A 54,429-nucleotide genomic window follows, 5' to 3' on the forward strand; every position below is an offset into this window, starting at 1 on the left:
TGATCAGCAGGTGCATCAGCTGTATCGCGTCTTTGAAACCAGCGATTGGGCTTATGCCGTGCTCGAAGGTAAGACACCCACGCCTGCCAATGCCGAAGTCGAACAACTGGCGCGTCGTGTCGGCAGTGCCCGCGCAAGCCTCAAACCTTATCTGCTGCGGCAATACGCCAATGCGGTACGCATGAAACAGGGCCAGGCGCCGCTGGTGGCGCCGCAGCCTGGCGACGACAGCGCCGCTCAGTAACCGCGACTTTCCTGCGGCAACTGGCCGTTCATCACCCGCACGGCGGCGGCGCGCTGATCATTGCGCAGCCGTCGGTTGGCGACAAAGCGCACCAGCCAGGGCAGCGGCCGAATTGCTTGACCGGTCGCCGACGCCAGCACATAAGCCTTAGCACATTGCTCGAATAACTCAGCATTGCATACCAGACGATTGGCGGTGGTGCCCAACAGCAAAGGCTGACCGGCAAGCCAATGGACGTTACCGCCGCTGTCGAGATGTTGAGTGTCGTGTTGGCTGACCGCTGCCATCTTGCCCAGATACCGGACTTGGGCGTCGAACACCCCAGGCATCTGACCGTCCAGGTCGAACAAATGCTGGCCATAGCGACCGCAGCCCGCGGCGATGGCACAGACGTCCAGGCGACTGCGAAACAAATGCTCGGCCAAGGCTGACTCGCCGTTGCCGGCGCCGGCCATCCATTGCGGTCGTCCGGCTCTGGCCTTGCCAAACCAAAAGCCGTCGACGCCAGGTACGCGCAAGGCCAGCCAGGCACTGGGTGTTTGCAGCAGCTGCTGGCTGTTGAGCCGGCTTAGACTCGATTGCCAGAGCTTACGCTGAGTCTCGATCAGCTCGCTCATACGCCACCTCCTGTTGCAGATCTCTAAGCAGAGCGGTCAGTTGGGCAGCCTCCGCCGGTTGTTCAGCTCTCAGGCGCTGCTCAATACGTTGCTGCAAATGCGCCGCTGCGAACTGTTCCAGTTGTTCCATCGCCGCTATGGCTGTATCGCTGTCGATACCGGCGCAGAGTACGCCCTGATGGCGCATCAGCCAGATGTGGCCGTGCTGATCAAGGGCACGTTCGAGTCGGTTAGCCAGCCAGCGTGTGCCAGGCGCGTAGTCAACCAGGACGATTTGTTGCCCAAGCATGGTTTGGTGCGCTGCCGGTACAGCGATGGTTTCGCCCAGCAGGGCGCAGGCGCTGGCCAGGGGTTGGTGGCTGTGAATGCTGCAGTTCAGGTCGGGTCGGCGGCGCAGCACCCGGGCGTGCAGTCTGGATTCGACCGATGGCGGTCGCGTCGCTTCAATCAGCGACAGATCGTTCAGTCGCAGTACGCAGATATCAGCTGCGGTCATGTTCAGACAGTCGGTTGCCGGGGGCGTAACCGCGACCACGTCCTTGTCCAGGCGCAACATCAGGCTGCCGCCAGCGGCAGCAAAATACCCTTGGTCGGACAGTTGCAGGCACAGCTCAACCATGGCCTGGCGCTGGTGTTCAAATAGCATCGTTAGCTTCCCTTGTTATTGCATCCTTGGTCTTACCCGCTACACCATAGTACCGATGTCAGAGTTCGCTATAACGATGCCATTCGTCATGCCAACCTCTGCTCCAGATTGTGAAGCGGTTCTAGCTGTTTAACTTTGTTGAGTGCCAGCAACTCGTCGATATGTCACTGCCCGCCACCACGGGGTGCCTTGAAGCGCTCAGGATTTGCCGCCATCCGCGTCTGAGAAATCATCTTATACCGTTATCTTGCGGAGCGGTTTTGCGTTCTGGTGGGCTAGTGGGTTGGGGGTGGGGTTAACAGGGGTGGGCCGTGCGTTAGATGGAGCGGGTAGTGGTGTTAGATGAATTGAGCAGGGGAAAAGACAAGGGAAAAGGTCCGTTGGTTTGGCGCGGTGGTGAATGGCGCTGGACCGGCTGGCCGGACGTACAACCGGTCCGTGACGGCTAGCTGGCGTCGGCCAGCCAGTTACGAATCACCAGTCGGCCACTGGAGTCATCCCGTTCGAAGTCGATGCGTCGCGGCAGGGCGTCGGCACCTTCGCCATAGTAGGACGGGAAGCTGACGGTCCAGCCGGATTGTTGCAGCCGGGTCAGGCGGCCCTGGTTATCGAGCGTCAGGGTGCCGATATCACGTGGCGAAGCCCGACCTCGTACCCAGTATTGCAGGTGATCCAGCGGCAGGTTCATATCGGCCAGCCGTTGACCCAGTTCGGTCAGGCTACGCGCGCGCCAGACATCATCGCCCTGGCGCAGCGTGACCCGTCCCGGCCGGCCGGCCACTTCAACCCGGCCCTGGCCCAGCGGACCGCTCAGTTCGATTTTAAAATCGGCTTGCGATTGCACCCAGTCGACATTGAAGCTGCTCGCTTCGCTGGCATTGCGTACCGCCATCTTGCCGCTGAACGCCCAGGTTTCGGTGAGGTCGGCGTAGTCGGGTTGCGGTTCGCGGTTGGCACAGCCGGCGAGGACCAGCAGCGCGGTTATCAGTATCAGCAGCTGTTTCACAGTTCCACTCCGAAGCGTTCAACCATGCCTTCGGCAGTCGGGCTGCTGGCGTTTAACTCGAAAGCATGACGCAACCAGCGCAACGCTTCGTCGCGTTCGCCCTGAACCCATAACACTTCGGCCAGGTGAGCGGCGACTTCATCGTTATCAAAGTCGGCCAGCGCTTTGCGCAACCAGTCTTCGGCAACCACCAGATTACCCAGTCGATATTCCACCCAGCCTTTGGAATCCATGATCGCCGGATCGTCCGGCTCCAGTGCCAGAGCGCGATCAATGTAGTCTTTTGCCTGCGCCAGATTGATGTCGCGATCGGCCCAGCTGTAGCCCAGGGCATTCAGCGCCGAGGCATTGTCCGGGTCCACTTCCAAAACGGTGCTGAGGTTGCTGTCGGCCAGTTCATAGTTGCCGGTGCCGGTAGCGATCAGCGCCTGGTCGTAGAGCAGGGCGGTATCACGCGGGTTCTGTTCCAGGCCATCATCCAATACCGCTATGGCGCGTTCCGGTTCACCCCGGCTGCGCAGCGCGCCGGCTTCCAGTCGCCAAAGCAGGGCATTCTGCTGTGGGAGATCGGTGCGTGCCTGAGCCAGCAAGTCGCGCAGTTCCGCCAGATTATCCTGTGCCCAGAGTTCGCTCAGTTCGGCCAGCGCCGAAATCCGGTAAGGCGCTTCCTGCACTGCCAAAAAGTGATTGGCGGCCAGCTCTGGACGGGCGTATTCGACGTTGATGCGACCCAGATAATAGTGCGCTTCATCGGCGTGAGCGCTTTGTGTCAGTCGTTTGAACAGCGCTTCGGCGGTGTCGTAATCGCCGGCTTCGAACGATTCACGAGCGAAGGTGCGCACGATCAACGGTTCGTTGGGGAAACGGTTGAACAGTGATTCCAACACCTCGGTTTTATCGGCCATGCCCTGGCTGAAGGCGAAACTGGCATAGGCGCTGGCGACCTGACTGTTGTCGGGAAAGCGCTCGGTCAGGTCGGCGATCAACTGGTGCGCCTGATCAATCTCATCGCGCTCCAGATGCAGACGGTAGGCCAGCAAGCCGGCGCCCGGGCTGTCGGACAGCTGACGCGAGCGCTGCACCTGAGCATAGGCGGCATCGAACTCGCCGGCATCGGCCAGCAGCCGGGCGCTGCCATAAGGCAGATTGGCCGATCGCGGATACTGTTGCTGCAAACGCTGGTAAATGTTCGCCAGTTCGATCTGACGTTGCGGCGATAGGTGACCCGTTCCGATCAGGGCAGTCTCCACCGGCGCCTGAGGGTCACGATCGAGCCAGGCGATAAGCGCCTGCTCACCGGTCGTAAAGTCGCCGTTGGCCAGGCTCGATACCGCCAGACCCTGCCAGGCTTCCGGCACGTCCGGTTCCAGCTCAACCCAGTGTTGGGCGTGTGTCTGCATGCGGCCGTAGTCGTTGATCAACTGGCTCAGCGCCGAGGCGCGGCGGGCCACCTGTGGATCGTCGATGCGGTTGTCGAGGCTGCTGTACAGTTCGGTCGCGGCCCCAAATTCACCTCTGTTGGTGGCAATTTCCGCGAGCAATAACTGATAGAAGCTCTGACCATCGAGCGGTGTGGTGGCGATGTCAGGCTCAGCGGTGACGGCTTCGGCGGAACTGCTCTGGGTTGCTGCCTGCGTTGGCTCCGGCGCAGCACTGGACGAGGTCATGGCGGTGGCGCAACCATTGAGCACCAGGCTGGCCAGGGCGAGAATGGGCAAAACGCGAGTAAAGCGGGAACGGTCTTCAGTGTTGGCTGACTTCATGCGATGACGGTTGTCCTGATCAGTAGAAACGGCATGACTGCGCGGCTCATTGTGCCAGATGGTGATAGCACTGTCCCATCTGCGCCCGGGTGCGAGTTTGCAGCGATGCCGTCGATAATAAGGCGACGCCGCTACCAGGCTGACTGTTGTGCTGAGTAAAGCCGTGTAAAGGCCTGCCTTCGGCCATTTCCGCTGTCGGGGCTGTCGCCTCGAACCGGGAAAATCGGTAGACTACGCGCCTTCCAGCGATAGCGAGTGGACCCCGCCTGAGATGTCATTAGTGGCCATCGGCATCAATCATCAGACCGCCCCGATTGATATTCGGGAGAAGGTCAGCTTTGCACCCGAAACCATGTCGGAGTCGCTGGCGGCGGTGTTGTCGTTACCGGGTATCGAAGAAACCGTCATTCTGTCGACCTGCAACCGCAGCGAAATTTATTGCGCCGCCGACGAGCGCAGCATCGAAGCGGTGGTGCAGTGGCTGGCGGATTACCACAACGTCGATATCAATCAGTTGCGCGATGCGCTCTATATTCATGTCGATCGGCCGGCCATTGAACACCTCGGCCGGGTCGCCGCCGGGCTCGATTCCATGGTGCTGGGCGAGCCGCAAATTCTCGGTCAGTTAAAATCCGCCTTTGCCGTGGCCCAGGAATACGATTCGGTCGGCCAGCAACTGAATCATCTGTTCCAGCACAGTTTCCGCGTCGCCAAATCAGTACGAACTCAAACCGCCATCGGCGAAAATGCCGTCAGTGTTGCCTTCGCGGCGGTCAGCCTCAGCACCCGTATTTTCGATACCCTGAGCAATTGCCGGGCGCTGCTCGTTGGCGCCGGTGAAACCATCGATCTGGTGGCGCGTCATCTGCGCGATAAAGGTGTGACCGACCTGGTAGTGGCCAACCGCACCCTGACCCGGGCGCAGCAATTGGCCGAACAGTTTGGTGCGCGTGCAGTCTTGCTGTCGGACATTCCCGATGAATTACCCAAGGCCGATATTGTTATCAGCTCTACCGCCAGTCAGTTGCCGATCATCGGTAAAGGCATGGTCGAGCGCGCTCTGAAAAAACGCCGCCACCGTCCGGTCTTTATGGTCGATATCGCCGTGCCGCGTGATATCGAAGCCGAAGTTGGTGAACTGGGCGATGTCTATCTGTACACCGTCGACGATCTTAAGTCGGTAATCGAAGCCAATGTGCGCAGCCGACGTGAAGCCGCCAAAGAAGCGTTGCAGATTATTGGCCGCTCGACCGATGCTTTTAATCAATCCTTGATGGAACGGCAGGCGGCGGATGTGATTCGTCAGTTGCGCACCAAGACCGAAGCCATGAAAAGCAGCGAACTGGAAAAGGCGCGCCGCGCTCTGGCCCAGGGTGGCGATCCGGAGCAGGTGCTGGAACAGCTGGCGCGCGGCCTGACCAATAAACTGCTGCATGCGCCCACCGTTGCCTTGCGCAAAGCACACGGCGACGGCGAAGCCGATGCCCGTGACTGGGCCTCGCGCCTGTTCGATCTGGAAGATTCCTAGGTAGCCCTGGGCAAATTGATCAGAGGCTCCCAAGCGGCTCAAACCGCACTCATTTTTTGTTCGGACCGTTGCTGGCAACGGTTCGCTGCGACCACAGTTGGAATGCGAACGCATGAAAGACTCCATCCGCCACAAGCTGGCCGATTTAACCGAACGTTATCAGGAACTGGCCCGCTTAATGGCCGAACCCGATGTCATTGGCGATCAGAATCGCTTCCGCGCTTACTCTCAGGAATACGCTGAACTGGAGGAAGTCGTCAGCTGTTTTGAGGATTACCAGGGCAGCGAAAGCGACCTCGAAGACGCTCGTTTGATGCTCAACGACAGCGATCCGGACATGCGCGAACTGGGCAAAGACGAAGTCCGTTCTGCCGAAGCCCGGTTGGCCGAACTCAGCGATCAACTCGAAGTGTTGTTATTGCCCAAAGACCCCAACGACGGCAAGAACGTCTTCCTGGAAATTCGCGCCGGTACCGGTGGTGATGAAGCGGCTTTATTCGCGGGCGATCTGTATCGCATGTACGCCCGTTATGCCGAACAGCTGGGTTGGCGTCTGGAAATTTTGTCCGCCAGCGAAGGTGAGCACGGCGGCTACAAAGAAGTGATCACTCGCATCAGCGGTGAGCGCGTTTATTCGCGGCTGAAATTCGAATCCGGTGCGCACCGGGTGCAGCGCGTTCCGGCCACCGAAAGTCAGGGCCGTATTCATACCTCGGCCTGCACCGTGGCGGTGATGCCCGAAGCGGACGAGCTGGCTGAAATCGAAATCGATAAAAATCAATTGCGCGTCGATACCTTCCGCGCTTCCGGCGCCGGTGGTCAGCACGTCAACAAAACCGATTCGGCGATTCGTATTACTCACCTGCCGACCGGCATCGTCGTGGAGTGTCAGGACGAGCGTTCGCAACACAAAAACCGCGCCCGGGCGATGTCGTTGCTGGCGGCGCGTTTGCAGGATGCGCAGCAAAGTGCTGCGGCGCAGCAACAAGCCGATACCCGGCGCTCTTTGGTTGGCAGTGGTGACCGCTCCGAGCGCATTCGCACCTACAACTTTCCGCAGGGGCGGGTCACCGATCACCGCATCAACCTGACGCTGTACAAGCTTGATGAAGTGATGGCCGGCGATCTCGATCCGGTCATCGTGCCCTTGGTGCAGGAAGATCAGGCACGGCTGCTCGCGGAGATGGCATCGTGAGCAACAGCGTCAAAGCGGTACGGCAGTCGGCGCTTGGGCGTGGACTCGATGCACTCGATGCCGATCTGTTGTTGGCGCGCGCTCTGGGTCAGACCCGCACCTGGTTGTTCACCTGGCCGGATAAAACCGTCGAGCCGGGTCCCTTGGCCACCTTTGAAGCGCTGCTAGAGCGGCGTCTCGCCGGTGAGCCGGTGGCGCATATTCTGGGTGAGAAAGAATTTTGGTCGCTGCCGCTGGCGGTCGATAACTCGACGCTGGTGCCGCGTCCGGATACCGAAACGCTGGTCGCTGCCGTGCTCGACCGCTTTGCTACCGCGCCGTTGAATCTCGCCGATTTGGGCACTGGCACCGGCGCCATCGCTTTAGCGCTGGCCAGTGAACGGCCGGCCTGGAATATCGTGGCGATTGATCGCATTCCCGAAGCGGTGGCGTTGGCACAACTCAATGCCGAACGCTTAGGTTTGCCGGTTAAGGTATTGGAAGGGAACTGGTGTGCGCCGCTGGCCGATGCCAGCCTGGATGTGCTGGTCAGTAACCCGCCTTATATCGACGCCAAAGACCCGCATCTGGCGCAGGGCGATGTGCGCTTCGAGCCGCGTTCTGCGCTGGTGGCGGATGAGCAGGGCTTGGCCGATATTAGGCGCATCATCGGAGCGGGGCGTCGGGTGTTAAAACCCGGTGGCTGGTTGTTTCTGGAACATGGCTGGCAGCAGGGTGAGGCGGTGCGTCAGTTGCTTAAGCAGGCCGGTTATCACCAGATTAAAACTTTGCATGATCTGGCTGACCGCGAACGGGTCAGCCTGGGGCATTGGTAATAGGGGCGTTGTTCAGAGGCTCCCTAATAAACCAGTCGAATAACCGTCTGTGCAACACAAGCCGGGCGGCGCATGTTTTCGATTTCGACGGTAATTTCTTCGGTCACTTCCAGACCACGACGCACGATCTTCACGTCAATAATTTTCTTGCTGCCACGAACCCGGCTGCCGGCTTTTAACGGGTACGGAAAGCGCACCTGATTCAGCCCCATATTGACCACCATCTTGGCGCCTTTGTAGGGCGGGTTTTGCGGGTCAACGGCGTTGGTCAAACGCGGAATCAGCGACAACGTCAGAAAGCCATGAGCGATGGCAGCCTTGAACGGTGACTCTTCAGCGGCGCGTTCCGGGTCGGTATGAATCCATTGGCGATCTTCAGTCACTTCGGCGAACTGATTGATGCGATGCTGCTCCACAGCCATCCAGTCGCCGACATAGACCACGGTGTCCAGTTGAGCGAGCAACTGTTGACGCATCAGTTCCGCTTCCGGGCTATCGCAACTGGGTTGGGCTTCATCGTCACTCAGCGCACGATGGTCGCTGTCGAGAATCCAGTTAACCCACTGATAATTGCGCGCGCTTTGCCACAGTTCGCTCCAGTATTCGCGCCATTGTGGCGCAATTAAATCGCGAAATTCCGCCTGATTGCGCGTCAGGCGTTCGGTCTTCTCTTTCAACATATCGATGACGTTCATCCGGCATCCCTCTTTCCCGGGTGATGGCTGATAACAGGCCTTACAGGGTGATGGCCAATTGGAACGGTACCGGCGACGTCCACCGTTCTGAGTCTATTAACTGCTTTTGATTCTATTAACTGACAAAGCACGAATAATGCCATATTTTTTGCGGCCATTCTTGGCCACAAGTCACAACTCCATTTAACCGCGACTGTTAATCCAGCTTGCCAGCTTGGCTTCGATCTGGCGCAGCAGAATCGCCATGGCTTCGTTGGACGCCCAGCCAACATGCGGCGTCACAATAACGCGCGGATGTTCCGCCAGACGCCAGATGGTGTCCGACGGCAGCGGTGGCTCGTTGGTGGCCACATCCAGGCCGGCACCGCCCAGCTGGCCGGTGCGCAAGGCATCCAAAACAGCGCTTTCGTCAATCAAACCACCGCGACCGGTGTTGATCAGTACACAGCCAGGTTTGAGCAGGGCCAGCGTTTCGGTGTTGATCAGTTTCGCCGTCGCGGCAGTGAGCGGGCAATGCAGGCTCAGCACATCGGCCTGCCCCAGGGCGGTTGCAAAGTCGGTATAGCCATCACGGACTGAGTCGGCACCGGCGCGTTCGGCGTAGCACAGTTGCATGCCCAGGGCTTCCGCCCGGCTGGCCAGCGCATCGCCCAGAGCGCCGCGACCGACGATAGTCAGCGTGCGACCGGCGAGGTTCTGAATCGGCGCAACACGGTTGCAGAAAAACGGGCTGTCCGACCAACCGCGCTGGTCGGCATCGGCCAGGTATTCCTTGAGGTTTCGAGCCAGCGCCAGCATCAGCATCAGGGCGTGTTCGCCGACGGCTTCACTGGCGTAACCGACGGCGTTGATCACGCTGATGCCGGCGTCGCTGCAATAGTCGAGGTCGACGTTATTAGTGCCGGTAGCAGTGACGGCAATGCATTCGAGCTTGGGCAATTGCGCCAGCAGTGGCGCGTCGAGCACGACCTTATTGACCACCGCCAGTTGGCAGTCGGCCAGGCGTTCGAGTCGTTGGTCGGGGTGGGTCAGCGGGTATTCGGTCCAATCGGTGATGGCGGCTGGCGGTTGCAATGCCAGCTCATCAGGGAAGGTACCGCGGTCGAGAAAGGCGCCTTTCATCTTGGCTTCCCGTGTCGCAGTCAAATATGAGCGTAAGAGTAACGGTTGATTGGATCGCAGGGAAGTTGGGGCGGGTAGTAAGCCCGCCCCTGATCCCTTATTCATTCCGCTGGATTTTGCGCCGCCTGCACCGCCGTCAGCGCGATGGTGTAAAGAATGTCTTCAACACCAGCACCACGCGATAAATCATTCACCGGTTTACGCAGACCCTGCAGCATCGGACCGATGCTGACCACGTTGGCGCTGCGCTGCACGGCTTTGTAGGTGGTGTTGCCGGTGTTCAGATCGGGGAACACAAAGACATTGGCACGGCCCGCGACCTTGCTGTTCGGTGCCTTGCCTTTGGCGACGCTCGGGGTGCTCGCAGCGTCGTATTGCAGCGGACCGTCGATCAACAAATCCGGACGTTTTTGCTGCGCGATTTTGGTCGCCTCACGCACCTTTTCGACATCGCTGCCGGCACCGGATTCACCGGTGGAATAACTGATCATGGCAATGCGCGGCTCGATGCCGAAAGCCAGCGCCGAGTCGCCCGACTGAATGGCGATGTCGGCCAACTCGCTGGCGTTCGGGTCGGGGTTGACCGCACAGTCGCCGTACACCACGGCCTGGTCGGGCAGCAGCATAAAGAATACCGACGACACCAAGGCCGCATCCGGTTTGGTTTTGATCAACTGCAAGGCCGGGCGAATGGTGTTGGCGGTGGTGTGTACCGCGCCGGAAACCAGACCATCCACTTCGTCCTGCGCCAGCATCATGGTGGCCAGTACCACGGTGTCTTCCAGTTGCGCTTCGGCCATGGGTTCGCTCAGACCTTTGTGTTTGCGCAACTCGACCATGGGCGCGATGTATCGTTCGCGCACCGCTTCGGGATCGATGATTTCCAGATCGTCCGGCAAGCTCAGGTTCTGGCTGGCGGCAACGCGCTCTATCTCATCCGGACGACCCAGTAACACACAACGCGCCATGCCTTTACGGTGACACAGCACCGCCGCCTGAATGGTGCGCGGTTCTTCGCCTTCGGGCAGTACGATGCGCTTATTGGCAGCACGCGCCTGCTGCACCAAACGATGTCGGAATGCCGGCGGCGACAGGCGTTTTTCTAAATCCAGACGTGCGCGCTCCAGCAGCCAATCGCTTTCCAGATCGCCGGCAACGGCGTTCATCACCGCCTCCATGCGTTCGATGTCATCGGTCGGCACTTCGGTGTTCAGCGCATTCAACTGCTGGGCGGTGGTAAAGGTATTGGTGGGCACCTGCATCACCGGTAAGCCGGTTTTGAAGGCGGCCTGACACAAATCCAATACCGCTGCATCCGGTTGAATGCCGCCGGTAAAGACCAGGCCCGCCAGCGGCACGCCATTGAGCGCCGCCATACAACTGGCCAGCAGAATGTCTTCGCGGTCGCCAGGCGTGACCACCAACGTGCCAGCGCGCAGGGTATGTAACATATTGCGCATGGTGCGCGCACAGACCGTAATGGTCTGGACGCGGCGCTCCGCCAACTGACCTTCATACAACAGCGTCGCCTGCAGATGACGTTGCACATCCAGCGCACGCGGCGCGACCAACAGCGGATCCCACGCGATGGTGCCCAGGCAACGGAATTGATCGTTGAACACATTCAGCGAACGGGCGGTCACCCGAACATCCGGGACGCTGGCCGGTTCAGGCGGGTCTTCGCCGGCCAACACCTGCTGGCTTTCCTCACTCGGCGCGCCAACCTTGTTAAGGATGCAGCCGAGCACGCGGTCGTTGCTGGTGCCGCCAAACAAACTGGCGGTCATGCGGATGCGTTCGGCCAGCGTGGACCAGTCGTCGTCGTTACGCGCGCCGACCAGAATGACATCGGCATCCAGCGCCCGCGCCAGATTGACATTGAGCTTGCCGATGTAACTTTCATCGGCGACCGGCACCAGACCTTCGACAATCACCACATCGGCATCGCCCGCCGATTGCTGATAAACATGGATGACTTCTTCCATCAGCGAGTCGGTGCGGTTTTCTGACAACTCTTGTTGCGCATAAGCCAGCGTCAGAGGCTGCGCCGGCTCCAGACCGAGCGTCGCCTTAACCAGATGCGTCGAGCGTTCCGGCCCGGCTTCGCGTCCCAGGGTCTGGGCGATGGGCTTACAAAAAGCGACCTTAACGCCGCGTTGTTCCAGCGCCCGAACCAGACCCAGACAAACCGAGGTCAAACCGGTGCCAGTACCGGTGGCGGTCACAAAAAAGCTGTGTTGCATAAGTCAGAGAACCTCAGTCAGGCGGCGGGTATCTTGGGCGATCATCCATTCTTCGCGCGTTGGGATCACCAAAGCGGTGGTGGAGTCGGGGCGGGTAATGCGGGCGTGCTCGCCCGGTTTCAGGTTGGCTGCTTCATCGCAGGCAAAACCGAGCAAGCTTAAATGCCCAAGCACCTGGCTGCGAATAACGGCGGCGTTTTCGCCGATGCCGCCGGTAAAGACCAGCGCATCCAGACGCGACAGACTCATCGCCAGGCCACCAATCTTGCGCGCCAGTCGGAAACAAAATACATCGATGGCCAGGCGCGCATCGCTGTTACCGGAATCGGCCGCTTCGATCAGGGTACGCATGTCGTTCGACAGACCCGACAGACCTAACAAACCGCTGTGCCGATTAAGCGCCTCGTTGATTTGCTCCAGCGACCAACCCAGTCGATCGGCCAGGTAGGCATGTAAACCCGGATCAACATCACCGGAACGCGTGCCCATTACCAGACCTTCCAATGGCGTCAGACCCATGGTGGTGTCGACCGCCCGACCATTGCGCACCGCCGTCGCGCTGCAACCGTTACCCAGGTGAGCGCTGATCACGCCATGATCGTTTGGGTCCAGCTGCAGTTGCTCGACCGCCTTGCCAGCCACATAACGATGGCTGGTGCCGTGAAAACCATAGCGACGCACACCCAGATCGGTGTACCAGTCTTTGGGTACCGCGTAGAGAAAAGCCGCCGGTGCCAGCGTCTGGTGAAAGGCGGTGTCGAACACCACCACCTGTGGCACCTCGGGGTAAAGCGATTGTAAAGCCTTGATGCCGAGCAGCGCCGGCGGGTTATGCAGCGGCGCCAGGCTGGCGCAGGCTTCAATTCCCTCGATAACGGCCGCATCGATCAGCACCGACTGGCTGAACGCCTCACCGCCATGAACCACGCGATGACCGATTGCTGCGGGCGCGCCGTAGTCGGCTTCAAGCCGTTTGCCGATGGCTGCAAGGGCCGCTTCATGACCTTCACCTTCGAGCGATTGGCGCTGCTTTCCAGATGCGTCCTGCCATGTTAAAACCGCCTCCGGTGTGCCCAATCGCTCGGCCAGACCGCTGAGTAATTCAGTGTCGTTTGCGGCATTCGAAGCGCCGCTGAATAACGAAAATTTCAACGAGGACGAACCGGAATTGATTACCAGGATGGGAGTCTTCAACGTCAAGCAGGTCACCACATAAAACAATAAGGGGAAGTTGTGCCCAAAGTGTATAAGAGCGCAGGTATGAAAGGTATGGCTCGGTTACTGAGCTGCGTCATGGTTTGGGGTTGTTCCCTGGCGGTGTCGGCCGCGCAACTGCCATCGGGTTATGGTTCCTGGGTCAGTGGTGGTTTCTTTATCGGTCACACCGAAGCTGGCAGTCGGGTGGTGTTTAATGGCGTGGACATCAGTGTTGATAGTGACGGTTATTATCTGCTGCCGTTCGAGCGCGACAGCGAAGGCGCGCAACAATTAAGCATTACCCTGGCCAGCGGTGACACTCAGCATTTCCAACCCGAAATCGCCGCACGCGATTTCAATATTCAGCGCGTTGATGGCCTCGATCCAAACCGGGTTGATCCGCCGCCTCAGGTGATCGATCGCATCATTGCCGAAGCCGAAAAAGCGGCCCTGGCCAGAGCGCAAATCGTTGAAGACGACGCCTGGCGCGAGCCCTTTATCTGGCCAGTCCGCGGTCGTATTTCCGGTGTCTATGGCAGCCAACGTATTTTAAACGGCGAACCGCGTCAGCCGCATTGGGGGATTGACCTGGCCCGGCCAACTGGCACGCCAGTGCGCGCACCGGCCGGTGGCGTTATTACCCTGGCCGAACCCGATCTGTATTTCAGTGGCGGCACGGTGATGTTGAATCATGGCGCCGGTTTATCGTCGACCTTCCTGCATCTGTCGCGGCTGGATGTCGAAGTCGGGCAGCGCTTGCAACAGGGCGATCAGATCGGCGCCATCGGTACCACCGGTCGCTCCACCGGGCCGCATCTGGATTGGCGCATCAATGCCGGCGAAGCACGCATCGACGCCGCCTATTGGGTGCCGCCACAGGATGAACTCTGTGAACCCGAAGGCGAGGGCGCAGAAGTCGTGTTGCTGTTGCACGGCCTCGGTCGTGGTGAAGGTTCGATGAATGCACTGGCCGGTGATCTGCGCGACGCCGGCTACGTAACTTGTAACCAGGCTTACCCCAGTCGTCAGCAGAGTTTGCCGCAACTGGCTGGCTATGCAGCCAATGCCTTGGACAGTCTGGAGCAGGGCGGTTATCAGCGCGTGCATCTGGTCACCCATTCGATGGGCGGCATTTTAGCGCGCTATGTTTTGCAGTTTCGTTCCTTGCCCGGTGACGGTCGTCTGGTGATGCTGAGCCCGCCCAATCATGGCAGCGAAATCGTCGATGCCTTTGGTGACCAGGGTTGGTTTCAGTGGTTGATGGGTCCGGCCGCCGGCGCGCTGGCAACCAATGATCAGTCGCTGGTGAATCGTCTGGCACCCATCGATGCGCGCACCGGCATCATTACCGGCACTCGTTCGAGCGATCCTTGGTTTAATTTTCTGTTCGAAGGCGAACACGATGGCAAAGTCTCGGTCGATAGCGCTCGGTTAAACGAAGCCGATGGTTTTCGTCTGGTTGATGCCGGCCATACCTTTATTATGCGTGACCGTGAAGTGCGCGCTCTGGTGATTGAATTTTTGCAGCAGGGCGTTTTTACCCACTAAGCCTGACCTTTACATTGGCCATCTTTAACGCAGAAATGCGACAGGCTTCATAGCGGTGTTCAAAACCCGGTAGGAAGCCCGCGCTAGAGCCGCCAGCCCCCTTGTTTTTCTTTACAAAACTCCGCAACATGGCGAGGTCCGTCCCTTAGGTAACCTCTAGGGAATGACCAACCTTTTGCGAGAGAGACTCATGAATAAAAAACTTACCATTGGCGCCATTGTGGTCGCCGTTGTGATTGTTCTGGCCGTTGTTTTCGTCCAGCAATCACGTCCGCAAGAAGTCAAAATTGGCTTTCTGGGCGGATTCACTGGTCCGATTGAAAGCCTGACACCGCCGATTTTTTCCGGCGCTGAACTGGCTGTGGCTCAAGTGAATGCCCAAGGCGGTATCCTCGATGGCGAAACACTGCTGATTCCGAGTGCCGACACTTCTTGTGCCGACTCTTCTGTTGCCACCAGCGGCGCTGACCGTCTGGTTAACACCGAAGGCGTTACTGCCATCGTTGGGGCTCTGTGCTCTGGCGCTACCATCGCTGCGGCCAACAACGTTGCTGTTCCGGCCAACGTGGTGATGATTTCTCCGGCTTCCACTTCGCCGGCGCTGACCGATCTGGACGACAACGATCTGGTTTTCCGTACGCCGCCGTCTGATGCCTATCAGGGTGAAGTACTGGCTCAGTTGCTGATCAGCAAAGGCATCGAAGACGCCGCTGTGACCTACGTTAACAACGATTACGGTAAAGGCCTGGCCGATGCCTTCGCAGCAGCCTTCGAAGCCAATGGCGGTGAAGTGACTGCCAACCTGGCGCACGAAGACGGCAAAGCGGACTACCGCGCTGAAATCGGTTCTCTGACCGGCAGCGGTTCTGAAAACCTGGTCGTACTGGCTTACGCCGACGGCTCTGGTCAGACCATTCTGCGTCAGGCATACGAAAGCGGTGCGTTCAGCACTTATATCGGTGCGGATGGCATGGTCGGTGACGCCCTGGTGTCTGCGGTCGGTGCTGACGTCCTGGCTGGCATGATCGCCACTCGTCCGGGTACTCCGGAACTGCCGGGTGCCGAACTGTTCGCTGCCCAGGCTGAAGAAGCTGGCTTCGATCCGAACTCTGTGTTCGCCGGTCAAGCTTACGACGCCGCCTTCATGCTGGCGCTGGCCATCGAGAAAAACGGCAACAGCCGTGACGGCCTGAGCGCTGCACTGCGCGACATCGCTTCCGCTCCGGGTGAAGTCATCCTGCCGGGCGAATGGGAAAAAGCCAAAGCCCTGCTGGCTGAAGGCGCCGACATCAACTACGAAGGTGCCACTGGCTCCCACGAGTTCGATGCCAACGGCGACGTTCCGGGTGTGATCGTAGAAATGACCGTCCGTGGTGGGCGTTTCGTCGAAGTAGGCCGCGCAGGTAACTGATCAGCGCGAACTGCTTAAAATAAGAAAGCCGGCCCAGTGCCGGCTTTTTTTATGATGTGTCTGCATGTCTTCAAACGCATTCCTCCCTTGGTAACGAGCGTCAGTCACTCATGCACGACTGAACACTCGGCCTTCATGCCCAATCTCAAAAAAACCTCGCGGATGCGCTATTACGATAGCGTCATGTCAAAAACATGACGTAATTCACAATATAAAACGCCAATAAAATGGCGTTATCTGAACGGTCATTCGACAATCCTCGCACACCAGAGCGGTTCGGCCGCTCCTTTAAAATCCATAAACCAGAGGATGGTCTTATGAACGTTTTGGCAGTCAGCCAGCTAGCCAGCCAGGTAAGCAGCGGCCGGTTTCGTCTTTTTTTACGTTGGTCGGCGTCTGTGGTGCTGGTGGCAGGCTTAGCCGCCTGTGATTCCGGTTCCAGCAGCGCGCCACCGAATCAAGGCCCAGGTCCTGTAGAGGAACCCGGCCCGGTCATCGACGACCTTCAGCTCAGCGTTTGGGTAGGCGAAGAAAAGCAGGCGGAGGACGGCACGCAACAAAGCAATAACCAACTCACGCTCACCGGCTCCATCGTCGGTGATAACACCAAACTCTATACCTACACCGATCCAGAATGCCTGAAGAGCCTGAATGCGCGTTGCTCTAAGTTGGAGCTCCCCAAAACCACGCCCTTCAGCGTCGGGAATGACGACAATATCAGCCTGACAGCGCCCAGCTACGCGCTGCTGCAAACCGATGGACGCGACTATGTGACCGAGCTGAATGCGCAGCGTTTTCCGGGCACCTCCAGGTACCAAGTGGTGTATTTCAGGGATCAGTTTTGGCTGGTGGGGGGTTATTTCTCTGACGGTGAGCACGACCTCTGGTCTTCCACCGATGGCCGGACTTGGGTGCCGCACCGTTCGGTCAATGCGGGTGATGATAAAGACACAGCGCTGTTTCTTGGGCGCGGAGGGCATCAAGTGGTGGTGTTCGATGCGCGGGATGGAGAGGGTGAGCAGTTGTGGTTGATCGGTGGTACTGACGATAGCGAGCGCAATGATGTCTGGTCTTCAACGGACGCTGTTCATTGGACCTTGCATCCGATCGAGAACAACCAGCGTTTTTCTGCCCGAGATAGTCACCAGATTGCGGTATTTGATTCTGACCGGGATGGTCAGCCCGAGTTGTGGTTGTTGGGTGGTTACCAGGGTGGGGATGAAGTCTGGACATCGACCAATGGCGTGGATTGGGGCCAGCAGAAAGAGTTATCAAACACTGTCGACCCAAACGATAAAACACTGTTTTCGAGGAGGGAGAGCCATCAGTTAGCGGTCTTCGATAGCGACGATAATGGCGAGCCGGAATTGTGGCTGATGGGTGGATCGGGCAAGAGTGACATCTGGTCGTCAGAAAACGGTGTCGCCTGGACTCACCACGAGGAGGATTTGCCCTCTGGTGTAAGCTACGGCCACCAAGTCGCCATTTTCGATGCTGGGGATGGTGAGGGCGTGCAACTCTGGCTGGTCGGGGGTGGTGATAATAGTAACACCACACTCAACGAAGTCTGGTCCTCGTCCGATGGCACTAACTGGACCCAACACAACAATCCCGCTGTTCCGTTTAACCCGGTCTTCTATCACCAACTGCTCGTCGCCGATACCAACCACGATGACCAAAACGAACTTTGGCTGGTAGGCGGTTCAGGCATCGGCAATCAAACCTGGTCCACCGAAAACGGCAACGACTGGGTTCGCCAACTTCCCTTCGCCGACTTTTCACCGCAGGCCGGGCATCAGGCGGTGGCATTTAATGGTGGCGAGGGTGAACGGTTGTGGATGGTGGGCCACTCGGCGGGTAAGAGCGAAGTCTGGTCGTCCATCGATGGCGTCGATTGGACGCTTCAAACCGCCGTTAACAGCATCCCCGGTGAAGCTTTGTTTGCACCCCGCGAAGGCCATCAGTTGGTGGTGTTTAGAGACCCGGATGATCAGCAGGAAAAACTCTGGTTGTTTGGTGGTATGGACGCGGATGAACACAAGCTCAATGACGTCTGGTCGTCACTCGATGGCATTCAATGGACCGAGCGAAACTGCACCGCTAACTGCTTCTCGGCGCGCTTTGGTCATCAGGTGGTCGTGTTTGACGAGCAGTTGTGGTTGGTGGGTGGCCAAGATGATGAAGGAAATTATCTGAATGATGTTTTGTCTTCGTCCAATGGCACAGATTGGACGCAGGCCGAAACTCCCGACCAGATGTTCAGCGGCCGTTTGTTTCATCAACTGGTGGTCTTTGACGGCGACGCTGACGTGGACGGCAAAGAGATGTGGTTGATTGGCGGGGATAGTGGCAGTGGCGGGCAAAAAGATGTCTGGTCTTCATCGGATGGCGAAGACTGGGAGTTGCGTCACTCACAGTGCCAGGATGCTGCTTGTTTTTCAGCGCGCTCAGGTCATCAGGTCGTGGCTTATGACGCGAAAGATGGTAACGGCGAACGGCTCTGGCTGATCGGTGGGAGTAGTCGGAAAAATGACGTCTGGTCGTCAACCGATGGCGTTAAATGGCAGGAGGAAACAAGTGCGGCAACTTTCTCCGGCCGTGCCGGACACCAAGTCGTGGTTTACCCCAGCGAGGACAGTGCCGACAGCCACTCGCAGTTATTGTTGATCGGCGGTGAAAGCAATGATGGAGAGGACAACCAAATCTGGCGATCCACCGACGGCAAAGATTGGCAATTGTCGCTGAAAAACGCGTTTCGGCCAAAGCCGTAACGACCGCTTTAAACTGAAACAAAAAGGATGCTTCGGCATCCTTTTTTATGGGTGTCGCTTTTGGTTGAACGTTGCTTTTGGTTGAACGTTACGGCGTCTTCAACAAAGCCGGACGCCAGGGCTTAATGGGTGTGGACGAACGCATAAAAAAGCCAGTTGCTGGGGCGCCACTGGCTTGATTAAAACCATCAACCTATTTTCGGACGGGTCACTGCGATTGAACCGCTGTTGGTTTAAACACCGTTGCTTTATCCGGCCAGTGCCACCGAGTCGGCACCGGCGGGCAGCCACAGCGGGCAGTCGTCTTGCGTCGCCGCACGCCAGATCGCCGCAGTCACATCCTCGATGCGGGTCACCTCGCCCGAAGCGGCGGCTGCATGCGCCGCAAACACGCCATCAGCAAAGGCCCGATAGGTTTCCGGAATGCTGCCGGCGGCTGCCATACGCGGCCGGGCATTGGCCGAGAACTGAGTCTCCGGTGCCTGGCCGGGCAACACCAGATGGGTGCGGATGCCGAAATCGGCGAGCTCCAGCGCCAGGCTTTCGGTAAAGGCATTAACGGCCGCTTTGCTGGCGGTATAGACCGACAGCAAGGGCAGGGCTTTCAGCGTGGTGCTGGACGACACATTGATGATGACGCCACTGCCACGGGTACGAAACTGCGGCAGCAAAGCGCGGATCATTTCCATCGTGCCAAAGGTGTTGGTGGCAAACAGCTCGCGCACCATCTCCGGCGAAGTGCCTTCCAGCGGGCCCATCCAGCCGATGCCGGCATTATTGACCAGCACATCCACCTCGCCAGCGGCCTTGGCGGCGCGGGCAATGGAATCGGCATCGGTAACGTCCAGCGGCAAAATGGTGAGCTGTTCGGACGTTGGCAGCGCGTCCTGACGGGGAACGCGCATGGTGGCGATCACCTTCCAGCCCTGTTGCAAAAAGAAGGTGGCGGTGTCGCGGCCAAAGCCGGAGGAGCAGCCGGTAATCATGACGGTTTTCATATGGTTGGTGTCCTGTGTGGTGAGTGACGCCCTTATTGTCGACCGACGCAACTAAACTATCTATAATCAAAAATACGGTTTGTGTTAGAGATAGTCTTTTTATGATCGACCCCTTTTTACAGGTGATCGAGCTGTTGCAACCCCGGGCGCCCTATTCCAAACAGGTCGATGCCGCCGGTGCCTGGCGGGTACGGCGCAGCGATGTTGGCCGGGCCTTTTATGGTTTGGTGTTGAGCGGTGGCAGTCGCCTGGAGCTGGACGGTCGCGCACCGCTCGACCTGCACGCCGGCGATTTTGTGCTGGTACCCGATGCGCTGTCTTTTGCCATGTCGAGCCAGAAACCCGCGGCACCGGCCGAGTTGGAAAGCCAGCCGGTATTGGTGGCAGGCGAGGCCGGCCACGTTCGTGTCGGGGAAGCCGACCAGCCCGTCGATACCCAGTTACTGATCGGTTACTGCCAGTTCGACGCCACTGACAGCGACATGCTGCTGCCGTTATTGCCAGACCGTGTGGTGGTGCGTGGCGACAGCCGGCTCGGCCATCTGGCACAACTGGTGCGCGATGAAGCACGCCATCAGCGCCCGGCGCGTGATCGGGTGCTGGAGCATCTGTTGCAGGTGTTGTTGATTGAAGCGCTGCGCGGCGCCCCGGAAACCGAAACCTCGTCCGGCCTGCTCAACGGCCTGGCGGATGAACGCCTGGCGCTGGCACTGCACAGCATGCACGACGCGCCCGAACGCAACTGGAGTGTCGCCGATCTCGCGGCCCAGGCAGCGCTGTCGCGTTCGGCGTTTTTTAATCGCTTTATCGAACGGGTCGGCATGCCACCGATGAGTTATTTAAAACGCTGGCGCATGTCGCTGGCCAAAGCTTATTTACGCGCCGGCCACGACAGCGTCGCCGATATCGCCGCCAAGGTCGGCTATGGATCGGGCAGTGCTTTCAGCGTGGCTTTCAGTCGCTATGTGGGGTGTTCGCCGGGGCATTATCAGGCGTCGTTGGCGAACCGCTTGAGCGCAATTTGAACTCGCAGCAGGCAATAAAAAAGCCACCCGAAGGTGGCTTTGTTAACGGCAATTTTTTACTCAGGTGTGGTGTTTCACCTGTTCGGGGATCAAACCTTTGGGTGCGTAACGCAACACCAGTGAAATGATCAGCCCGATCACAAAAACCCGCGCTTGCAGCGCACGGCTGTCGAGATCGCTCGGTGCCTGCCAGCCAAACCAGGCTTCGCCCAGGTTGCGGATCACGTCGAGTAACAGCAGCGCGACCGGTTCGGACATGGTCCAGACCACATAGACAAAAACTGCACCGAACAGCGTGCCCAGGTTGTTACCCGGACCGCCGAGAATCACCATCACCCAGATCAAAAAGGTGTGGTTCAACGGCAGGAAACCACTGGGGTCGAAAATGCCGTTGAAGGTGATCAGCGCAGCACCGCCAATGCCCATCAATACAGAACCAAAAATAAAGACTTCCAGGCGGCGACCGTTGACGTCTTTACCCATGGCGGCTGACGACAGTTCGTTGTCGCGAATCGAACGCATGGTCCGGCCCCAGGGCGCGTTGTAAGCACGATGCAGCAGGAAGAACAGCAGCGCGATGATGACCGCCGTCAGCGACAGATAAGCCGCTCGTGCGCCAACAAAACCAATCTCGGCCGGGCCGGGCACCGGCCAGGGAATCGGCGATACCGTTAAGGTACCGCGCGTCAGCCAGTCGGCGTTTTTCAAAAACGCCTTGATGATTTCAGCAATACCGAGGGTGGCAATGGCCAGATAGTCCGAACGCAAACCCAGGCAGATATGGCCGATAAAATAAGCCACGGCACCCGCCAGTGCGCCGCCGACCAACCAACCCAGCCAGACCGGTAAACCCAGACCGCCGATAAAGCCGGCTTCGGATTCAATGGCCGAGGCGACCGGATCGAGCGACACCTTGATCCACAGATAACCCAGCAGACCGACGATAATGCCAAGCCAGGTGCCGAGTTTCTTCGGTGCACCGAGACGCTTCAACTGGGTTAAACCGACGACCACAGCCACAACTAACAAGGCTTTTAAAGCGACACCGCCCAGTTGGCCGGGCAGGTCGGTGCCCCAGAAATCTTCGTTGATCGGGAAGCCGAGCAGCACCGACATAAAACCGCCGAGCGCAACAAAACCCATGATGCCGGCGTTAAACAAGCCCGCATAGCCCCACTGAATGGTCAGGCCCAGAGCGAGAATGGCGTAGCAGGCGGCTTCGGCGAGCAGACGAATGCTGAACGGCGCGCCCATAAAGGCGAACACCAGCACCAGAATCAGCGCCAGGCCGCCAAACAGATAAAGATTTTTTTCGGATTGATTCATTACAGGACCTTCCCTTTCAGGATGCCGGTCGGGCGCCAAACCAGAATCGCGACCAGAATGAAGAACGGAATGGTGATTTTGTATTCAGTCGGCACGAACGACAGGTCGGCCGGCAGATCCCAACCGAAGGCTGTTTCCAACGGGCGCAGCAGGATGGCCCAGTTGAATACCGCCAGCGTTTCGGCAAAACCGACCACAAAACCGCCGACCAAAGCACCGTAAGGATGACCCACACCACCGACGATGGCGGCGGCGAAAATGGGCAGCAAAATCATAAAGGAGAGGTCGGGTTTCAGCGTGACGTCGAGCGACAATAAAGTGCCGGCGGCACAGGCCAGGGCACCGGCAATCACCCAGGTCACACCCACAACCGTGTTGGTGTTGATGCCGGAAACGCGAGCCAGATCCGGGTTGTCGGACATGGCGCGCATCGCCTTACCCAGACGCGTACGGTTCAAAAAGAAATGCAGCGCGACGACGGCGAAAATCGTAAACAGAAACAGCAGAATTTGCGGTTCGGTGACGACGATTTGTTCCGAGGCTTCGGTCAAACCAAAACTGAAAATGCTTTTGCGATCGTCGATGTACAGGCTTTGGGTGCCGGTACCGGCGAAGAAACGAATCAGGCCTTGCAGCATCAGGGTGACACCGACCGACGCCATTACCATCACCACTGGCTTCACATTGTTTTCACGCAGCGGTTTGTAGAAGGCTTTATCGAGGCCGATGGCGATGACTGCCGTGGCCGCCATGGCGACTGGCATCATCACAAAGGCGGTGGGCAAACCGATGGCCGGACCGACTGCCGGGAATAACGCCGTCAGCACCAGAACCAGAAAGGTGCCCATGGTCATCATGTCGGCGTGGGCAAAGTGCGCGAAACGCAGAATGCCGAAAATCAGCGTCACACCGATAGCACCTATGGCGTAGATGGAACCGATCACGGCTCCGGAAATCAGCACGAAATTGATAAAGAAAATCAGCTCGTTCAAAACGGACTCCTTGTAACCTCAACCACCCAGGAAGCTTTTCGCCACTTCCGGGTCGGCGAGCAAATTGGCGCCGGTGTCTGTGTAACGGTTCTGGCCGGCGGCCAACACGAACCCCTTGTGCGCAATGCGCAGTGCCTGCTTGGCGTTTTGCTCCACCATCAATACACCCACACCGCTTTCGTTCACGGCGATCACGCGCTCGAAAATTTCATTCATATAGAGCGGCGACAGACCGGCGGTCGGCTCGTCCAGCAACAGCAGGCTGGGTTCGACCATCAGCGCCCGGCCCATGGCGACCATCTGACGCTGACCGCCAGAGAGTTCACCAGCCGGTTGGCGGCGTTTGTCTTTTAAGTCCGGGAAGAAGGAGTAGACGCGCTCGAGCATATAGCCGTAGTCGTCTTTGCGCGTGAAGGCGCCCATTTCCAGGTTTTCTTCGACGCTCAGGCTGACGAACACATTGTGTTCCTGCGGTACAAACGCCATGCCTTTGCGCACCAGCGCATCGGGCGCGTTGTTGGTGATGTCTTCACCGCGCAAGGTGATGTTGCCGTCGTTGATGTTGAGCAAACCGAAAATGGCTTTCAGCGTGGTCGATTTACCGGCGCCGTTGGGGCCAACAATCACACCGATTTCGTCCTGCTCAATGCTCATGTTGACGCCATTGAGAATGTTCATGCCGCCGTAACCGGCGAAAATGTTATGGGTTTCAAGCAGGGCCATTGGATGCTCCGGTGGTCGGCTCGGTTGGGTCGCTGCCGAAGTAGGCTTCGATGACGGCGGAGTTGTTTTGAATCTCTTCGATGGTGCCCTCGACCATGACACTGCCTTGGGCCAGCACGATGACCGGATCACAGAGCTCGGCGATCATATCCATGTCGTGCTCGATGACCAAAAAGGTGTAACCCAACTCCTCGTTCAGGCGCTGAATGTTACGCACCAGATCTTTGAGCAGGGTGCGGTTAACACCGGCGGCGATTTCATCGAGCAGCACCACCTTGGCGTCAACCATCATGGTGCGACCCAGTTCCAGCAGTTTTTTCTGACCACCAGAGAGGTTACCGGCCAGTTCGTTGCGCACGTGGCTGAGGCCGATAAAGTCGATCACATCGATGGCTTTTTGGCGCACCTGCGCTTCACGGGCGGCGACGAGGCCAGGACGAAACCAGGTGTTGAAGATATTTTCACCCGGCTGTTCCGGCGGCACTATCATCAGGTTTTCCAAAGCGCTCAGATGACTGAATTCCTGGGCAATCTGGAAAGTCCGCAACAGGCCTTTGTCGAACAATTGCTGGGACGGCAGGTTGGTGATGTCTTCGCCGTCCAGGGTGATGCGACCGCTGTCGACCGGAAAGGTACCGGCGATCAGGTTGAACAGTGTCGATTTGCCGGCGCCATTGGGGCCGATCAAGCCGGTGATGGAACCTTGCTCGACACTGATCGAACAGTCGTTGATGACTTGCAGCGCGCCGAAGGCTTTCGAAACGCCGCTGACGTCAATGATGGAACTCATTAACCCTCCCACATTTATTGGGTTGGCCGCCGCTCTTCGGCGACTGGCCGCTATGATAGACGTGCATTGATATCCAGGCCGGTGCAGCAAGGTCGCTTCGCCGAGGCAAAAGCAGACGGCCGTGCACGGCACACTGGAATGGCACGCTCGAGATTTTGCAAAGTTAGAGCGTCAGTGAGGACGCCGGGCGCTTCGGTGGTACCTTACGCCTCTTTTTCAGGTGTTTTTCGCAGCCGGGATCAGCGATTGACGACGGCCGATCAAAATCCGGGCGATTCTACACGTTTCGGGCGGGGAAATGAACGCGCCGGGCCGCTATCTCGGGCCCGGCACAAAAAGTTTCACTTGGTCTCGGTGCCTTTGGCCGGCCGCCAGCACAACGCCAGCATCAGTACTGGCAACAGCAACCAGGCCTGACCGCCAAAACGTTGATAGGGCGTGATGCCCTGGCGCAGTTCGACCTCACCTTTAACAGCGGCAATCTCAAACTGAGCGCTGCGCTGCAACACCTGGCCGCGAGCGTTGATCAATGCGGAAATGCCATTCTGGGTGGCGCGTACTATGTCGCGGCCGTTCTCAATGGCGCGCATCCGGGTGATCTGCAGATGCTGATGCGGCGCCAGCGAATCACCGAACCAGGCGTCGTTGCTGACCATGATCAGCAGGTCCGATTCACGCGCCAGCGTTCGCACCAGACCCGGGTAGGCGGCTTCGTAGCAGATCACCGGCGCCAGTTGGCGGATTTCTCCAGCATAGCGCCACGGCATCGTGCCTTGGGGGCTTTGCGCCGGCGACATGGTCGACATCGGAATGCTGAAGAAGTTGATCAGACCGCGCAGCTGCGCCTCGAACGGCAGATACTCGCCAAAGGGCACCAGATGCTGTTTGCGGTATTCGCCGGACGCGGTACCGAAGCCGAGCAGGCTGTTAAAGTAACGGCCGTCCTCGCTGTTGATGATGCCGGTGACAATGCCCTGGTTGCGGTCCAGCCCCAACTGATCCAGTTGATTCAGGTAGGTCGAGAGTCGCTCCGGACGTGCGGTCAGCGCCGCTTCCGGCCACAGCATCAGATCGACATCGGCGTGCAGGCCAGCCTGACGACCGTAGAAGTCGAGCGTTGGGCGCAGCATGTCCGAACGCCATTTATCGGTCTGGGCGATGTTGGACTGCACTGCCACGGCGCGGATGCGAGCGGTCGATTCGGTCCAGGAGTCGGCCGGTAAGAGCGCCCCAGCACCAAAACCGACCAGGGTCAGCACCACCGCGCTGATCACGCCCCAGCGGGCGGCACGGCCAACGACGACCAGGCGCGTCAGCTGAGCAGCGCCCAGTGCCAGCGCCAGACTCAAACCATAGACACTGACCAGCGACGCCAGTTGCCCAAACCAGGTACCGGTTTGTGAATAGCCGACCAGCAGCCAGGGCATGCCGGTAAACAACCAGGAGCGCAGCCACTCGAACAGCACCCAGAGCGCCGGTGCGCCCAGGCTTAATGCCCCCGGCCGACCGGCGAGGAAACGGTGATAGAGCCAGGCCTGTAAGCCGGACAGCAAGGCAAAGCCGAAACAGAACGCCGAGGTCATCAACACCGACAGCGCCACGCCGGTGTGGACGGTGCGCATCGAAGCATAGACCCAGGAAATGCCCAGGCCGAACAGGCCGGCGCCAAAACACAGACCCAGCCAGAATGCCTGGCGATTAGTGCGCGCCTGGTGCACCACCCAGAAAAACCCGGCCATGCTCAGCCAGGCCAGTGGCCACAGATAAAAGGGCGCTAACGCCAACGGCAATAACAGACCAAAGCACACAGCCAACAAGGGTAAAGCACGCGGACGGGTGGCGGTTTTTATCAGGCCAGTGAAGCGGGGGGCGGACGGCATGGCGGCTCCTCAACCGCGAAACGAGGCCCGCATCATGCCCTGAGCCGAGGGCGTTTTAAAGTCGCTGTTGTTGCTTTGCTGTTGTTGCTTGAAGGGTGTTGGACGGGCGCTGGCTTGTGGGTTAATCGATCGCTTGATGTTGGTCATTAATCTTACCCAGACCTCATGCTAGTCTGGCGGCTCGCTGCACTATTCAGGGATTTCGAATGAAGCCGTTTATGCTGATGTTGCTGGTCGTGGTGATGGCCATACCCGTCCAGGCAGAAAACGCACCGAGCGCCACCGAATTGCTGGAGCGGATGGACACCCTTTACCAGCAGGATTCCGCCCACGCCATCATGACCATGACCGTGGTGACGCCGGATTACCAACGCACCATGCAATTGGAAAGCTGGTCGCTGGGTTTGGACTATGCGCTGGTGAAGGTGCTTGAACCGGTGCGTGAACGCGGTGTGGCAACGCTGCAGCGCGATACCGAAATGTGGAATTTCCTGCCCAAGATCAACAAGGTGGTAAAAGTGCCGCCATCGATGATGATGGGCTCCTGGATGGGGTCGGATTTCACCAACGACGACCTGATGCGCGACACCTCCTGGTCTGAAGAATACGACGTCTCGCTCAGTGAAACCGCCGACACCTACGAACTGCAATTAACGCCTTTCGAGAACACCGTCACCGTCTGGGGTGGCATGACGTTAAGCATCGATAAAGCCAGCCTGCTGCCGCTGGAACAACGCTACTTCGATGAAGATGGCGAGCAGATGCGCGTGATGACCTTTTCCAATGTCACCGATTTTAACGGCACCGCCTTACCCGCAACGATGACGCTGACGCCACTGAACAAAGACGGCCAGTACACCGAGGTTGAGTATCAGCAGCTCGATTTTAACGTCGATCTCGACGACGGCTTCTTTACGCTGCAGAACCTGCGGCGACGCAACTAGGAGGCTGCTGTGCTGATGCTCAAACTGGCACTGCGCAATATTTTGCGTAGCCGCCGTCGCACCATTCTGACGTTGCTGAGCCTGGGCGGCGGCTATCTGCTCACCGCGCTGCAACTGTCGGTCACCGAAGGCAGTTACGATCAGATGCTCAGCACCTACACCCGGGACACCACCGGCCATGTGCAGATCACCGCCGAAGGCTATGTGGAGACGCCGCGCCTGTACGACAGCCTGAGTGTTTCCGAATCCGATCTGGATGCGCTGGAAACCCAGCCCGCTGTGGTGGCAGTCACGCCACGCATCGAAAGCAGTGCGCTGGCCTATGGCGAGACTAAAAGCTTCCCGGTGGAAGTGGTTGGTATCGATCCGCAGCGCGAAGCCGCGGTGTCTTTTCTGGCTGACAAGGTCAAAACCGGAACCTACCTGACCGCCCAGCCCGACGCCGAGGGTTATTTTTCCGCCATGATCGGCGCACAGGTAGCGCGGCAATTAGCGCTGGGTGTTGGCGATGAACTGGTGCTGGTGTCGCAGGGCGCCGATGGTTCTCTGGCCAATGATCTGTACCGCGTCAGCGCCATTATCGGCAGCATCGACAGCGCCGAATCGCGGCGGGTGATGCTGCCGCTGCGCGCCGCCCAGCAGTTCTATGCCATGCCCGGAAAAGCGCACCGTTTGATTGTGCTCGGTCATGACTACCGGCGCGCGCCACAACTGGCCAAACAACTCGACGCCTGGGCCGGGCAACATTGGCGCGAGGCTGTCGAAGCCAGCTCCTGGCAGGTGGTCGCAGCCGACTTCTACCGCACCATGGAAGCCGACAAGTCCGGGGGACAGGTGACCATGGTGATACTGATCTTCCTGGTCTGCGTCGGTGTGCTGAACACTATTTTGATGTCGGTGATGGAGCGCACCGGCGAATTCGGTGTGCTCAAGGCCATCGGCACGTCGCCGGGACGATTGTTCCGGCTGATCATGCTCGAAGCGGCATTGCTCTCCATCATCGCCTGCCTGTTGGCCTTGATTCTGTTGTTGCCGATCAACGCCTGGTTTAGCTGGGTCGGTCTGGACATCGAGCCGATCGAATTTTCCGGCGTGCTGTTCACCCGTTATGCCGGCCAGATGTCGTTGTATGTTTTTGTGCAACCGGCATTGCTGATCCTGGCTGCCACTCTGATCGTGGCGCTGTGGCCGGCCTGGCGCGCCGCACGACTGGTTCCGGTGGAGGCGATGCGACGCTTATGAGCTGGCAACTGGCACTGCGTAATCTGGCGCGCAACCGGCGGCGCACCCTGTTAACGGGGATGATCATCAGCCTCAGTCTGGCGGCGCTGGTGCTGACCGATGGCGTGATTTCCGCCATGGCCGATACCATGGTGCGCTCGGCGACGCGCCTCTACGGCGGCGATGCGCAAATTCATCAACGCGATTATCTGGCCGCGCGCGATGAGCAATTCAGCTTTGGCGAGGTGGCAGAGTTACTGAACCAACTCGACCAGAATGAACTGGTTGAAGCCGCCGCACCGCGCGCGCTGGCATTCGGCATGGTATCGAGCTCGGCCAGCAACCGGGCGGTGCAGGTGATGGGCATCGATCCGCAGCGCGAGGCGCGGGTGTCGAAGCTGGAAAGCGTGGTGGTCGACGGCGACTATCTCGATGCCGGCGGCAGCGAGACGCAGTTGCTGATCGGCTGGCGTCTGGCGCAATTGCTGGAAGCGGAACTGGGCGATCGCATCGTGCTGTCGCTGCACAACCAGGTCGATGAAACCGCCGAGCAACAGCTGTTTCGCGTCTCCGGCATCTTCCGTTTTAACGCTCGCGAACTCGACGAAAACGCTGCTTTTATTCTGCTGCCGCGCGCTCAGCAAATGCTCGGCATTGGCAATCAGGTCCACGAACTGGCGTTCAATCTGCGTCAGGCATCGCTCGCCGGCCAAGCGGATTTGCCGCTCTTCGCCGAACTCAGCAACGCCGATCGCGTCGCCGAAGGCTGGCCGCAATTGATGCCGCAACTCGATGGCATGTTGCAGATGACGCGTTACTCGACGGTCATCGTCGGCATCATTTTATTTGTGCTGGCCGCGCTGGGTGTGATCAACGGTCTGTTTATGTCGATCTACGAACGTACCTGGGAATTCGGCGTGCTGCTCGCCATCGGTACGCGCCGGTCCAGTCTCTTTGGTTTGATTCTGAGTGAAGGTCTGTTGCTCGGCATCGGCGCCATTGTCATTGGCCTGTTGGTGGGTGTGGTGGTCACGGTTTTGGTGGCGCAGATCGGCATCGATTACGGCGGTATGGAAGTGGCCGGCGTGGCGCTGAACGAAGTGATTCGGCCCCAGTTGCAGCTCAGCCAATTGATCATTTTGCCGGTCTGGGTACTGGCGTTAACGCTGCTCGCCTGCCTCTATCCGGCGGCGCACGCGGCACGCATTGTGCCGGCCCAGGCGCTGCACAAAAGTCTATAGCATCGGGAGCAAAACCGTATGACGACGGTGATTGAAACCAAAGCGCTGAGCCGGCATTACGGCAGCGGCGATACGCTGGTCAAGGCGCTCGATGCCGTTGATCTGCGCATCGAAGCGGGCGAGTTTACCGCCATTGTCGGGCCCTCCGGTTCCGGCAAATCGACGCTGCTGCAATTGATCGGCGGGCTCGATCATCCTAGCGCAGGTGAGGTGCATCTGGCCGGTCAGCCGATTTCCAGTTACAGCGGCCGTCAGTTATCGGATTTTCGCCGCGATCATATCGGTTTTATTTTCCAGGCTTACAACCTGATTCCGGTGTTGAGCGCCGCTGAAAACTGCGAATACATCATGCTGTTGCAGGGCATCAAAGCCGAGGAACGCCAGCAGCGGGTGGCGGCTATGCTGCAGCAGGTTGGCTTGGCCGGACGTGAAGACCGGCGGCCGTCGCAGCTGTCTGGTGGTCAGCAGCAAAGAGTGGCAGTAGCGCGCGCCATGGTCAGCCAGCCGGATATTATTCTCGCCGACGAACCCACCGCTAATCTCGATTCACAAACCGGTATGGACCTGCTCGATATGATGGTTGACCTGAACCAGCGCGATGGCATGACCTTCGTGTTTTCCACTCACGATCCGAAAATTATGCAACGGGCGCGGCGCTTAATTTATCTGCGCGATGGCGTGGTCGAACGGGAGGAGCGACGTGATTGATCGCCGCTTTGTCGTTGTTTTATTCAGTTGGTTGCCGTTATCGGTGTTCGCCGCCAAAGATGTCTGGCTGGATCTTGGCGCTGGTTTTGATCAGCAATGGCAGAACGGTTCCGGCGAAGACGCCAGCGTGCAATCGCTTGACGCGCGTTTTAATACCATCTGGTATCCGCAGGCGCCGCTCGAATTCGGTCTGCAATACGGCCTGGAACAACGCGCTTTTCTCGCCGGCAGTGCGACCGATACCGAACCGACCACGGCCGATTTTCGCGTCGCCGATCTTGATGCAGCCTTAGTCGAAGACGACGACGTCGCGCTCTATCAAAATCTGGATCGACTCTACGGCCAGTGGTTCAGCCCGGTCGGCGATATCACCCTCGGCCGTCAGGCCATTGGCTTTGGTCTGGCGAAACGCTTCTCGCCAGTCGATGTGGTGCAACCGGCCGGTTTACGCGCCACCGAGCGCCGCTACCGCCCCGGTGTCGATGCCGCGCGTTGGCTGATACCGGCCGGTGCGGTCAGTGAAATCGATCTGGGTTGGGTGTTTGGCAATGACGAACTGTTGTTCGCGCGCGGCTACAGCCAGGCCGGTTCGACCTCGCTGGAATTCACGGCGCTGACCCTGAACCAGGAGCAACAGCTGTATGGTTTCGGCGCTCAAGGCTCTTACAAATACTGGGGGCTATGGCAGGAAACGGCCTGGCTGACCGATGACGATGAAGAAGGTTTGCGCTTGACGCTGGGTTTTGATCAACAGCTTTGGCGCGATATTTATCTGCAATTCGAATATCACTTCAACGGCCTCGGTGCCGACGACAGCGATGACTACAGCGCGCTGGCCAATAGCGATTTTTACCGCAGCGGTCTGGTGCTGCCCTTGGCGCGGCATTACTCCAGCCTGCAGTTGGTTGGTTCGCTGGGTGCGCTCTATCAGTTCCAACTGGGCTCTGAAACCAATGGTAACGACGGCTCGCAATTATCGACGGCCAGTCTGGTGCGCAGCCTGGGTGATAACACCGAATTAACCATTGCGCTGACGCTGCCGGTCGAGCGCAAAGGAATCAATTCGAATAGCAGCACAGAATTCGGAGTGTATCCGACGGTGTTTTCAGTAAACTGGTCCACCGTTTTCTAGCCGTAATTCGAGTTTCACTATGTTTAAGGATTGGGAAGCCGCACCCGCCGGCACGACGCTGTCGCTGACTGAGGTGCTCGACCAACTGCGTTATAACGACGATGGCCTGGTCCCGGCCATTGCCCAGCAGCACGACAGTGGCGAGGTGCTGATGCTCGCCTGGATGAACCGCGCCAGCATTGAAGAGAGCTTGCAAACCGGCCAGGTCTGTTACTGGTCGCGTTCGCGTCAGACCTATTGGCGCAAGGGCGAATCCTCCGGTCACCGTCAACATCTGCGCGAATTGCGCATCGATTGCGATGGCGATGCGATTTTGCTGCTGGTCGATCAGCAAGGCCCGGCCTGCCATACCGATCGTCGCGATTGCTTCTATATTAGTGCCGACGCCCAGGGTGCCCGCATCCTGACTGACCCGGCTTCGGGTCGATAATCCCCGCAAAAATGCACGCCTGCCGGCGTTGCTGAGGAGTTCTGATGTCTGCCATTGATGCCGGTCGGCTGTTATTGCTGTCCACGCTTTGGGGCGTGTCGTTTTTGTTTATGCGCATCGCCGCGCCGGAATTCGGTGCGGTGTCGCTGATTTTTATCCGCATGAGTGTGGCGGCGCTGGTGTTATTGCCACTGTTTACGGTGCGTCGCTACCGTGAATTATTTATGCAGCATGTCGGTCGCCTGGCGGTGCTGTCGCTGACCAATCATGTGATTCCTTTCAGCTTGCTGGCCTGGGCCACGCTCAGTCTGGAAGCCGGTTTTACCTCCCTGATCAACGCCACCACGCCCTTGTTTACGGCGTTGCTGGGCGCGGCGCTGTTCGCCACACCGGTGCAGAAGCAGCAGTATCTGGGTCTGGCGATCGCCTTTGTGGGCGTTTATGTGTTGTCAGCCAATCGACTTGATTTTTCCACCGGGGGCGATGGCTGGTCGATTCTGGCGGCGCTGCTGGCGACCTTCAGCTACGGCATTGCCGGTAACTTCTCCAAGGCGCGCCTGTCGCATCTGCCGGCGCAAGTAGTGGCCAGCGGCTCGACGCTGATGTCGGCGCTGATTCTGCTGATTCCCGGTGTCTTGCTGTGGCCGGAAACCACGCCGTCGATGGTGGCCTGGGGCAATGTGCTGGCGCTGGCGGTATTCAGTACCGCTCTGGCGTTCTTCTTTTACTTCCAACTGCTGGCTAGTGCTGGTGCCACCGCGACCTCGACGGTCACCTTTCTGGTGCCGGTCAGTGCGCTGGCCTGGGGCTATCTGATTCTGGGTGAAGTGCTCAGCGTGCAGGTATTGGTGGGCATGGCCATCACCCTGGTGGGGACGGCCATTACCACTCGCCTGCTGCGCTTGCGGGCGCCGAAAGCGCCGGTCGTTTAACGACCGACGTACTCGGCGCGCGGCCGGATCAGGCGTGGTTCCTGGTTGAATTCCTGATAGTGCGATACCCAACCGAAGACGCGGCTGGCGGCAAAGAGGGAGGTGAAATACTGCTCCGGAATGCCCAGCGCCAGGTAGACCGCGCCTTTGTAGAATTCCAGATTGGCGTAGATCTCCTTGCCCTTGTCGGCAAACACCGCCTGGCAACTGTCTTCGACGGCGACCAGGGTTTCCATCAAGCCTTCCCATTCGGTGCCGGCGCAGAACTTGCGCGCCATCGGTTTTAAGATGGCCGCACGCGGGTCCAGCGCTTTGTATTCGCGGTGGCCCATGCCCATGATCTTGATTTTCTTATCCATGGCATCGCGTACCCAGGCGTCGGCTTTATCGGCCGAGCCGATCTCTTTGGCCATCATCACCGCCGCTTCGTCGGCGCCGCCATGCAGCGGGCCGGACAACGCGCCCAGACTGCCAGCCAGGCTTGCTGCCAGACGCGCCTGGGTGCTGGCAACAACGCGACCGGCAAAGGTACCAGCGTTGTAGCTGTGATCGAGCTGCAGAATCTGGGTGGTGTTCAGCGCCTGGAGTGCTTCGGCCGAGGGCGCGCTGCGGTTGATGCCATAGAGCAGCTTTTCCAGAAAGCCGAGATCCTTGGGCAGCGCAAAGACAGTGCCCTGGGTGCCCAGGTTATGCCAGACCCGGACCGCTGCGTTGAGTCGCGCGCCGAGCACCATGCCGGGTACGAAATCGGCATTAAGCCAGGCCGGGGCAGGGTGGTGCGGTTGGTCGCTGTGCAGTGGCATCAGCGCCTGCAATACCGTCATCGGGTGGGTATCGCGGGACAGCTGCTCCAGCACCCGCGTTTCAATGGCGCCCAGTTCGGCTTCGCCGGCGAGCCATAAATCCAGTTCGCGGCAGGCCTCGGCGCTGATCCATTCGCCGCTCATCAGCCACATCACCACGGCCGGAAAATCACGCTCGACCAGCTGTTCGATGGTTTCGCCGCGATAGGTCAGGCGGCCAATTTCGCCTTCCACATTCGACAGCACCGTTTGACCGACGATAACGCCTTCCAGACCTGCATTAATGTCGCTGCTCATGACAGCCTCCTCGATTTTGGGGTTCAGAATTGGGGTTTTCGGATGGCGCTATTAAAGGGCCACGTCCGTTGTTAATCTAATTAAACTTAATAAATTGATGATCAGTCAGGCTTATCATGAGATTGGAAAGCAGTGAGATGCGCATCTTCCACGCGGTCGCCCGTTTTGGCGGCTTTCGGGCCGCAGCCGCCGATGTCAGCCTGAGTCAGTCGGCGGTGAGCCAGGCGATCAAACAGCTGGAAACCAAGCTCGATCAGGCGCTGGTGGTGCGCGACCGGCCGATTCGTCTGACCCGCGCCGGTCGCCGTCTATACCGCTATGTCGACGATCAGCTGCAGCGCGAACACGCCTTGCTCGCGGAAATGGAGCGCCTGGCGCACGGCCGCGACCAGCAATTGAGCGTTGGCATCGACAGCACCACCAACCGTTTCGCCGGTGCCGATCTGATCGCGGTACTGGCCGGGCGTTGGCCGGAAGCGCGCTTGCGGCTGGTGGAGCAGCCGTCGCGCGCCATCGTCGCGGCGGTGCTCAGCGGTGAGGTGGAGTTGGGCCTGGGGCCGTTTCAGACGCGCATGGATCGCTTCGAATGCTGGCCGCTCTATGAAGAAGAACGGCTGCTGATGATCAGCCCCACGCATCCGTTGCACCGGCCGCGCATGTCGCTGGCCGATCTCGAACGCATTCCGCTGGTGGTGTCGTCGCTGGATGAGCCGGACCAACGGCCTTACCAGGATAAATTGCGCGATCGCTTCCGGATGATCTGGCAGATCAGCAGTCTCAACGTGCGGCTGGATTTGATCGATCGCGGTCTGGCGGTGGGGTATCTGAGTACCGAAATGGCGCGGCAGTTACCGCGTATCCGCCATTTCCGCGCGCTGCGGGAATTCGAGTTCGCCCGCATTGAACGTCAGGTCGGCCTGTTCCATCGCCGCGATCGCGACCCTTCGGCGCTGGCGCGCGACTTTATCGCCTTGTGCGAGCAGCGCTTGGCAGCCGTCGAGGATTATTCCAGGCGCAGCTGATCGAGATGGATGCGGCTCGGTTGTTCCAGATCGACAGCGAAGATTTCCACCCGGGCAATGTCGCTTAAATTGAGTAACTGTTCAGCGCTGGAATCCTGTGGCGGGTGCAATGGAATCTGCACCAGATTCCAGCCGAATTCGACGATAAAACTCTCATTGAAGCGTTGCCCAAAGGCGACATTGCTGTCGAGACTGTTGTGGTCGTCGATGCGCACCGTCAGCGTCAAGGGCGTGAGTTTGGGGTTGTAGACGGCCATCGACAGCCGGTCATAAGCTGACCAGTCGCGTGGTGGCGTAATCATGCGCGCACCCTGATAGTCGTCCGGTTCCAGCTCCACCGCCAGACTGCGATGGCCTTGCCAGGCGCGTTCCTCACTGAGGCTGACCGCGCCTTGCCACCAGTCGAGTTCGTAATCGGTTTCGAAACTGCCCAGACGCGGCAGTTGAGCGTCGAGCCGATAGATGGTCAGCGCCGCCAGCAGCACCAGACTGAGCTGATGCGCGAACAGTCCGGTGGCGATGACGCGGCCTGTCCACACCTGAGGCGTGCCTTTGTTGAGCCAGAAAATACCCAGCCAGGCACCAACCAGATTGCGCTCGATATCGCTCCAGTCCTGTTGATGACCGACGTCGTAGCGCAGGTATTCGAGCATGATACTGAGGATAAAAACGGCCAGGCTGATCGCCAGCCAGTGCGGCCAGGTGCGCATGTCCAGACGGGAGCGCAAAGCGGTGATGGCCAGCGCAAAATAGATGATATGGCCCAAATCCCAAAGCGCGCGGTCGAGCGCTGCGTCACGGCTGAGCGGGCCTTCCATAAACAGAAACGGCAGGCCGATCAGCAACAGGGCGGCCAGCCCCCACTTGTTGATCCAGGAGAAGACGGACATTGAGGCTTGGTTCAGGTCGTATACGAAGGCGCCACTATGCCTGTCGAGTCTTGTGTTGTACACCGACGGACTTGCCTCAAACCGGCGCCGGTTACAGTAAAAATACTGTATAAATAGACAGTATTTGATGGCAGTATTCGCACCAGACTTGCCAGCAAGAGCCCGACATCATGTCTGCTGATCATCGCATTAAAACCCGTGGCACCGGCGCCCAGCCGGCCAATCGTTATCAGCCGCAGCGCATCGAGGCGGCCAGCGATGACTGGCCGCTGGACCCGGATGATGACCTGACACCAGACAGCCTGGCCACCCAGGTCGACGATGAAAAGGTGCGTACCATCATCAGCACCAACCAATCGCCCGATGTGCCTTTCGAGCAGTCCATTAATCCCTATCGGGGTTGCGAGCATGGCTGCATCTACTGCTTCGCGCGGCCGACGCACGCCTACTGGGATTTCTCACCCGGACTCGATTTCGAAACCCGGCTGATCGCCAAAACCGGCGCTGCCGACCGCCTGCGCGAAGCGCTCGATAAACCCAATTACCGCTGCAAGCCGATTGCGCTGGGCATGAATACCGATGCCTATCAGCCGCTGGAAAAACAGCGCCGCATCACCCGCGAACTGTTGGAGGTGATGCGCGATTATCGCCATCCGGTGACCATCATTACCAAAGGCGGCCTGGTGCTGCGCGATCTGGATTTGCTGGCGGAACTGGCGGCCGATGGCTTGTGCAGCGTCAGTGTCAGCCTGACCACCCTGGATAACGATCTGAAGCGTCGTCTGGAACCACGCGCCGCCTCGCCGGCAACGCGCTTAAAAGTGGTGCGCGAACTGACCGCGGCCGGTGTGCCCACCGGCGTGCTGCTGGCGCCGATGATTCCCTTTATCAACGATGCCGAAATGGAAGCGCTGCTGGAGGCCGCAGCAGGCGCAGGCGCCAGACAAGCCGGCTGGATACTGCTGCGCTTACCTTTGGAAATCGCTGAATTATTCGAAGACTGGTTACAGCGCCACTACCCGGACCGGGCCGAACACGTGATGGCGCGCATCCGCGATATGCGCGGCGGCAAGGTATACGAGGGGGCTTTTGGCAAACGCATGCGCGGCCAGGGTGTCTACGCCGATTTGCTCAGCCAGCGCTTTAAACGCGCCTGTCGTCAGTTGGGTTTGAACCAGACCGAGCCGCCGGTACTGCGCACCGATTTATTCCGCCGCTGGGGTGGTGGGCAACTCGATCTGATTTGAACCGGCGGTTAGGCGCCGATGGCGAGAAAACCTTTCACCACCGCCGGAATATCACCTTCCTTCATGCCGGCGACATTCATCCGGCCACCGCCGACAAGGTAGATGCCGTGGTCGTTGCGCAAGGCATCGATCTGGTCGTTAGTCAGGCCGGTCACCGAAAACATGCCGCGGTGTTCGCTGAAGTAATCGAAGCGCTGGCTGTCGCTGTGCTCGCGAAAGCTCAGGGTGAGTTGCTCGCGCAGTCGTTTGATGCGCTGGTTCATGCTCGCCAGTTCGCTCAGCCATTCGGCTTTCAGGGCTTCGTCAGCGAGGATGTTGGCGACGATATCGGCACCGTGATCCGGCGGCATGGAGTAGGTGCCGCGCGCCAGTTCCAACGCCCGGCCACGAGCCTTGGCGGTGGCTTCCTGGCTGTCGGCGATGATGATGGCGGCGCCGGTGCGTTCACGGTAAAGGCCAAAATTCTTCGAGCAGGAAGTGGAAATCAATAACTGCGGTACCGCATCAGCGAGCAGACGCATGCCGGCGGCGTCTTCCATCAAACCATCGCCAAAGCCCTGATAGGCGATATCGACAAAAGGCAGAAAGCCATTGCGCACGGCCAGCTCGGCAATTTCGCGCCAGGCTTCCAGGCTGATGTCACCGCCGGTCGGGTTGTGGCAGCAGCCGTGCAACAGCAGCACGTCGTCCTGACCGAGTTCGGCGATTTGCGCCAGCATGGCGGTTTCATCGACGCGCTTGGTCTCGGTATTAAAGAACGGATATTCGCGCACGCTCAGACCAGCGGCTTCCATAATCGGCTGATGGTTGGCGTAGCTGGGGCGGCTGATCCAGACGGTGGTGTTGGGTTTAATACTGGCGATCAGGTCGGCCAGCATACGCAGCGCGCCACTGGCGCCGGGGGTCTGAATGGCACTGGCGCGATCGTAAGCCGCGGTGCCGGACAGCAGCAGATCGGTGATCGCCTGATTAAACGTCTCGTTACCGGCCAGGCCGATATAGGCCTTGGTCGGCTGGGTTTCGGCCTGCGTCAGCATGGCTTTGCGCACCGCGCTCATGATCGGCGTAACGCCTTCGCTGTTGCGATACACCCCGATGCCCAGGTCGATTTTGTCAGGGCGTGGGTCTTCTTTAAAGACGGCACTGAGCGACAGAATGGGATCGGCTTTGGGGGTGGCCAGCGAACTGAACATGAAGATCTCCGTGAATGACACCGTGAGCGGAGCCGCAAGGATACCCCCAGACGCAACGCGATTCGATGCCTGGCTGAAAAATCCCCGCCGTGGCCGTACAATGCCGCCCAAAGCAAGACAACTGGACATTATGAAATCGATAAACCGCGACACCCTTGAAGATTGGCTGGCCGAGCACGGCATCCGTTATTACCTCTGCCAGGACTGTGATGGTCTGCATCTGAGCGATACCGAAGAGAACCTCGGCGTACTGGAAAGCCGGCTGCTGCTGGAAAGCGGCCTGGTGATTGTTTCGACTGAGTTGTCGGTGCGCCCCTCAGCGGTGTTGCCGCTGCACGGTTCGATGCAGCTGATTAACTTCGACAATCCGCTGGTCAAGGTCGGCCTGAGTCTGTACGACGACGATGTACCGCGTCTGGTGATCAGCGGCGCTTTGCCCACCAAAGGTCTGCAAGCCGACTACTTTATTCACTATCTGGAGCAGGTGCTCAGCGCCTCTCAACTGGTGCTGGACCATGCCACCCAGATGGATGTGCTGCTGCTCGACGATATGGAACTGGACGCGCCCGATGGTGACGCCCTGCACTGAGCCACCAATCTGAGGTGACGTTAAACCATGACCGCCGCTGCTTTTGTGATCGACCAATGGGATTTCAGCACCACCCCGGCACAGCGCCCGTCCGACTTGCCGGCCAGTCTGAATAGCCTGAACGGTCGTTGGGTGCATTGTCAGCGCGATGCGCCTGAGCTGGTGCCCTGGCTTGAAAGCCTCGGCATTCACAACGGCGTGCAGCAGGCGTTATTGGCGGAAGATACCCGGCCGCGTTTTGAGATCGTCGGTGACGGTTTTTTGTTGAACCTGCGCGGCGTCAATCTCAACCCCGGCGCCGAGCCGGATGACATGCTGTCGCTGCGGTTTTTGTGGCACGGTGGCGGTCTGATTACGCTGCGCAAGCATTCGTTCAAAGCGGTGGCGTCGGTGCGCGAACGCTTGGCGGCGGGCGATGGCCCGGCCAATCTGGGCAATCTTTTGATGACGCTGGTGGCGGCTTTGAACAGCCGCATCGATGAAGTGCTCGATGCGCAGGAAGCCGAACTGGTGGTGCTCGAGGACGAAAGTTCCGGACCCAATCCGCAAGAACATCTGGCCAAGCTGACGCAACTGCATCGACGTTTATTGCGTCTGCATCGGTTTATTCGGCCACAAGTGGGCGCGCTCAATGAGTTTGTCAGCGAAGCCGAGACCTGGCTGGCGCATAAGGATCGACTGGGTCTGTCGAACCAACGCGATACCACTCAGCGTATTCTGGAAAATATCGAAATGCTGCTGCAGCAAGTGCAGTTAATTCGCGACGAACTGCAGCAGAATCTGGCCGAACGGATGAACCGCAATACTTATTGGTTGTCGGTTACCGCCGGGGTGTTTTTGCCGCTGAGTTTTCTCACCGGTCTGTTCGGCATCAACGTCGGCGGCATGCCCGGCGTGGAATCCAGTACGGCTTTTTGGTTTGTCTGCGGCGGACTCAGCACCATAGCGGTGGTTGAGTTTTTACTGCTGCGCCGCTTACGTTTCTGGTAGTTTTCTCAGTCCGCCTTGGGCGCTGAATTGTAGTGATGCACATCGCGCTGCGGGAACGGAATGGTCAGGCCGGCCGCCTCAATTTCGTCTTTCACGATGCGCTGCATATCCCACCACAACGGCCAGTAATCATCGACCGTCGCCCAGGCGCGAATCTGCAAATTCACCGACGAATCTCCCAGCGATTGCACCATAATCTGCGGTTGCGGGTCGGGCAGAAAACGCGGCTCAGCGTCGACGATTTTGCGCAACGCAGCGAAGCCGGCGTTGAGGTCGTCGTCGTACGCCACGCCGACAACAACATCCATACGACGGGTGCCATTGCGCGTCGAATTCTGAATGGTCGCGCCCCAGACATTGGAGTTCGGTGCCGACACATACTGGCCGTCGGGCGTGATCAAAATGGTGTTGAACAGGGTGATTTCTTCGACAGTGCCACTGGTGCTGTTGAAGCTGATGTAATCGCCGGTGCGAAACGGTCGCAGCATCAGCATCATAATGCCGGCGGCGATATTACTCAGCGTATCTTTCAGCGCCAGGCCAACAGCAAGACCGGCGGCGCCGAGCAACGCGACGATGGAGTTGGTGTTGACGCCAAAGATATCGAGCACAATAACAACGGCGATGACGTACACCGAATAACCCACCATGCCGGCAAAAATCGGCACCAGCATGGGGTCGAGCCGGGCAAAGCGTTTGGAGTTCTTAGTGACCTGAGATTTCAGCGTGCGCGACAAAATGCCGGCAACGATAAACACCAGCAATACCAGAATGATCTGATAGCCGACACGTATCATCAACGGTGCGTGATTGTTCCAAAAATCAATAATCCAATCGATCAAAACGATCTCCTTAACGACATGGATTTAAGCGGGTAAACGTTTCGACAACAACAGGCCCAAGCCTGCACTGCCTAATAACAGTGCGCACAGACGATTGAAAGCGCGCTGCCAGCTGGGCTTGCCCAAGCCTTGATCAAGCAGACGACCGGCGCTGGCATAGAGCGCAATCGCCAGCCATTCGAGCAACAGAAAACAACTGCCAAGCACAAAAAACTGCCAACCGATGGCCGCCGACGGATCGACAAACTGCGGCAGAAAAGCGGTGAAAATCAGAATGGCTTTGGGGTTGCCGGCGGCAAGCAGAAATTCCTGACGGGCCAGGTCGGTCAAGCTGAGTGCGGCCGTTGAATTCACCGCATCAAGGTTGTGGTCGCTGCGCCACATCTGCATGGCCAGCCAGAATAAATAGAGCGCACCGCCGACTTTAAGCAGCGTAAAAAAAACTTCCGAAGCATAGAGCACAGTGGCGAGGCCGGAGGCGGCCAGAGTGATCATTACCGCAAAGGCACTGAGCCGACCGAGACCCGCCAGACAGGCGTGGCTCCAGCCATAGCGTTTGGCGTTGCTCAGCGCCATCAGGTTATTGGGACCGGGCGTCATATTCAGCGCGAAACAGGCGGGTATAAACCAGGCGAGTGTCAGCCAGGACATGGCATCCTCTTGTTGCAGTCAGCGAAGGCTTTGAGCATAGCTGGCTTTGTCTCGGTGTTGAATGAACCAGCAGCTTACGTTGTTGTCCGGCAGATGGATGACTCAGGCGTGCTGCACGTCACCCTGAGTCAGGCCGTCGAGAATGCTGCAGTGTGAGGACGCATCGCCGGGGCATTGACTGACCCAGTCGGACAGCTGGGCTTTCATCTGCTGCAACTGTTCGATTTTGGCATCGACCTCCACCAGGTGCTGCTCAGCGATGGCACGCACCTGCGCACTGGCGCGGTTGGGATCGCGCTGCAATGCCAGCAGGTCGGCGCATTCATCGAGCGAAAAACCGAGCTGGCGGGCGCGCTGCAAAAACTGCAGTCGTTCGATGTCATCGTTGTGGTAATGGCGATAACCATTGGCGGCACGTTGCGAACTGATCAGGCCGCGGCTTTCGTAATAACGGATGGTGCGTGCCGGCAGGCCACTGGCCCTGGACGCTTGTTTGATCTGCATCACAGCCTCCTGTTGTCGTGGTGGGGCATTATCAACCTTCCCATAATGCTAAGGTCAAGCCTTGTTGTTCGATGGCTGATCCCAACTATAGTCAGTAACGACCCTCGATATAAGGAGACGCAGATGGCCGACCAAGAACTTCGCAGTCTGATGGAGCGCCTGCGCGCGACCATGGATGAATCCGAAGTCAGCGAGCAGCAACGCGCCATGCTGGAGAAACTGGAGTATCACCTGCACAACGAAGGCGAGCCGGACCCGGAAGAGCCCAGTCTGCGTGAATCGGTGGAACTGTTGATCGAGGATTTGAGCGCCGATCACCCGCGCAGCGCCTCGGTCGCGCGCAGTATTCTGGAAGCGCTGGCGTCGATGGGTATTTAGCGATTGCTCGCGTTGCGTCCAACAAAAAGGCCATCCTCGGATGGCCTTTTTACGTCAGTTATGACGCCGTAACTGACTCAGACCAAGCGTCAGCATAAAGGCCAGCACCGCAGCGACGACGATGGTCGGCCCGCTCGGTGCGTCGGCGAACCAGCTGGCAGTCAGGCCCAGCCAGACCGCAGTGAGACCGAGCACTGCCGCGCCAATGGCCATTTGCTCGGGGGTGCGCGCCAGCCAGCGAGCGGCGGCGGCGGGAATAATGAGCAGGGCGGTGATCAGCAGAATGCCGACGATCTTCATGGCGACTGCGATCACCAGCGCAATCAACACCAGATAAAGCACGCGCAACCAGTCGGTGGCGATGCCTTCGGCGCGCGCCAGATCTTCATTGACCGTCGCCGCCAGCAAGGGCCGCCAGGCCAGAGCAATGACCGGCAAGGCCAGCGTAACAATTACCCAGACCACCACCACATCGCCGCCGTTGACGGCGAGCAGATCGCCGAACAGCAGACCGCTCAAATCCATGCGCACCGTCGGCGAAAACGCCAGCACCAACATGCCGATGGCGAGCGAACCGTGCGACATAATGCCGAGCAACGTATCGGCCGGCAGTCGGCGTTGGCGCTGTAACACAAACAACAGCAAGGCGAGCGCCGTGGTAACCAGCGCAATACCGACAGTCAGATTCAAATTCAGCACCACCGCCAGAGTGACGCCGAGCAAACCCGAGTGCGCCATGGTGTCGCCGAAATAGGCCATGCGTCGCCACACCATCAGCGAACCCAGCGGCCCGGCGACCAGGGCAATGCCACTGCCGGCGAGCAATGCCGGCCACAACAGATCAATCATGGCTGTGACCTCCCTGGTGGGCGAGGTCGTGTTCGTGGTCGTGGTGGTGGCTGTAAAACGCCAGCGCATCGGCCTGATGCGGGCCGAATAAGGAGGTGAAGGTCGGTTCCTGAGTGATGCTTTCCGGTGTACCCGAACAACACAGATGACCGTTCAGGCAGAGCACTTCATCGGTGGCGGCCATCACCAGATGCAAATCGTGCGACACCATTAAAACCGCGTAGCCACGCTCATCGCGCAGCCGTTGGATCAGTTTATAGAGCGCTACTTCGCCGCTGAAATCGACGCCCTGTACCGGCTCATCCAGCACCAGCAGATCGGGTTGCTTAAGCAGCGCCCGCGCCAGCATAACGCGCTGGAATTCGCCACCACTGAGTTGCTGCACCGGCCGGTCGATCAGGTGCGCGACTTCCGTTAACGCCAGCGCTTCGCTCACCTGGTCGCGGCTGGCGCGGTGGGTCAGCGTCATCAACCGATGCACCGCCAGCGGCAGGCTGTCGTCGATGGGCACGCGCTGCGGCATATAGCCGATGCGTAGGTTGGCTTTGCTGTAGAATTCGCCGGCGCTGATTTTATGGACGCCGAGCAGGGCTTTGATCAGCGTCGATTTGCCGGCCCCGTTGGGGCCGATCAGGGTGACAATCTTGCCGGCGTCGATGCGGATATCGACGCCGCTGATGATGCTTTTGCCGCCGAGCTGGACGCCCAGTTGGCGGCCTTCAATCAGCCGAGAGCTTGGTTGTGACACAAAGCGTCCTTATTAAGGGCGGTACCTGTTGAACCGGTTCAGGGCCGTCGCAGTAGAAGTGTAAGTCGGTGCGATATGTTACTGTATATCATCCAGCCTGTTAACGTCCTCTTTGTCTTGGAGTTTGCATGACCCGTTTTTATCGGCATCTGTTGGTCGGTGCTGCTGTCTTCTTTTGGCCGCTGTCGGTACTGTCGGCTCCCCATGTTGTGGTCTCACTCGCCCCGCTGCACAGCCTGGTCAGCGCCGTGACTGCCGGCATCAGCGAGCCGGCTTTGCTCTATGACCGGCAGCAGTCGCCACATGGGTCCGGTTTGTCGCCGGATCAACTGCGTACCCTCACCGAGGCTGATTTATTGGTCTGGGTCGGCCCGGAGCTTGAAACCGGACTGGCGCGTTTGGTTGCGCGCTTGCCCGCTGAAGCCGTGAATTGGCACTGGCACGATTACGACACTGGCATGGTGCAATACACGCCGCGTGAAGCCTTGTTCGAAACCGCCGCGGGGGCTTTGCATGGCGATCACGACCATGGCGAACTGGACCCACATTTTTGGCTCGATCCGCGCAATGCCGAAGTATTCGTCATCGCCCTGGCTGACGAATTGGCCCAGCTCGATCCGGCCAATGCCGACACTTACCGCGCCAACGCCGAACGCGAGCAGCAGCGTCTGCAACAGCTCTATAGCGATCTGGATGCGCGCTTGGCACCGGTGCGCGAACGCCCCTTTATCGTCTTTCACGACGGCTTTCAGTATTTCCAACGCGCTTTCGATTTGAACGCCCTGGGTGCGCTGGTGGTGACACCGGAAATTCCACCCGGGCCGCGCACTGTGGCGCAACTGGCGCAGCGCGCCAAGGCAGCGGGCGGTGTTTGCCTGTTGCACGAACCCCAATTCAGTTCGCGCTGGATGCAGCCGTTGTTGCAGGCAGTGCCCAATGGCCAGCTGTCGCAGATTGACCCGCTCGGGTCGACGCTGGAACCCGGGCCTGATCTGTATGAACGTATCCTCACCGATCTGGCCGATAACCTGGCCAACTGCCTGGAGACTTTGCCATGAGCTTTGTTGCAATTCAGTCTGCGCCCCAGGGCGTGTTGTGGGACATGGACGGCGTGCTGATCGACTCCGAACGCCTGGTGCGCGATGCCTTTGTCGAAGTGAATACCAATGGCGGCCCGGTACCGGATGCGTCGCAACGCTATCTGGAAACCATCGGCCTGAACCGCACCGGCTTGATTGAATGGTTCAGCCAGTTTGTCGACAGCCAGGAACTGGCCGAGTACTGGATTGACCAGACCCATTATGGTTTTCTCGAACGCGCCAAGACCGAACTGGAACTGAAGCCGGGTGTAGCCGCGGCGCTCGACCACGTGCGCAAGCTGGGCTTGCCGCAGATGGTGGTAACCAGCACTCGCACCGAGGTCGCGCAAATGAAACTATCCAGCCTTGGTGTGCTGGATCGTTTTGATGGTGTGCTCGGTGGCGATCAGGTCAGCCAGGGCAAGCCTCATCCGGAACCCTATCTGCGTGGCAGCGAAATCCTGGGTCTGGAACCGGGCAGGGCGCTGGCCGTTGAAGATTCCGCCAACGGCGTGCGTTCGGCTCTGGCAGCGGGCTGTCATGTTTTGCACGTACCGGATCTGATCGAGACCGATCCCAGTTGGCACGGTCAGTTAAGTGTTTTGCCATCACTGGTCGAATTCCCGACCTGGTTTGATGCACTGGGAGCCAGCCAATGAAACTCGACCAAATCGAACCGCTGGCCGCTTTAGGCATTGAACGGGTTGCCAGCGACGCCGACCACAGCCGATTCCACATTCCCCTGAACGGCAACCGCAACGACAAAGACACGCTGTTCGCCGGCAGCCAATATTCAGCGCTGGTGCTCGCCGGCTGGTACCACAGCGGCGCCTGGGCCGAGCAGCATCAGTTGGGCGATACCGTCGCCATTCGCGATTGCCAGGTGCGCTATCCCAAACCCGCCACCAGCGACTTAACCGTGGTCGCCCGGTTCGAAGCCGAGCCCGACCTGCGACCGAGTGGCCATTGGCGCGCTCGCGTTCGGGTAGAGGCGCGCGATACGGCAGGTGAATTGGTAGCCGAGTTAATCGGCGATTATCGCATCCTGGTCAAATAAACCGATGCGCCAGGTACCCCTCGACCGACTGCTGATTCAGCCTCAGGTGCATCGCGATTGGTTCCGTCGCGCCGGTGGACTCTGCTTTGAACTGGATGCCGCCACCGCCCAAGCCTTTGCGCAGCTGTGGCAGGCCTATGAAAATGAGCATCGGCCAGCCCCGGCGGAGTTTTTAAACCGCCATCCGATTGCCGAGAACGACGCACTTTTTGCCTTGTTTGCTGCGGTTCAGATCCTGTTTCAGGACGAGCCGGCGCTGCAAGTCACCCCTGGCGAACTCAGCCTGACACTGGGCCGCGCAAGCGGCTGAGGTTTTGGTACAATCGCCGCGTACCTCGTTGGAACTGTTTCATGACTCAGCTGAGCGTTAACCTGAACAAGATTGCCCTGTTGCGGAATTCACGCGGCCGGGACTTCCCCAATGTCGTCGACTTCGCCGAGAAATTCATCGCGCTGGGCGTGCAGGGTATTACCATTCATCCGCGTCAGGATGAACGTCATATCAAGCGTCAGGATGCCTACGATCTGGCCGCCTGCCTGGCCAAATACCCGGATGTTGAATTCAACATCGAAGGCTATCCGAGCGAAGACTTTCTGCATCTGGTCGAAGCCACCAAACCGGATCAGTGCACCCTGGTGCCAGACGCACCCGGCCAACTGACCTCCGACCACGGCTGGGATTTCAGCACCCAGGGCGAATTCCTCGACCCTGTTCTGGCGCGCATCGAAGCTGCCGGTATTCGCACTGCCTGTTTTCTCGACCCGGACATCAAACAGGTGGAACTGGCGGCAGCCTCACGCACCCAGCGCATCGAACTCTATACCGAAGGCTACGCCAGCGCGCACGGCAGCGTTCTCCAGGCACAGGTGCACGAGATGTATCGCGCTGCGGCTGTTCGCGCGCACGAACTGGGCCTGGAACTCAACGCCGGTCACGACCTGGATTTAACCAACCTGAATGACTTTCTGACCATTCCGCATATTCTTGAAGTCTCCATCGGTCATGTGTTGACCGTGGAGTGCATCGAAAACGGCATGCCCTATGTTATTCGTCGCTACCTGGCCGCTTGCGCCAACAGCGCTTAAACAACCATTAAAAAAATAGAGGATGGGTTGTAATGCCCCACAGAAGTCTTGATCACTTGCTGCACAAAAACCGAGAGTGGGCCGAGCGGATCAAAGCAGAAGACCCGGACTTTTTTCGCCAGCTCGCAGAGCAACAAAAACCGGAATTTCTGTGGATTGGCTGCGCCGATAGCCGTGTACCCGCCAACGAAATCATGGGTCTGATGCCCGGTGAAGTGTTCGTGCATCGCAACGTTGCCAACCTGGTGATCCATACGGACCTGAATTGCTTGTCAGTCATTCAGTTCGCCGTCGAAGTGCTCAAGGTTAAGCACATCATCGTAACCGGCCATTATGGCTGTGGCGGCGTGGCGGCGGCACTGAAAAACCAGCGACTGGGTTTGATCGACAACTGGCTGCGTCACATCCAGGACATCATGAAACTCTACGGCAAATATTTCGACGCCATACCCGATGAAGCCACGCGCATTTCACGCCTGTGTGAAGTCAACGTTATGGCGCAGGTGCAGAGCCTGTCGGAAACCACCATCGTCCAGCAAGCCTGGGACGAAGGCCAGAAGCTGACTATCCACGGCTGGATCTATGGCCTGGAAGACGGCATTTTGAAAGACTTGGGTGTTTCGCACAGCGACAACGGCCCAATGCGCGAAAAAATTCACCGCTCTATTAAAGCCACCCTGACTGGAGGTTAATGAAATGTTGACCGGTTTCATTCCGACTTTGGATACGGTGGTTCAGTCCGACCGAACGGAAGCCATTTCCCAATATCAAAATACCCTGGGTGCAGAAATTAACTGGGTAGCCATGGGGGCCATCGGCGGCGGCATCGTGTTTTTGGTATTGGTGTTGGTCGGCCTTAATTCCGACCAAAAACGCGGTAATAAAAAGAAGAAAAATGTGAAGATGTACAAGATTCACAAGCACGACGATGAGTCGCGGACGGATAAGCTGAAAGACGACTGAGGTAGTTGCTTTTATCGGTGCCGAAGTAATCGGGTGTGATCCGTTTTCGGTACCGACAAATAAATCTGAAAAGCCCGCTGGCTGGTTATCGTTCTGCTTTGCTGCGCTTTTCCAGACGGTTGTGGAGGCGGACATATTCGACGTCATAGGTGGTGATCTCGAATGGATTGCCATCCGGGTCTTTAAAATAGATCGACCAGGAAAGATCGTGATCCACTTCCCTAAATGAAACATCCTGCTTACTGAGTGTGTTCACCCACTGAAAGTAATTCTCGCCATCGACCGCCAGGGCAATGGTAGTGCTAACGCGACCACCAGGTTCAAACAACGCCAGATGCGCACCGCCGTTGTGAATCGTTAACGGGCCGCCACCTTCCATCCAGACTTCAAGCTCCGAGACTCGCTCGAAGCCCAGCACACGGCTATACCAGCGTTCCAGCTCGAGGCGATCATCAGTGTGGAGATGGATGTGGTCGATTTTTTGAAAACTGGGCATGTGACTGACCTCAGGGGTTCGCGTGCGTCTTGGCTGAAGGCGTGTTTCTGCATCAATCAGCATAACGTACCATGGCAATTCGATCTTCTGGCATCGGCAACACCAGGCGTTGATCGCTCAGAATCTCTCGAATAGCCGGGCCACAAGACGCCTCCAATACTTCCTTGAAGCCATGACGTTCATAGTACGGCTTATTCCAGGGGATGCTTCTATAGGTCGTCAGCCAAAGCGGGCGTTCAGCGCTCCACTGCAACACTCGTTCGATCAAAATGCTCGCTATACCCTGGCGCATATGCTGCGGCAATACCGATAACTGATCCAGATAAGGCGCGTGATCGACCAGGCCACATACAGCAAATCCAATAGATGCACCTCGTGAATTCATCGCGACATGGACCAGCCTTTGTTCGATGGCTTGCGACCATCTGAGCGCTTCACCCTGGACAAAGGGATGATCATCATCCAGTTCAAAATAAAGACCCGCCTGCTCAAAGAGCGTGCCCGATTTGTTATCGATGTCTATCAGTGATTGCAGATCGCTGGGTTCAGCGATGCGCAGCTTGGGTTGCTTCATAAATTCCCAACATACATTTCCTGTGTTGAAGTTAACCGACACTCATCTTTGACGTTAGAAAATCAATAAAACTCCTGAGCTTCGAGGACATATGTTTCCGATTTGGATAAATCAGAAAAATATCCACAGTAACCGGAAGAAAATCTTCAAACAGCAGGACTAGCTCACCTTTATCCAGTTCGTCGGTTAATACCAACTTGGGCACTCTGGCAATGCCTTGACCTTGCTTGCACATCGCCAATTCCATTTCTGCACTGTTGGTGAGTAAGTGACTGTTTATCTTGACCGTGGTTTGGCGGCCGGCTTTATCGTGATACTGCCAGACGTTCTGGTTAACCGTAGAGCGAAAATTAATGGTGCGATGATGCGCCAGTTCGTCAGGCAATTGAGGCGTGCCCCACTGAGTTAAATACTCCGGTGAGGCAATGGTAACAATATCGACACTGGTTAATTTACGGCTGACCAAGCTTGAATCGGGCAGTTGAGCGGAGGCGCGCAGTGCCAGGTCGTAACCGTCGGCGACAACGTCCACCAACTGATCATTCAGTTCCAACTCAACAACGACCTGTGGGTATCGATCCATATATTCGCCCAGGATCGGCTTTATCGTTGCTAACGCAAAACTGACCGGGCAGCTGATCCTCAGGTTGCCTTTGGGCGTGTGCTGTTGCCCACTCAGTTGCTGCTCGACTTCCAGCGCCTCGGTGATGATGTTTTGGCATTGGCGATAGTAGATGTCGCCTGCGGCCGTCAGGCTGATTTTTCGAGTGGTACGGTTAAGTAACCGGACGCCTAACCGCTGTTCCAGCTTGTTGATCTCACCACTGATATAAGACTTGCTGTGGTTGAGCAGGTTGGCCGCTTCAGTAAAGCTGCCGCTATCAACCACCTGTTTGAAGGTCACCATCCCACTGAGTAATTGAGTATCCATGGATAAGCTCGATTGGTAGTCATATTAGAACAATCATTACACAGTCGGCTGGTTAATCACATGGAGAGAACAATATAGGCTCGTTACTCCTGAGAAAGCGGAGTCTAACGATGAAAAATGTGTTGATACTGAATTCGAGCCCTAACCCCAAAGAGAGCATTTCGACCCAGCTAACCTCGTTCTTTAAAGATGAGTTACAAGCCAGCGCTGCCTTTAAGGTGGTCACGCGAGAACTGGGCGTAACGCCACCCAGTCATTTGACGGCCTTAGCGCTATCTGGCTTTTTTAACGATCCCAGTGAGCACGATGCTGATCAGCAGCAAGCCTTGAGTGAAGGTTTAATGTTGATCGAGGAATTGAAAAATTCGGACATCGTTATTATCGGTGCTGCCATGCACAATCATACCGTGACGTCTGGTTTGAAGGCTTATATAGACCAGGTAACGCGACCGGGATTGACCTTTAAATATTTGCAAGATGGACCCCACGGGCTGGTAACGGGGAAGCAGGTCTATGTCGTTATTTCGGCGGGCGGCGATTACAGTTCTGCTGAAACCCAAAAAGGCGATTTTGTAACACCGCTACTGAAGGAGGTACTGGGTTTTATCGGCTTGAAGGATATTAAGTTCATTCCCGTTTTTGGTGTTTATGCGGGTGCTGAAACAGTTGAAAGGAATATCCGTCTTGCTAAGGAAATAATCAGCGCAGAGGCTCGGCATCTGAACTAGTATTTTTGCTAAGCCATAAGCGTAATCAACGATCAGCAGGATACCGACCCGCAAAAATGGGTATCCTGTTGATTAAGTAGGTATCCTGTTGATTAAGTGTCCAGTCAATTGCCGGCCAATAGATAAAGCCCAACTGACCCGTTGGGTTCTTGGCCTGGGTCGTTTCTACTTTCTGTTTTCCTTGCGGATCACCAACTTCAAGCCTGACCAAATATCGTCCACGGCGCAGACTTTAACGTCGACCAGACCCATGGGTAAGGCCACTTCGCGGACCACATCTTCGGTGATGTCGGTTGCCACCTTCGACGCCTTCTTCGGCCAGCAAACCCAGATCATGCCATCTTTTTTGATCATGGAGAGCTGCCGCCGCAATTCCCTTTCCAACTCGTTGCGCTGCTTGGTGAAGAACTGAATAAAATCCAGTTCAGGCGTTAACCGGCTAACGACCTTTAAATGAGTTGGTAACGGCTGAAGCAGGACATCGTAGTCGCTCGGCGGGTTTTTAAAATAGACTGAGTAGCCGTCTTTAATTCCCAGTTTCTTTGCCAGTGGTGTACCGGAATAGCCTGACATAGTGTTGTCCCTTTCGAAGTGAGCTTCAGCTTATTACTGGTAATGTGCCGAAGCTTTATAAACCTTTCCGTGGTGATTGAAATGAAAGATCTCTGCAACCAGGCCTTTGCGTCCTTGGTAGTAGATGATCAGGCTGCCAACTCCGCAAAACACATGGATGAGTTCAAAGTGCAATGCTGGCTTAATGGCGAGACCTTTAGCCCAGTATTCGCCGACCGCAGACTTGCCCGTTAGTTTTCCATCCTCGACGCCCATCCTTTCTGCGATCAGCGGCGAGTGCATTTCAAAGTCGTCGGTGTAGTGGGAGAGGATGGAATCCAGATCATGAGCGTTCCAGGCTTCAACCCAATGTTTGGCAAATTGTTCAGCAAACGCTTTATCGATGTTCATGCTCGGCTCCGGAATTTTATGACTGGGCAAAGTTCGGATGCTCTTTAAAGTGCTGAATCAGGTAATCGCAAACGCTTTGTAGCTTGGGTGATGGCTGACGGACTTTCGGGTACACCAGCCAAACACCGCTGTAGGGATATTGGTATTGCGTTAACAGCGGCACCAGCTCGCCGCTGGCCAAGTCGTCAGCTACATAATAATCGGGCAGTTGTGCAATCCCCAAGCCCTTACGTACGGCATCCAGCAAGGCCGGGCCGGAATTGCCGCGCCAGCGGCTGGTGACTTTCACTTCTTTGCGCTGACCGTCTTGCTGAAACAGCCAATGGTTTTTTGAGCCAATCAGGCAGTTGTGCTTGTTGAGTTCGGCCAGGGTGTGCGGCATGCCGTGTTGGTTAACATACTCGCGGGAGGCACACAGATGTTCCACCCGGTCACAGAGGCGCCTGGATAAATGACTGGAGTCTTTCATCGCCCCCATTCGAATAGCCAGGTCATAGCCTTCTTCGATTAAATCCACAGCGCGATTGGTGAGGTGAAAGTCCAGTTCAATCTTCGGGTGCGCCAGTAAGAAGTCATTCATAACCGGCGCAATGTAGCGCTCGCCAAAGGTGGTGGCGCAGGTCATTTTAAAGGCGCCGATGGGGGCTTGGTTTAGCGTGGAAATCGCTTCCTCGGCACTGCCTAAGGCGGAGGGTAAATCCCGGCAATGCTGGTAATACAACTCGCCCGCCTCGCTTAAGCGAATGCGGCGCGTGGTGCGGAACAGCAGGGTGCTGCCCAGGGCATCTTCGAGCTGGGTAACTAACCGGCTGATATGAGAGGCCGACACGCCCAGTTTCAGCGCCGCTGCCGAGAAGCTGCCTTGTTGCACCACCTCGACAAAGGCTTCCATGGCTTCCCAGTTCTTCATAAACCCTCATAAAAAGCGGCTGTTTGAGGGGGCTGATTATAACTTAAAGGTTGGTTTTCGAAATGATTGTTGCTGTATAACAACAATCATTTGCCAAATTGAACGTTATCCTGTTCGGCGGCCGCGTCTACACTGCCGCCATCGCAGTTAGGTTAAACATCACAGGGTAGAGACCATCATGAAATGCAAAGCAGCCGTAGCCTGGGGCCCGGGCCAGCCCCTTAAGATTGAAGAAGTCGACGTTCAGGACCCGCAAGCGGGCGAAGTGCTGGTTCGTATCGTCGCCACCGGCGTTTGCCACACCGATGCCTTTACCCTGTCGGGCGATGATCCTGAAGGTATTTTCCCCGCCATTCTGGGCCATGAAGGCGCGGGTGTGGTTGAAGCGGTGGGTGAGGGCGTTACCTCGCTCAAAGTGGGCGATCATGTGATTCCGCTCTACACCGCCGAATGCGGCGAATGTAAGTTCTGTAAGTCGGGCAAGACCAACCTGTGCAGCGCCGTTCGTGAAACTCAGGGCAAGGGATTGATGCCCGACGGCACCACCCGTTTCAGCATTAACGGTGAGCCCATCTACCACTACATGGGTTGCTCAACCTTCTCGGAATACAGCGTGGTGCCGGAAATTTCGCTGGCAAAAATTCACGTCGATGCGCCACTGGAAAAAGTCTGCCTGCTGGGCTGTGGCATCACCACCGGTATTGGTGCGGTGCTGAATACGGCCAAAGTTGAGCAGGGCGATACAGTCGCTGTGTTTGGCTTGGGTGGCATTGGGTTGTCGTGCATTCAGGGTGCGCGCATGGCCGGTGCGTCGCGCATCATCGCCATCGACATCAACGAGTCCAAATTCGAAATGGCGCAGCAGTTTGGCGCGACCGATTGTGTGAACCCGAAAAACTTCGATGCACCCATTCAGCAAGTCATCGTCGACATGACCGACGGCGGTGTCGATTATTCATTCGAATGCATCGGTAATGTGCAGGTGATGCGTTCAGCGCTGGAGTGCTGCCACAAAGGCTGGGGTGAGTCCATTATCATTGGCGTGGCCGGTGCTGGGCAGGAAATCTCCACACGTCCGTTCCAGTTGGTAACCGGTCGAGTCTGGAAAGGTTCCGCTTTCGGCGGCGTGAAAGGCCGCAGCCAATTGCCGGGTTATGTTGAAGATTACATGAACGGCAAAATCGAGATCGATCCCTTTGTGACGCATACCATGCCGCTGGAAGATATCAACGATGCCTTCGAGCTGATGCATAAAGGTGAAAGCATTCGTACCGTCGTTTTGTTCGATCGGTAGTCAATTGAACCGATTTTAACAACCGAATATTCAAGCCCGCCCAGCGGGCTTTTTCGCTCCCAATTAGGAGACATTGATGGAACTGCTATCGAGCACCAAAAGTTTCGGCGGCTGGTTAAAGCGCTATCGCCACGAAAGCTCGGCCGTAAACGGCGAGATGATCTTTGCCATCTACTTGCCACCCCAGGCAGAGCAGAAAAAT

59 protein-coding genes (2 of these 59 running past the window's edge) are annotated in these 54,429 nt (G+C 57.9%); 30 read left to right on the plus strand and 29 right to left on the minus strand.

The features are described from left to right. A protein-coding gene (locus tag ACXAE6_RS12440) for a 1-acyl-sn-glycerol-3-phosphate acyltransferase (RefSeq protein ID WP_475148427.1) crosses the window boundary here: on the plus strand, positions 1-244 show its end. The gene continues 914 nt to the left of window position 1, outside the view; only the last 244 of its 1,158 coding nucleotides appear in the window; its start codon lies off the left edge, out of view; the stop codon is at positions 242-244. Here ACXAE6_RS12440 and ACXAE6_RS12445 read toward each other — a convergent pair. From ACXAE6_RS12445 to ACXAE6_RS12460, 4 genes are all read right to left on the minus strand, one after another. Further along, positions 238-861: a hypothetical protein gene (locus tag ACXAE6_RS12445; protein ID WP_475148431.1), complete on the minus strand. Its 624-nt coding sequence runs from the start codon at positions 859-861 to the stop codon at positions 238-240. The genes ACXAE6_RS12440 and ACXAE6_RS12445 overlap by 7 nt on opposite strands. Beyond that, the gene (locus tag ACXAE6_RS12450; RefSeq protein WP_475148434.1) at positions 833-1,507 is read right to left on the minus strand and encodes a class II aldolase/adducin family protein; all 675 of its coding nucleotides are present in this window, start codon (positions 1,505-1,507) and stop codon (positions 833-835) included. Before ACXAE6_RS12450 ends, ACXAE6_RS12445 begins: the two co-directional genes overlap by 29 nt. A 445-nt stretch (positions 1,508-1,952) precedes the next feature. After that, positions 1,953-2,513, minus strand: coding sequence for a lipoprotein insertase outer membrane protein LolB (gene lolB, locus ACXAE6_RS12455; protein ID WP_475148439.1), 561 nt, complete (start codon positions 2,511-2,513; stop codon positions 1,953-1,955). Further along, complete coding sequence (locus tag ACXAE6_RS12460; RefSeq protein ID WP_475148444.1) at positions 2,510-4,276, minus strand: tetratricopeptide repeat protein; 1,767 nt, start codon at positions 4,274-4,276, stop codon at positions 2,510-2,512. Before ACXAE6_RS12460 ends, lolB begins: the two co-directional genes overlap by 4 nt. Positions 4,277-4,547: 271 nt before the next feature. On the opposite strand from ACXAE6_RS12460, the gene hemA reads away from it, so the two are divergent. From hemA to prmC, 3 genes are all read left to right on the plus strand, one after another. Then, positions 4,548-5,804: a glutamyl-tRNA reductase gene (gene hemA, locus ACXAE6_RS12465; protein WP_475148447.1), complete on the plus strand. Its 1,257-nt coding sequence runs from the start codon at positions 4,548-4,550 to the stop codon at positions 5,802-5,804. Positions 5,805-5,916: 112 nt separating this feature from the next. Further along, the gene (gene prfA, locus ACXAE6_RS12470) at positions 5,917-6,999 is read left to right on the plus strand and encodes a peptide chain release factor 1 (protein ID WP_475148450.1); all 1,083 of its coding nucleotides are present in this window, start codon (positions 5,917-5,919) and stop codon (positions 6,997-6,999) included. Then, entirely contained in the window at positions 6,996-7,814 is an 819-nt protein-coding gene (gene prmC / locus ACXAE6_RS12475; protein ID WP_475148453.1) for a peptide chain release factor N(5)-glutamine methyltransferase, read from the plus strand. The genes prfA and prmC overlap by 4 nt, the downstream gene beginning before the upstream one ends. 23 nt (positions 7,815-7,837) lie before the next feature. On the opposite strand, the gene ACXAE6_RS12480 is transcribed toward prmC, so the two are convergent. From ACXAE6_RS12480 to ACXAE6_RS12495, 4 genes are all read right to left on the minus strand, one after another. Next, positions 7,838-8,509 (minus strand): MaoC family dehydratase, encoded by a 672-nt coding sequence (locus ACXAE6_RS12480; protein ID WP_475148456.1) that lies wholly within the window; start codon positions 8,507-8,509, stop codon positions 7,838-7,840. A gap of 183 nt (positions 8,510-8,692) precedes the next feature. Then, positions 8,693-9,631 (minus strand): D-2-hydroxyacid dehydrogenase, encoded by a 939-nt coding sequence (locus ACXAE6_RS12485; RefSeq protein WP_475148459.1) that lies wholly within the window; start codon positions 9,629-9,631, stop codon positions 8,693-8,695. Positions 9,632-9,732: 101 nt separating this feature from the next. Beyond that, positions 9,733-11,874 carry a phosphate acetyltransferase gene (gene pta, locus ACXAE6_RS12490; protein ID WP_475148461.1) on the minus strand — a complete coding sequence of 714 codons (2,142 nt, stop codon included), beginning with the start codon at positions 11,872-11,874 and terminating at the stop codon, positions 9,733-9,735. Positions 11,875-11,877: 3 nt separating this feature from the next. Further along, entirely contained in the window at positions 11,878-13,074 is a 1,197-nt protein-coding gene (locus ACXAE6_RS12495; RefSeq protein WP_475148463.1) for an acetate/propionate family kinase, read from the minus strand. A gap of 60 nt (positions 13,075-13,134) precedes the next feature. Here ACXAE6_RS12495 and ACXAE6_RS12500 point away from each other — a divergent pair, with 60 nt between their 5' ends. The 3 genes from ACXAE6_RS12500 (at position 13,135) to ACXAE6_RS12510 (ending at position 18,801) form a co-directional block, all read left to right on the plus strand. Further along, positions 13,135-14,619, plus strand: coding sequence for an alpha/beta fold hydrolase (locus ACXAE6_RS12500; protein ID WP_475148467.1), 1,485 nt, complete (start codon positions 13,135-13,137; stop codon positions 14,617-14,619). A gap of 190 nt (positions 14,620-14,809) precedes the next feature. Further along, entirely contained in the window at positions 14,810-16,030 is a 1,221-nt protein-coding gene (locus ACXAE6_RS12505; protein ID WP_475148471.1) for an ABC transporter substrate-binding protein, read from the plus strand. A 317-nt stretch (positions 16,031-16,347) separates the two neighbouring features. Continuing rightward, on the plus strand, positions 16,348-18,801 hold the full coding sequence (locus ACXAE6_RS12510; protein WP_475148473.1) for a DUF6242 domain-containing protein: 2,454 nt from the start codon (positions 16,348-16,350) through the stop codon (positions 18,799-18,801). 248 nt (positions 18,802-19,049) lie between these two features. Here ACXAE6_RS12510 and ACXAE6_RS12515 read toward each other — a convergent pair whose 3' ends face one another. Beyond that, the gene (locus ACXAE6_RS12515) at positions 19,050-19,799 is read right to left on the minus strand and encodes an SDR family oxidoreductase (RefSeq protein WP_475148476.1); all 750 of its coding nucleotides are present in this window, start codon (positions 19,797-19,799) and stop codon (positions 19,050-19,052) included. Between the two features lie 101 nt (positions 19,800-19,900). Between ACXAE6_RS12515 and ACXAE6_RS12520 the strand changes: the two genes are divergently transcribed. Beyond that, a complete protein-coding gene (locus ACXAE6_RS12520) occupies positions 19,901-20,824 on the plus strand; it encodes an AraC family transcriptional regulator (RefSeq protein ID WP_475148483.1) in 924 nt (307 codons plus the stop codon). 60 nt (positions 20,825-20,884) lie between these two features. Here the strand turns inward: ACXAE6_RS12520 and ACXAE6_RS12525 are convergent, their stop codons facing one another. The 6 genes from ACXAE6_RS12525 to ACXAE6_RS12550 form a co-directional block, all read right to left on the minus strand. Then, on the minus strand, positions 20,885-22,150 hold the full coding sequence (locus ACXAE6_RS12525) for a branched-chain amino acid ABC transporter permease (RefSeq protein ID WP_475148489.1): 1,266 nt from the start codon (positions 22,148-22,150) through the stop codon (positions 20,885-20,887). Continuing rightward, positions 22,150-23,142: a branched-chain amino acid ABC transporter permease gene (locus tag ACXAE6_RS12530; RefSeq protein ID WP_475148493.1), complete on the minus strand. Its 993-nt coding sequence runs from the start codon at positions 23,140-23,142 to the stop codon at positions 22,150-22,152. The genes ACXAE6_RS12525 and ACXAE6_RS12530 overlap by 1 nt, the downstream gene beginning before the upstream one ends. Positions 23,143-23,160: 18 nt before the next feature. Beyond that, positions 23,161-23,865 (minus strand): ABC transporter ATP-binding protein, encoded by a 705-nt coding sequence (locus tag ACXAE6_RS12535; protein ID WP_475148497.1) that lies wholly within the window; start codon positions 23,863-23,865, stop codon positions 23,161-23,163. Further along, on the minus strand, positions 23,852-24,655 hold the full coding sequence (locus ACXAE6_RS12540) for an ABC transporter ATP-binding protein (RefSeq protein ID WP_475148501.1): 804 nt from the start codon (positions 24,653-24,655) through the stop codon (positions 23,852-23,854). The genes ACXAE6_RS12535 and ACXAE6_RS12540 overlap by 14 nt, the downstream gene beginning before the upstream one ends. A gap of 341 nt (positions 24,656-24,996) precedes the next feature. Next, positions 24,997-26,535 (minus strand): apolipoprotein N-acyltransferase, encoded by a 1,539-nt coding sequence (gene lnt, locus ACXAE6_RS12545; RefSeq protein ID WP_475148505.1) that lies wholly within the window; start codon positions 26,533-26,535, stop codon positions 24,997-24,999. Positions 26,536-26,544: 9 nt separating this feature from the next. Beyond that, positions 26,545-26,682 carry a hypothetical protein gene (locus ACXAE6_RS12550; RefSeq protein ID WP_475148509.1) on the minus strand — a complete coding sequence of 46 codons (138 nt, stop codon included), beginning with the start codon at positions 26,680-26,682 and terminating at the stop codon, positions 26,545-26,547. 59 nt (positions 26,683-26,741) lie between these two features. Here ACXAE6_RS12550 and ACXAE6_RS12555 point away from each other — a divergent pair, with 59 nt between their 5' ends. Genes ACXAE6_RS12555 through ACXAE6_RS12585 form a run of 7 tightly spaced genes read left to right on the plus strand, consistent with a single transcriptional unit; the run spans position 26,742 to position 33,143 of the window. Beyond that, positions 26,742-27,479, plus strand: a complete 738-nt coding sequence (locus tag ACXAE6_RS12555) for an outer membrane lipoprotein-sorting protein (RefSeq protein ID WP_475148515.1) — start codon at positions 26,742-26,744, stop codon at positions 27,477-27,479. A 15-nt stretch (positions 27,480-27,494) separates the two neighbouring features. Continuing rightward, positions 27,495-28,721 carry an ABC transporter permease gene (locus tag ACXAE6_RS12560; RefSeq protein WP_475151746.1) on the plus strand — a complete coding sequence of 409 codons (1,227 nt, stop codon included), beginning with the start codon at positions 27,495-27,497 and terminating at the stop codon, positions 28,719-28,721. After that, positions 28,718-29,941: an ABC transporter permease gene (locus ACXAE6_RS12565; RefSeq protein WP_475148520.1), complete on the plus strand. Its 1,224-nt coding sequence runs from the start codon at positions 28,718-28,720 to the stop codon at positions 29,939-29,941. The genes ACXAE6_RS12560 and ACXAE6_RS12565 overlap by 4 nt, the downstream gene beginning before the upstream one ends. Before the next feature lie 18 nt (positions 29,942-29,959). After that, entirely contained in the window at positions 29,960-30,649 is a 690-nt protein-coding gene (locus ACXAE6_RS12570; RefSeq protein ID WP_475148525.1) for an ABC transporter ATP-binding protein, read from the plus strand. Beyond that, positions 30,642-31,781: a hypothetical protein gene (locus ACXAE6_RS12575; RefSeq protein WP_475148531.1), complete on the plus strand. Its 1,140-nt coding sequence runs from the start codon at positions 30,642-30,644 to the stop codon at positions 31,779-31,781. Before ACXAE6_RS12570 ends, ACXAE6_RS12575 begins: the two co-directional genes overlap by 8 nt. Before the next feature lie 19 nt (positions 31,782-31,800). Beyond that, entirely contained in the window at positions 31,801-32,211 is a 411-nt protein-coding gene (hisI, locus tag ACXAE6_RS12580; RefSeq protein WP_475148537.1) for a phosphoribosyl-AMP cyclohydrolase, read from the plus strand. Positions 32,212-32,255: 44 nt separating this feature from the next. Beyond that, positions 32,256-33,143, plus strand: a complete 888-nt coding sequence (locus ACXAE6_RS12585; protein WP_475148543.1) for a DMT family transporter — start codon at positions 32,256-32,258, stop codon at positions 33,141-33,143. Here the strand turns inward: ACXAE6_RS12585 and ACXAE6_RS12590 are convergent. After that, the gene (locus ACXAE6_RS12590; protein ID WP_475148547.1) at positions 33,140-34,243 is read right to left on the minus strand and encodes a citrate/2-methylcitrate synthase; all 1,104 of its coding nucleotides are present in this window, start codon (positions 34,241-34,243) and stop codon (positions 33,140-33,142) included. The genes ACXAE6_RS12585 and ACXAE6_RS12590 overlap by 4 nt on opposite strands. Positions 34,244-34,359: 116 nt before the next feature. Here ACXAE6_RS12590 and ACXAE6_RS12595 point away from each other — a divergent pair, with 116 nt between their 5' ends. After that, positions 34,360-35,265 carry a LysR family transcriptional regulator gene (locus ACXAE6_RS12595; RefSeq protein WP_475148552.1) on the plus strand — a complete coding sequence of 302 codons (906 nt, stop codon included), beginning with the start codon at positions 34,360-34,362 and terminating at the stop codon, positions 35,263-35,265. Here the strand turns inward: ACXAE6_RS12595 and ACXAE6_RS12600 are convergent. Next, positions 35,247-36,155, minus strand: coding sequence for a hypothetical protein (locus tag ACXAE6_RS12600; protein ID WP_475148557.1), 909 nt, complete (start codon positions 36,153-36,155; stop codon positions 35,247-35,249). The two genes, ACXAE6_RS12595 and ACXAE6_RS12600, sit on opposite strands and share 19 nt — an antisense overlap. 170 nt (positions 36,156-36,325) lie before the next feature. Between ACXAE6_RS12600 and ACXAE6_RS12605 the strand changes: the two genes are divergently transcribed. Next, a complete protein-coding gene (locus ACXAE6_RS12605) occupies positions 36,326-37,402 on the plus strand; it encodes a PA0069 family radical SAM protein (RefSeq protein ID WP_475148560.1) in 1,077 nt (358 codons plus the stop codon). A gap of 8 nt (positions 37,403-37,410) precedes the next feature. Here ACXAE6_RS12605 and ACXAE6_RS12610 read toward each other — a convergent pair whose 3' ends face one another. Continuing rightward, the gene (locus ACXAE6_RS12610; RefSeq protein WP_475148563.1) at positions 37,411-38,595 is read right to left on the minus strand and encodes an amino acid aminotransferase; all 1,185 of its coding nucleotides are present in this window, start codon (positions 38,593-38,595) and stop codon (positions 37,411-37,413) included. Between the two features lie 130 nt (positions 38,596-38,725). Here ACXAE6_RS12610 and ACXAE6_RS12615 point away from each other — a divergent pair, with 130 nt between their 5' ends. Both ACXAE6_RS12615 and ACXAE6_RS12620 read left to right on the plus strand, forming a co-directional pair. After that, positions 38,726-39,184 carry a YbjN domain-containing protein gene (locus tag ACXAE6_RS12615; RefSeq protein WP_475148565.1) on the plus strand — a complete coding sequence of 153 codons (459 nt, stop codon included), beginning with the start codon at positions 38,726-38,728 and terminating at the stop codon, positions 39,182-39,184. A 27-nt stretch (positions 39,185-39,211) separates the two neighbouring features. Then, positions 39,212-40,174, plus strand: coding sequence for a zinc transporter ZntB (locus ACXAE6_RS12620; RefSeq protein WP_475148569.1), 963 nt, complete (start codon positions 39,212-39,214; stop codon positions 40,172-40,174). 5 nt (positions 40,175-40,179) lie between these two features. Here ACXAE6_RS12620 and ACXAE6_RS12625 read toward each other — a convergent pair whose 3' ends face one another. The 3 genes from ACXAE6_RS12625 to cueR all read right to left on the minus strand — a co-directional run bounded on the left by ACXAE6_RS12625 (position 40,180) and on the right by cueR (position 42,171). Beyond that, the gene (locus ACXAE6_RS12625) at positions 40,180-41,016 is read right to left on the minus strand and encodes a mechanosensitive ion channel family protein (RefSeq protein WP_475148572.1); all 837 of its coding nucleotides are present in this window, start codon (positions 41,014-41,016) and stop codon (positions 40,180-40,182) included. Between the two features lie 24 nt (positions 41,017-41,040). Then, entirely contained in the window at positions 41,041-41,667 is a 627-nt protein-coding gene (locus ACXAE6_RS12630; RefSeq protein WP_475148575.1) for a LysE family translocator, read from the minus strand. 102 nt (positions 41,668-41,769) lie between these two features. After that, complete coding sequence (gene cueR, locus ACXAE6_RS12635) at positions 41,770-42,171, minus strand: Cu(I)-responsive transcriptional regulator (protein WP_475148577.1); 402 nt, start codon at positions 42,169-42,171, stop codon at positions 41,770-41,772. 123 nt (positions 42,172-42,294) lie between these two features. Here cueR and ACXAE6_RS12640 point away from each other — a divergent pair, with 123 nt between their 5' ends. After that, positions 42,295-42,549, plus strand: a complete 255-nt coding sequence (locus ACXAE6_RS12640; RefSeq protein ID WP_475148580.1) for a DUF4404 family protein — start codon at positions 42,295-42,297, stop codon at positions 42,547-42,549. A gap of 54 nt (positions 42,550-42,603) precedes the next feature. Here ACXAE6_RS12640 and ACXAE6_RS12645 read toward each other — a convergent pair whose 3' ends face one another. Next, positions 42,604-43,398: an iron chelate uptake ABC transporter family permease subunit gene (locus tag ACXAE6_RS12645; RefSeq protein ID WP_475148583.1), complete on the minus strand. Its 795-nt coding sequence runs from the start codon at positions 43,396-43,398 to the stop codon at positions 42,604-42,606. Continuing rightward, positions 43,391-44,146, minus strand: coding sequence for a zinc ABC transporter ATP-binding protein ZnuC (gene znuC, locus ACXAE6_RS12650; RefSeq protein WP_475148589.1), 756 nt, complete (start codon positions 44,144-44,146; stop codon positions 43,391-43,393). The genes ACXAE6_RS12645 and znuC overlap by 8 nt, the downstream gene beginning before the upstream one ends. 128 nt (positions 44,147-44,274) lie before the next feature. On the opposite strand from znuC, the gene ACXAE6_RS12655 reads away from it, so the two are divergent. Genes ACXAE6_RS12655 through ACXAE6_RS12685 form a run of 7 tightly spaced genes read left to right on the plus strand, consistent with a single transcriptional unit; the run spans position 44,275 to position 48,331 of the window. After that, positions 44,275-45,204 (plus strand): zinc ABC transporter substrate-binding protein, encoded by a 930-nt coding sequence (locus ACXAE6_RS12655; protein WP_475148591.1) that lies wholly within the window; start codon positions 44,275-44,277, stop codon positions 45,202-45,204. After that, positions 45,201-45,884, plus strand: coding sequence for an HAD family hydrolase (locus tag ACXAE6_RS12660; protein WP_475148595.1), 684 nt, complete (start codon positions 45,201-45,203; stop codon positions 45,882-45,884). Before ACXAE6_RS12655 ends, ACXAE6_RS12660 begins: the two co-directional genes overlap by 4 nt. After that, positions 45,881-46,282 (plus strand): YiiD C-terminal domain-containing protein, encoded by a 402-nt coding sequence (locus ACXAE6_RS12665; protein WP_475148598.1) that lies wholly within the window; start codon positions 45,881-45,883, stop codon positions 46,280-46,282. The genes ACXAE6_RS12660 and ACXAE6_RS12665 overlap by 4 nt, the downstream gene beginning before the upstream one ends. Positions 46,283-46,286: 4 nt before the next feature. Beyond that, a complete protein-coding gene (locus ACXAE6_RS12670; RefSeq protein ID WP_475148602.1) occupies positions 46,287-46,592 on the plus strand; it encodes a hypothetical protein in 306 nt (101 codons plus the stop codon). 41 nt (positions 46,593-46,633) lie between these two features. Next, a complete protein-coding gene (locus ACXAE6_RS12675) occupies positions 46,634-47,368 on the plus strand; it encodes a pyridoxine 5'-phosphate synthase (protein WP_475148606.1) in 735 nt (244 codons plus the stop codon). Between the two features lie 32 nt (positions 47,369-47,400). After that, complete coding sequence (gene can / locus ACXAE6_RS12680) at positions 47,401-48,060, plus strand: carbonate dehydratase (RefSeq protein WP_475148611.1); 660 nt, start codon at positions 47,401-47,403, stop codon at positions 48,058-48,060. Positions 48,061-48,064: 4 nt separating this feature from the next. Then, positions 48,065-48,331: a hypothetical protein gene (locus ACXAE6_RS12685; RefSeq protein WP_475148617.1), complete on the plus strand. Its 267-nt coding sequence runs from the start codon at positions 48,065-48,067 to the stop codon at positions 48,329-48,331. Positions 48,332-48,416: 85 nt separating this feature from the next. Here the strand turns inward: ACXAE6_RS12685 and ACXAE6_RS12690 are convergent, their stop codons facing one another. Genes ACXAE6_RS12690 through ACXAE6_RS12700 form a run of 3 tightly spaced genes read right to left on the minus strand, consistent with a single transcriptional unit; the run spans position 48,417 to position 50,332 of the window. Continuing rightward, entirely contained in the window at positions 48,417-48,827 is a 411-nt protein-coding gene (locus ACXAE6_RS12690) for a VOC family protein (RefSeq protein WP_475148619.1), read from the minus strand. Positions 48,828-48,879: 52 nt separating this feature from the next. Next, the gene (locus tag ACXAE6_RS12695; protein WP_475148621.1) at positions 48,880-49,401 is read right to left on the minus strand and encodes a GNAT family N-acetyltransferase; all 522 of its coding nucleotides are present in this window, start codon (positions 49,399-49,401) and stop codon (positions 48,880-48,882) included. A 31-nt stretch (positions 49,402-49,432) separates the two neighbouring features. Continuing rightward, the gene (locus ACXAE6_RS12700; protein WP_475148624.1) at positions 49,433-50,332 is read right to left on the minus strand and encodes a LysR family transcriptional regulator; all 900 of its coding nucleotides are present in this window, start codon (positions 50,330-50,332) and stop codon (positions 49,433-49,435) included. A 110-nt stretch (positions 50,333-50,442) separates the two neighbouring features. Between ACXAE6_RS12700 and ACXAE6_RS12705 the strand changes: the two genes are divergently transcribed. Then, positions 50,443-51,060, plus strand: coding sequence for an FMN-dependent NADH-azoreductase (locus ACXAE6_RS12705; RefSeq protein ID WP_475148628.1), 618 nt, complete (start codon positions 50,443-50,445; stop codon positions 51,058-51,060). Between the two features lie 165 nt (positions 51,061-51,225). Here the strand turns inward: ACXAE6_RS12705 and ACXAE6_RS12710 are convergent, their stop codons facing one another. From ACXAE6_RS12710 to ACXAE6_RS12720, 3 genes are read right to left on the minus strand one after another with little or no spacing between them, the layout of a single operon-like run. Continuing rightward, complete coding sequence (locus tag ACXAE6_RS12710; protein WP_475148630.1) at positions 51,226-51,633, minus strand: DUF3052 domain-containing protein; 408 nt, start codon at positions 51,631-51,633, stop codon at positions 51,226-51,228. A 33-nt stretch (positions 51,634-51,666) separates the two neighbouring features. Further along, complete coding sequence (locus ACXAE6_RS12715) at positions 51,667-52,023, minus strand: nuclear transport factor 2 family protein (RefSeq protein WP_475148633.1); 357 nt, start codon at positions 52,021-52,023, stop codon at positions 51,667-51,669. Between the two features lie 16 nt (positions 52,024-52,039). Further along, complete coding sequence (locus tag ACXAE6_RS12720; RefSeq protein WP_475148635.1) at positions 52,040-52,933, minus strand: LysR family transcriptional regulator; 894 nt, start codon at positions 52,931-52,933, stop codon at positions 52,040-52,042. A gap of 178 nt (positions 52,934-53,111) precedes the next feature. On the opposite strand from ACXAE6_RS12720, the gene ACXAE6_RS12725 reads away from it, so the two are divergent. Then, positions 53,112-54,227 (plus strand): S-(hydroxymethyl)glutathione dehydrogenase/class III alcohol dehydrogenase, encoded by a 1,116-nt coding sequence (locus tag ACXAE6_RS12725; protein WP_475148637.1) that lies wholly within the window; start codon positions 53,112-53,114, stop codon positions 54,225-54,227. Positions 54,228-54,303: 76 nt separating this feature from the next. Further along, a protein-coding gene (gene fghA, locus ACXAE6_RS12730) for an S-formylglutathione hydrolase (RefSeq protein ID WP_475148639.1) crosses the window boundary here: on the plus strand, positions 54,304-54,429 show its start. Its footprint extends 705 nt past the window's final position; 126 of the gene's 831 nt are visible here — the first part of the coding sequence; the start codon lies at positions 54,304-54,306; its stop codon lies beyond the right edge, outside the window.

This window comes from Saccharospirillum sp. ABV4_185, from assembly GCF_056159245.1.

Bases quoted from the DNA above. Each gene is read 5' to 3' on its own strand.
- ACXAE6_RS12560 (WP_475151746.1), top strand. From the start codon at position 27,495: ATGCTCAAACTGGCACTGCGCAATATTTTGCGTAGCCGCCGTCGCACC.
- can (WP_475148611.1), top strand. From the start codon at position 47,401: ATGCCCCACAGAAGTCTTGATCACTTGCTGCACAAAAACCGAGAGTGG.
- ACXAE6_RS12460 (WP_475148444.1), bottom strand. From the start codon at position 4,276: ATGAAGTCAGCCAACACTGAAGACCGTTCCCGCTTTACTCGCGTTTTG.
- ACXAE6_RS12605 (WP_475148560.1), top strand. From the start codon at position 36,326: ATGTCTGCTGATCATCGCATTAAAACCCGTGGCACCGGCGCCCAGCCG.
- ACXAE6_RS12450 (WP_475148434.1), bottom strand. From the start codon at position 1,507: ATGCTATTTGAACACCAGCGCCAGGCCATGGTTGAGCTGTGCCTGCAA.
- ACXAE6_RS12660 (WP_475148595.1), top strand. From the start codon at position 45,201: ATGAGCTTTGTTGCAATTCAGTCTGCGCCCCAGGGCGTGTTGTGGGAC.
- prfA (WP_475148450.1), top strand. From the start codon at position 5,917: ATGAAAGACTCCATCCGCCACAAGCTGGCCGATTTAACCGAACGTTAT.
- ACXAE6_RS12520 (WP_475148483.1), top strand. From the start codon at position 19,901: ATGATCGACCCCTTTTTACAGGTGATCGAGCTGTTGCAACCCCGGGCG.
- ACXAE6_RS12550 (WP_475148509.1), bottom strand. From the start codon at position 26,682: ATGACCAACATCAAGCGATCGATTAACCCACAAGCCAGCGCCCGTCCA.
- ACXAE6_RS12640 (WP_475148580.1), top strand. From the start codon at position 42,295: ATGGCCGACCAAGAACTTCGCAGTCTGATGGAGCGCCTGCGCGCGACC.
- hisI (WP_475148537.1), top strand. From the start codon at position 31,801: ATGTTTAAGGATTGGGAAGCCGCACCCGCCGGCACGACGCTGTCGCTG.
- hemA (WP_475148447.1), top strand. From the start codon at position 4,548: ATGTCATTAGTGGCCATCGGCATCAATCATCAGACCGCCCCGATTGAT.
- ACXAE6_RS12675 (WP_475148606.1), top strand. From the start codon at position 46,634: ATGACTCAGCTGAGCGTTAACCTGAACAAGATTGCCCTGTTGCGGAAT.
- ACXAE6_RS12695 (WP_475148621.1), bottom strand. From the start codon at position 49,401: ATGAAGCAACCCAAGCTGCGCATCGCTGAACCCAGCGATCTGCAATCA.
- ACXAE6_RS12600 (WP_475148557.1), bottom strand. From the start codon at position 36,155: ATGTCCGTCTTCTCCTGGATCAACAAGTGGGGGCTGGCCGCCCTGTTG.
- ACXAE6_RS12720 (WP_475148635.1), bottom strand. From the start codon at position 52,933: ATGAAGAACTGGGAAGCCATGGAAGCCTTTGTCGAGGTGGTGCAACAA.
- ACXAE6_RS12685 (WP_475148617.1), top strand. From the start codon at position 48,065: ATGTTGACCGGTTTCATTCCGACTTTGGATACGGTGGTTCAGTCCGAC.
- ACXAE6_RS12595 (WP_475148552.1), top strand. From the start codon at position 34,360: ATGAGATTGGAAAGCAGTGAGATGCGCATCTTCCACGCGGTCGCCCGT.
- ACXAE6_RS12585 (WP_475148543.1), top strand. From the start codon at position 32,256: ATGTCTGCCATTGATGCCGGTCGGCTGTTATTGCTGTCCACGCTTTGG.
- ACXAE6_RS12565 (WP_475148520.1), top strand. From the start codon at position 28,718: ATGAGCTGGCAACTGGCACTGCGTAATCTGGCGCGCAACCGGCGGCGC.
- ACXAE6_RS12620 (WP_475148569.1), top strand. From the start codon at position 39,212: ATGACCGCCGCTGCTTTTGTGATCGACCAATGGGATTTCAGCACCACC.
- ACXAE6_RS12630 (WP_475148575.1), bottom strand. From the start codon at position 41,667: ATGTCCTGGCTGACACTCGCCTGGTTTATACCCGCCTGTTTCGCGCTG.
- lnt (WP_475148505.1), bottom strand. From the start codon at position 26,535: ATGCCGTCCGCCCCCCGCTTCACTGGCCTGATAAAAACCGCCACCCGT.
- ACXAE6_RS12610 (WP_475148563.1), bottom strand. From the start codon at position 38,595: ATGTTCAGTTCGCTGGCCACCCCCAAAGCCGATCCCATTCTGTCGCTC.
- ACXAE6_RS12670 (WP_475148602.1), top strand. From the start codon at position 46,287: ATGCGCCAGGTACCCCTCGACCGACTGCTGATTCAGCCTCAGGTGCAT.
- ACXAE6_RS12445 (WP_475148431.1), bottom strand. From the start codon at position 861: ATGAGCGAGCTGATCGAGACTCAGCGTAAGCTCTGGCAATCGAGTCTA.
- ACXAE6_RS12525 (WP_475148489.1), bottom strand. From the start codon at position 22,150: ATGAATCAATCCGAAAAAAATCTTTATCTGTTTGGCGGCCTGGCGCTG.
- ACXAE6_RS12700 (WP_475148624.1), bottom strand. From the start codon at position 50,332: ATGGATACTCAATTACTCAGTGGGATGGTGACCTTCAAACAGGTGGTT.
- ACXAE6_RS12615 (WP_475148565.1), top strand. From the start codon at position 38,726: ATGAAATCGATAAACCGCGACACCCTTGAAGATTGGCTGGCCGAGCAC.
- ACXAE6_RS12725 (WP_475148637.1), top strand. From the start codon at position 53,112: ATGAAATGCAAAGCAGCCGTAGCCTGGGGCCCGGGCCAGCCCCTTAAG.
- ACXAE6_RS12480 (WP_475148456.1), bottom strand. From the start codon at position 8,509: ATGAACGTCATCGATATGTTGAAAGAGAAGACCGAACGCCTGACGCGC.
- ACXAE6_RS12690 (WP_475148619.1), bottom strand. From the start codon at position 48,827: ATGCCCAGTTTTCAAAAAATCGACCACATCCATCTCCACACTGATGAT.
- ACXAE6_RS12555 (WP_475148515.1), top strand. From the start codon at position 26,742: ATGAAGCCGTTTATGCTGATGTTGCTGGTCGTGGTGATGGCCATACCC.
- pta (WP_475148461.1), bottom strand. From the start codon at position 11,874: ATGCAACACAGCTTTTTTGTGACCGCCACCGGTACTGGCACCGGTTTG.
- ACXAE6_RS12710 (WP_475148630.1), bottom strand. From the start codon at position 51,633: ATGTCAGGCTATTCCGGTACACCACTGGCAAAGAAACTGGGAATTAAA.
- ACXAE6_RS12655 (WP_475148591.1), top strand. From the start codon at position 44,275: ATGACCCGTTTTTATCGGCATCTGTTGGTCGGTGCTGCTGTCTTCTTT.
- ACXAE6_RS12715 (WP_475148633.1), bottom strand. From the start codon at position 52,023: ATGAACATCGATAAAGCGTTTGCTGAACAATTTGCCAAACATTGGGTT.
- ACXAE6_RS12535 (WP_475148497.1), bottom strand. From the start codon at position 23,865: ATGGCCCTGCTTGAAACCCATAACATTTTCGCCGGTTACGGCGGCATG.
- ACXAE6_RS12500 (WP_475148467.1), top strand. From the start codon at position 13,135: ATGAAAGGTATGGCTCGGTTACTGAGCTGCGTCATGGTTTGGGGTTGT.
- ACXAE6_RS12540 (WP_475148501.1), bottom strand. From the start codon at position 24,655: ATGAGTTCCATCATTGACGTCAGCGGCGTTTCGAAAGCCTTCGGCGCG.
- cueR (WP_475148577.1), bottom strand. From the start codon at position 42,171: ATGCAGATCAAACAAGCGTCCAGGGCCAGTGGCCTGCCGGCACGCACC.
- ACXAE6_RS12515 (WP_475148476.1), bottom strand. From the start codon at position 19,799: ATGAAAACCGTCATGATTACCGGCTGCTCCTCCGGCTTTGGCCGCGAC.
- ACXAE6_RS12505 (WP_475148471.1), top strand. From the start codon at position 14,810: ATGAATAAAAAACTTACCATTGGCGCCATTGTGGTCGCCGTTGTGATT.
- ACXAE6_RS12705 (WP_475148628.1), top strand. From the start codon at position 50,443: ATGAAAAATGTGTTGATACTGAATTCGAGCCCTAACCCCAAAGAGAGC.
- ACXAE6_RS12570 (WP_475148525.1), top strand. From the start codon at position 29,960: ATGACGACGGTGATTGAAACCAAAGCGCTGAGCCGGCATTACGGCAGC.
- ACXAE6_RS12510 (WP_475148473.1), top strand. From the start codon at position 16,348: ATGAACGTTTTGGCAGTCAGCCAGCTAGCCAGCCAGGTAAGCAGCGGC.
- ACXAE6_RS12590 (WP_475148547.1), bottom strand. From the start codon at position 34,243: ATGAGCAGCGACATTAATGCAGGTCTGGAAGGCGTTATCGTCGGTCAA.
- ACXAE6_RS12645 (WP_475148583.1), bottom strand. From the start codon at position 43,398: ATGATTGATCTGTTGTGGCCGGCATTGCTCGCCGGCAGTGGCATTGCC.
- ACXAE6_RS12665 (WP_475148598.1), top strand. From the start codon at position 45,881: ATGAAACTCGACCAAATCGAACCGCTGGCCGCTTTAGGCATTGAACGG.
- ACXAE6_RS12485 (WP_475148459.1), bottom strand. From the start codon at position 9,631: ATGAAAGGCGCCTTTCTCGACCGCGGTACCTTCCCTGATGAGCTGGCA.